This is a genomic window from Azospirillum griseum (assembly GCF_003966125.1).
GTDB lineage: Bacteria > Pseudomonadota > Alphaproteobacteria > Azospirillales > Azospirillaceae > Azospirillum > Azospirillum griseum.
The window spans coordinates 1-55,388 of sequence record NZ_RXMA01000001.1; the positions used below are offsets into that span (position 1 = coordinate 1).

The window sequence follows — 55,388 nt, forward strand, 5'->3', positions numbered from 1 at the left end:
GGTCGGACACATGGATGCATCCTATCGACCGTCACTACGGATTTCACTCTTGCACCGGAAGGGCCGTCCACACATGGACCCGGTCGGCGAGACAGCCGAGGTGGCGGGTTAGAGCAGATCGCGTTAAATCGGAATCGATTTCACGCGTGAATCGGCTCGATCAATGAAAGCTTAGAGCGCCGTGCTGAGCCACATTTTAGGCACAGCGCTCTAGTGCGTCAAATCTAGCGCAAAAACATTCGGTTGCGGCTGGACCCCGATCCCCCAGCGGCTACAATCCTGGAATGTGGTTGAATCCCACGCCGCAGTTGCGGCTGGACCCCGATCCCCCAGCGGCTACAATAGAGAAGGAGCTCGTCGCCCTGCGCAAGGCGTTGCGGCTGGACCTCGATCCCCCAGCGGCTACAATGCAGAAAAAGAGCGTCGGGCCGAATGGCGCGTTGCGGCTGGACCCCGATCCCCCAGCGGCTACAATAAGAAATGTGCGGAAGCACAAGACGAGCCAGTTGCGGCTGGACCCCGATCCCCCAGCGGCTACAATCGTCGGCGCGCTCTTCATGGACATGGGGACGTTGCGGCTGGACCCCGATCCCCCAGCGGCTACAATTTCCACCCGGTGGCGGTCGTGACGTTGGCGGTTGCGGCTGGACCCCGATCCCCCAGCGGCTACAATGGCGCTGGTCGGCATGCGCAACGCCGAGCGGTTGCGGCTGGACCCCGATCCCCCAGCGGCTACAATAGGTTCCCGGATAACGCGTTGATGCAAAACGCTTTATCCGGGAATTTTTCTGTGGGAAACCGCTGATCCAGCCCGCTACAACAGCTTGAACTGTTCGTGTTTCGCGCCGGGTTCTTCCTTTGTTCGCGCTTCCAGGCACACCATGGTCTGGTATTGGCGGTCGGTGAAGGTCAGGATTTGCACCTTTCCGCGCTTTGGCACGTTGGATCGGATGCGCCCGATTCGCGCCTCGACCTGCGGGGCACCGGCGCAAAAGCGCAGGTAGACGCTGAATTGCGACATTTCGAACCCCTCGTCCAACAGGAAATTGCGAAAATTCGTCGCTGCTTTCCGGTCGGATTTGGTCACGGTGGGCAGATCAAACATCACCATCATCCACATGAGACGATACGCGCTGAGCGCCATGCGCGCCTCCCTTGCCACGGTGAGCGGGAACGAGATCCAGCGGCAGCGGCGACAGCGGCAGGTCCAGACCCTGCCGTTCGCCCAACAACATGTGCGCCAGCGACGAGGCCAGCCGGAACAGGCAGGTTGCCAGCGGGGTGACTCCGGCCTCCGTCCGCAAATCCTGGACCAGGATGCCCGCCAACGCGCGTTTGGTGTCCCGATCCACCGCCAGGCACCCATCGGCGACCAGCCGATGCACGAGCAGGTCCACCAGCGGCCGGAACGGTTCCATCAGATCATCAACCAGACACATGGGGTTGGAGCGGTTGGAATGCTTCAGCCCCAAGGTTGGGTGCAGACCGGCGGCGGCGACCGCGCGGGCCGTGCCGCCGCGCAGGACGGCGTAGCCATAATTCAGCAGACCGTTGATTCCCGGCTCGTCGCTGTCGCGGCGGAAATCCGCCCCGAACAGCAACGGCCAGTAACGGCGCGCCGCCTGCGCCTCGATGTTGTCGGGATCGCCGGAGCGCAGTTTGCGGGCCAGCTCGGCAAAGGCCCCCGACGGCTGGCCCAGCGCCTCCAGCACCGCACCCTGGTTGCGCACCTTGGCCCGGGCGATGGCCTGCCACAGCCGGTTCTTGAAGGCGTCGGTGGTGTCGGCCTGCGCCCGCATCCGTTGGGCCTGGACATGATGCCCGTCCACCGGCCACAGGATCGCCGCCGGGCTGAAGTTCCGCCCGCACAGCACCACCGCGCATTCCCGTTCCAGCAGGGCCAGCAACAGGTTGTTGGAATAGGTCAGCCCGTGCGCCGAGCCGATCAGCACGGCGATGTCGTCCAGCGGGACGCGGCCGATTTCCGCGCCGCGCGTGGACACCACCATGAATCCCCGGTCGAGCGACAGATGCCGCCCGTCCTCCGCCACCTCGATGACGATCGACGCCGCGCTGCTCATGGGGTCACTCCATCGGGCCGTTGTCGTGGACATACCCCAGCGGATCGACGCCAGCGGGGCGGGCCTGGGCCTTCCGCAGCGCGTCGGGGGAGGCGTAGCGGTATTTGAACGGGTCGTTCTTGTCGGCGTCGCGCGCCTTCAACGCCCCCGCCTCGTGGTGGGCGGCCAGCGTGATCTGCCCCTCCGAAAATTTGACCACCCGCATGATTTGGCGGTCGGGCGCGACGCCCAGCGCCAGCGTGTCGCCCTTGAACAGGCGGAACAGCGGCGTTCCCAGGTCGCCCGCCACCCGCCGCCCGGCCCATTCCAGGAAGGGGCGGCCATCTTCGGCCCGCGACGCCCCGGTTTCCGCCAGCCAGGCCCGGTGAAGCTGGTACGCCTCATAGGTGCTGACGATTCGCCCGGTCCAGCGCCCGCGCCCATCGCGGAGGATCTCGTACCAGGCGTTGCTGTCGCCCTTGTAGAGCTTGAACACCGACCCCGCCGAATCGCGAATCGGGATCGGGCTGCCCAACGTGTCGAGCATCCGCACGCGGCGCACGACGCCCCCGGTCCATTCAAAGCCGCTCAGCGCCTGTTCAAAGCTGCGGCCCTGCGCCGCTTCGCTCTCGACATGGGCCTTCAGCGCGGCCTTGAGACGGTCGTCGCGGATGTTGTCCAGATCCTTGGCGGTCAGGTTCGACAGCGGCTTGCGCGTCACCACCTGGTGCAGGCCGTTGGCCAGGGTGCCGACCGGGCCATAGGCGGTGTCGTTGTGCATGCGGGTTTGCCAGCCATGTTCGGCCTTGTGGGAGACGATGATCCCGCGCGCCAGGTTGCGCACCTGATCGCCAAACGACTCGGTGCTGACCCCGTCGAACGGATCGGGCAGACCATCGAACAGCCGTTCCAGCTCCTTGTTCTCCGCCCGTTCCGCCGCCTCGGCCACGCGCTGCACCAGCCGTTGATCGATGACGCCCAGAACGGCGGCGTCGATGGCGTGGTGGCGGTGGTCGCAACGGTTTTTCAGGTTGGCATCGGACAGGATCGCGTTCAGCCCCCAACGCGCCCGCAGCAGCGCCGTCAAGCGCCCCGGTGCCACCCGGACCTTTTCCAACGGGATGACGCTGCCCAGATAGATTCGGGCGATCTTCGACAGATGCCGGGTTTCGTTGAGCTGGCGGGCCAGAAAGCCCTTGTCGCCGTTGAAGCGTTCCATGGCGTCGGGCAGGAAGCGCCAGCGCTTGTTCTTGGGCAGCAGTTCGGCGCGCGCCAGGATGCCGTCCCAGTCATAGGGGTCCACCGGGGCGACGCCGAACGCCTCCCACGGCGTGCGGTTGCGTTTGAAGCGGTTGGCGGAGCGGAAACAGACGATCTTGTTGTCGGCCCCGTCGCTCAGGGTCTTGCTGAAGGGCAGGATGTGGTCAATGTCCACCTCGCCGTTGAACAGCTGCGCCTTGCCCATCAGCTTGCCGGTGTAAACGCACAGGCGGTCATCGCCGTGCTTGGGCAGCTCCTCCCACAGGCGCAGGCGCAGCAGCGCCTCGCCCTTCACCGGGATGCCCAGTGCGCGCAGCTCCGCCGCCCGCGCCTCGTTCCTTTTCTGGTTCAGCGCCTGGTCCTTCTGGGTCCTTTCGCGTTCGTCGCGGCTTTGCTTCAGGTCGCGCGCCAGTTCGACGACGATTTCCTCCGGCTTGCCCCAGCGGGCGATGATGGCGTTGACCAGCCGCCGCAGCTCGTTCAGCCCGATGTGAACGGTGGGGTTGGGAAAGCGCCCGAGTCGCCGCTCCGGCGGGTCATTGGCTTCGCCCGTGCCAAAGGCGATGAAGCGCTCCAGCGGTTCGCCGTAATAGGGCAGGAAGTCCAGCAGCCGGTCAGGGCGGAAATCGGAGTGATGCAGGCCCACCGCCTCCACCGCCTCGCTGTAATCCAGATGGCGGTCGCGCATTTCCGGCACCACCAGCTCCAGCGCCTTTTCGCTCAGACGGCAATGGCCATCGGGCAGGCCGGGGCGTTCGGCGATCAGGGTCGCCAGTTCCCAATCCAAGCCCAGATCGGACACCAGCCACGCCGCCAATTCCCCTTCATCCTCGGTGTCGAGCAGGCGGCCGACGATCTCCCGCTGGCGCTGGGGGGAAAAATCATGCCAGGCCGCGCCGATTCGCCGCCGCTTTCCCTTCTCCGCCGCCAGCACGTCGGCCACGGCGTCGCCCTTCAGCCGGTCGCGCTTGTCGTCCTCCAGATTGATCTTGGTGTCGGGTGGCAGGCCCAGATCCTTGGCCAACGCCTTGAAGGTCATATCGCCCTTGTGGCACAGCCGGTCGAACAGGCGGGAATGCTCCTCGGCGGACAGGCCCCAGGGGGCCGCGCCCTTCCGTTCAAAGCGCAGGTTGGCAAGCTCCGTCAGGATGCGGAATTGCTGGGCGATGGGCAGCGCCCAGGGTGCCCGCTCCTCCTCCGGGAACAGGGTGCATTTGCCGGGGCGCACCGGGCGCAGCGGGCGTTGGTGGAAGATGATCGACTCGATCCGGTCCCACTGCGCCGCCGTCAGATCGGGGTGATGCGGGGCCTGCGCGGCGCGGATCGCCTGGAACTCCTCCTGCACCAGGGCGCGGTCGGGGTAAAAGCCGTAGGACGCCTTGGCCCCGCTGCCGGTCAGGCGCGCGCGCACCGGCTGGCGGTTCCGGTGCCGCTCCGCCAGCCAGCACCCCAGCGTTTGGGCGTCGGCCTTTTTCAACTCCTCCTTCAGGGCGGAAATGCCGGTTTTGACCTTGCCCGCCTCGGTCTCGTCGCCGCCCGCCTTACGGTTGCTCTTGAAGCCGCGCCGCTGGTTCAAATGGAACAGGGCGCGGCCAAGCTGGTGCGCCGACACCGGCTGTTGCACCGCGCGCGCGCGCAGTTCATAGGGGTCCGTCTCCTGCCGCGCCTTGGGGTCCGTCACCTCCAGCGCCTTGCGCGCGGCCTTGTCGGGCGGCATCAGGCCGCAGGCGATCAGCGTGTTCATCAGAACCGTGCGCCGCCGCAGATAGCGGTCGCGCCGCCGCCGCATCGACCGCGCCAGCCGCCGGTCTGCCGCCAACGATTCCTGGGATTTGGGATCGCGCCCATCGGGAAAAATCCGCACGCCCATGCGCCGCACCCGGCAAGGCTGCCCCTCGCCGTTCAGGTCGAGCAGACAGAAACCGATGCTGTTGGTCCCGAGATCGAGCGACAGGCGGTAGCGGAGACGCTTGGACATGATGGACTTTCCCCCAAGGCTGTGAGAAAAAGAAATGGGCGATGAACCTGTTCCAGAGGTTCATCGCCCATAAGTGGCAGCTTGTTGCCTGCGGCTACGGGTGACGTTGAATCGCCTGAGAGGCGAGTTCACCTCAGCCAGTTCTATATTATGATGATGCGCAGCACGATACCGCCCTCCCTTGTCTCGTCAACAAGAAGGTATCGTGTCGCTGCGTGGGAGTCAATCCCCCCATACTCACATGCCGCCGCTATAAAGTTTGCCTTTGCTTTTCATCAGGCGTGGCATACAAAAAAGCATCATACAGTCGTCCTGCATCCGAGGACGTGAGTATGTTGCGGTCGGACCTCAATTTTCAACCCACTTGACGCGTTGCGCAAGGCATGACATCGTCGCAGTGGAATGACAATTTCCTTGCTTAGCCGCTGGGGGATCGGGGTCCTTCCGTTAACACGTCATGGGGGTTCGCCCCTGATGGCACAAGATGTGCGGCGGGCTTCGGCCCGCCGCGTTCTTTTTGGGGATGGCCCGCCCTGGATCAATGATGGCGGGTGAAGGTGGGATTGCCGGCGCGCCACTGGTCGGCCTTCGCCGTCAGCATGTCGCCGATCGGCTTGCGCAGGTCCGCCTCGCCGGTCGCATCCCACAGATCGGACAGCACCCGGTTGATCTCGACCAGCAGCTCCAGCACCCGTTCAAACGTGATCTGCGTCTCGGCAGGCAGCGCCAGGAACCGCGCCGTCAGCGCCAGCGGCCGCGCCGCCCGGGACAGGTCCGACCGGGACCGGTCCGATTGCGCGGCGGGCGGCTCCGGCGGTGGCAGCGCCAGCGGGGCCGACCGCTTGAGCCGCGTCGTCCGCAGGGCGGCGTCCACCGGCCTGCCCTGGCGCAGGGCGTCCAGGGCGGCGTCGGTCAAGGCCCTGCGAACCCGGCTTTCCTCCACCCCTGCCGCGTGCCGCGCCCGTTGATCGATGGCGTCCAGGTCGGCCTTGGTCAGCGCCGGGGCGGGCGGCGGGGGCGGCAGAGCCTTGCCGCTGGTCACGGCGTCGAACACCTCGACCATGGCGATCAGCAGTTCAACACCCGCCGGAAGGTCGGTCTTGCCACCCAGATAAAGCGCCTGCTTCTTGTTGAAGGCCATCCCCGTGCTCGGGCGTCCACCAGCACTTCCACGTCCAGGTTTCGACGCACGGTGCGTCGAAACCCTTCCAAACCGCTCCAGAGCGATGCGATGGCGCTCAGCCAGTTGACGAAGGTCCTGGACCTTGGCGTACCCCAGGGCCGCAGCCAGCTTCACATCGGTGACGCGTGGCTCATTGTCGATGATGATGATGTCGGTGGTGGTAATCGCGGGCAGCACTTGCCCGTTGTCGCCCATGTCATCCATGGCGATAGCCCCTAGTTCGGCATTGCCGACGGAGGACCACTTCTTAAGGCAGCCCTGGCGCCGGGGGCTAAGAACCTGACTAGGACAGGCCGGAATATTCCCCTTACGGGTGTTGTATTATCCGACCCCCGGCAAAGGGGTATGCACCGGACAGACTCCGGGCATGAAAATAGCCGCATCGCGAAAAACGCGCGGGCGGCCTGCCGCCTAGTTTGGAGGTTCTTAAGCTCCGAGCTGAATAATCGCTCCGCTGGGATGAGGCGTCAAGGGGTGAACTCAACAACGATTGCGCCCTTAAGAGAAGAAATCGCTTTTTATGCTTTAGCCATTGCGTTTAAAATAACCCTCCCGGTGGCAGAAATCCCTTATAGGTTGGATATGACCGAAATAATTTCCCGTATTTTGCAGATGCCGGATGCTTTGCTTGACCGCTCCCCCTCATATATGGCCGCTCTAATCGGCATATTAGCAGCAGTGATCCAAATCATCTTCATGCTTCAAAGAGTTAAGCATGAAATTTTTAGCAAAAATGAATTTTCTTCAAGAAATTCTTCTCATTCATCGAAATTAGAGAAAAGAAATAATGGAAAAAATTTATCCAACAGTGAATTAGATTTTGCAAAACAGAATTCAATTATCGCCAGCTCATATAATAGCGCCCTTGATTCAGGTATAGCAATAAATGGATTAAACACCGATTTAAAATCTGATAATGTTTCTCATGGAAATATTCGCAACGTAAATGGGGGAAATCTTGTAGACGGCCTTGTAATAAGTTATCATCAGCAAGCACTTTCGCAAGCAAAATTTCAATTTTTATTCAGTGTATTCGCGGCGATTGTTGGATTTTTCTACATTCTGTACGCGTCTTCTAAAATAGACGATGCCAATCTTGCGACAACAGCAAAAATAATACCTGGGATTATTATTGATGTTATTGCTGCTATATTCTTCAAGCAAGCCGAACAAACTCGGCAACGCGCCACAGAGCTGTATGATCGACTTCGCAAAGATCAACAGATGCGCAGAGCTGAATCAATAGCCGATAGCATCGAAAATGAACAAATCCGAAGTGCAATCAAAGCTCAGGTGTCACTTCACATGGCCGGTCTGTCACCTAAAGAAATAGATATTATTTCATTTGTTTCGAATCCATATTCAAATCAAAGACCGTGACGACACCCAATTAAATATCACTTCCTTCTGAAATGGAGGAAGTGATCAAGGATTTTTCTTTCAGGGATCGCATCGGCACAGCGCCCAAAACGATCGGCCGCTTGATCGAACGCGGGATGGGTACCGCCTTGTCCCGTTGCGTACTGCTCGATGGGGTTTGCTGCACCGGTGCGCTAAACCTCAGAACCGCGAATGCACTTCAGGTTGGTGCCCCACAGAGCTGATGCCGCATGACAGCCGACAGGCAAGCCCCGGATTTGACCATCCCGGATCTTGGAACTAGATTGTTTCGATCTGGACTCCAATTTGGTGGAATATCTGTTAGCCTTCTCTCCAACGGATACGTGCTTTTGGGGGAAGGCGCGGTGTTGGCGGATGAAATGAGCAGAGCAAGCCTGAAAATTGCGTTCGACGGCCCTGCCATCCATGATGGAACCATGGATGTGCGGGATCTTGCCCCGGCGCTTCTGGCCATTGGCCAGCTCTGCGAAGAATCGAATCGCGTCCTCAACGGTGAACGAATCAAGGCCGCCGTTCTCGTCCGGTCTGATTTCCGCAAGGGATCCTTCGTCGTCGATCTCGATCTTGTGCAGACCCTGGTCGCACAAATGAAAAGCTTCTTGGTTGGCGAGGATGCGACCGCCGCCGCCAACCTCCTGGCTCTGCTGGGGGGCGGGAGCGGATCGGTGGTTGGGTTGATCCGCATCATCAAATGGCTTCGTGGTCGGCGACCAACCCGGTTGGTGATCCTGGAACATGGCGGTGTCCGCATCGAAATCGATCAGGATTCGATTGAAACCAACCGGGAGGCCATCCAGCTGCTGCGGGATGTGGAGGTTCGAAAGGCGGCGGCCGCGCTGATCCGCCCGTTGGAAAAATCCGGCATCGATACCATCGCGTTTTCAGCAGGTGGGCAGCCTCCTGAAATCATCGACAAAGACGACGCATCGTCGTTCGTCGTCCCCTCCCCTGAGGAGGAGCAAATCATTCATGAGGAGCGGAAGGCCGCATACACAATTGTTTCGGTTTCCTTCAAGGACAGGAACAAATGGCGGCTTTTCGACGGCCAGAACACCATCAACGTCACCATGGCCGACGAAAATTTTCTCTCTCGCGTCAATCAGAACGATGTTGTCTTTGCAAAGGGCGACATCCTCGTCTGTCGCGTTCTGATGGAACAATGGCGCACAACCGACGGACTGCGGAGCGAATACACCGTACTTGAGGTCGTGGAGCATCGCAGCGCCGCCCGTCAACTGCCCATGCAGTTCGATCCGCCGACCAGCGACTGAACGCAAGCCGCGACCACCACAACAACAGCGAAGCCCTCGCGCTGGGGCTTCACCGGGCGGTGCCGCGCGGTCAGCGGCGGCACGCCCAGATCCAGGGCGATTTGCGCCCCCGCCCTCATGCCCCCGGCCCTCTTGCCGGTGCCCCATCGGTCCCGGACTTTGGCCGGGTGGTTGGGCAGATTTCGCCCAACGCCTGGGCCGCGAATCGCTTCACCTCGCTGCTGAACACGTAGCCCGGCGTCTGGCCCACATGCCCCGGCGGCGCGCAGGACGGGCGCAGGAACTCCCACGTCACGAACACCCGGTCGCATCGCACAACCCGGCGGATGCTGTCGGGGAACCGGTAGACGCCGTTTTCCCAAATGTCCTCGGGCTTCAGTGGCATGGCTCAGGCCCTCCCGCCGGGTTGGGACCACAGGCAGGCTTGGCCGGATAACCGGGGCTGGGGCTGGACCGTGATCACGATGTCCCGGATCCGGGGAAGCGTGGCCAGATCGTCGGAAAACCGCTGGCGAATCTGGTCGGCCAGGAACTGATTCGGGGCATCAATCCGCAGCACCCGGTCGCCCGTGACCGACACCCGGCAATCCCGGAACCACTGCGCGTGCCGGTCGCGGCCGATCCGCTGGGCGATCAGGTCGGCCAGATCGCGCCCGCCGCCGCCCCTCACGCGCTCACGCGTGGGGGCACGCGTGGGGGCGCGCCCAGGTTCACGGGGTTTATCACAGGGTTTGGCCGACACCGGTGTCGGGCAAAAATCCCCGGTTTTGTCGGCCAAAGCCGAAGGGTCTGTCGCCCAATCAGGGTTTTCCCCGACTCCCCGGTCGCCGACACCGGTGTCGGGCAATGCCGCCTCCGGCTCAGGATCATCCGGCCCGCCCTCCTCCCGTTCCAGCCAATCCAGGCAGAAGCGCATCCGCGCCGCCTGCCCCCGCCCGCCCGGCCGGTCCCGCTCGATCACGCCGCAGGCCAGCAGGGCGGCCCGCGCCCGCTCCACATCGCGGGTGGACAGGGCGGCGTCCTCCGCCACCGTTCCCACGCTGGCCCAGGTCAGCAGGTCGCCCTGCCCGCGCCACATCTCGCGGTTCACGCGCTCCAGCATCACCAGGGCGACCAGCTTGTCGCGCGGCTTCAGCCGGGGATCTGCAAACACGGCAACGCGGAATCGGCCCACGATTTCCCGAAAATCGGCGTGTCTCACGCTCATGGCGCACCTGTCCCGTTCCCGGCGGCTGGCGGCCCGCCGGTGGCAAGGCTGGCGATTTGCGGGCGCACGGATGGGTGGCTGCAAATCAACAGCGGATTTTATTCCTGAATTGCGATACCCTTCGGGACGCGCGCAGGGGTTTCCCGTTGACGGTCAACGGGCGTCGAAAACCTGCGGTGTCCGGAAGGGGTGGCGGCCTCGGCAAGGCCGCCCCCATCAGGGCGGGGCGCGCGGCATCACGGCAAAGCTCCAGGGTTCACCGCCACGACAAGGCGCGACGGCGGGGGACAGAAGGCGCGTCAGCGGTCGCCGGTGGCGATCGCCTGGACTCGGGAAAGGGGAAGCCCGGGCGGCGGCCTGCGCGCCCGCAAGACAAAGGGCAAGGCTTCACCGCCGCGAGGCGCGCCGGTGCTGCACAGACACGCAACGCTCCCGGCCGCGCGGGCGGCCGAAAGCGGCGTGGACCTCGATGTCGATGGGGGCGGCCGGAGGCCCAGGAAAAGCCGCGACGGCGGGCCACGCGGCCAGGCCGTTCGAAAATATCGCGGCATCAGCAAGATAGATCTGGGATCTGGACAGGAATGGTTGGGAAAGGGGCGACGCCCCGTCATGCCCGTCCCTGGACCGGCATCGGCAAAGCCTGCGCGATCACGCGCTGATAGCCCGCCGCACGCCGCAGGAACGCGGCAAACGCGTCCGCCTCATCGTCGGCCAGCTCGGCCAGATCGGCGACGCCATAGCGCGACTGGATTAGCCGCTCGATCTTCGGAACGGTGGGCGGCGCGGACGCGGCAAACGCCTCCCACGCAGCCCGGGCGGCTTGCTGGGCGCGGGTCAGCATGCTGTGACGCCCCCAATTGACCGTATGTCCGGGCAGGCCGTTGAATCGGTCTGATCCTTCATTGTTCCCTTCCCGTTGGCCCACCATTGATTCTTTTGCCCTGCCCCACCCTTCAGCTTGCGCAAATCGCGCGTAACGAGCGATGCTTCCACACGAAACAACCTATGGGACGATGGTTTCCCACGATCATTCGCCCGCCTCACGATTGGTGGGCGGCACGAAATCGGGTGGCACGAGGAGATCGATCTTCATGAGGGTCTTGAGCTTGGGATTCCCGTCGGGTGACAGCACCTCGTCCACGGCACGCCAGTTCAACTCGGCAGCCTTCGCAATCTGATGGCGACTCATGCCAACAGTCTGGAAATAGGAGCGGATGCGGTGAACAGCGGCGCGAATCATTCCCCATGTTTGCGCTTCTGCGCAAATACGTCAAGCCTCTTGAGTGCGCTACAGCGCATTCGCGCAGCAGCGCAAAATCCGTACAATAGGGGTATGAGCACAGTAGAAAACGAACGTGATCGCAGACGCGCCGCGCTGACTCGGTTCTGGGAACAGAATAGGTCCGAGCTTAAGTCCATTCGCCAATGGGCAGCCGCATCTGATCTTGGCTACAATACTTTGAATGAATTTGTTCGAAATAAGAAAAATAAGAACATGCTTGCCGATACATATGAAAAATTGGCGTTCGGCGCAAGCAAGTTACTTCAAAGAGAAGTGACGATACACGAGCTTCTCAATGAGGATGAAAAAAACGATAGCGATGATCCAAGATTGCAGAAAATCGATAGAATTTTAGACTTACTCAAGAGATTAAGCCCACAAGAGCAGGATGCGTTTGAGGTCATTCTTGAGGCTCGCGTGAAAGCTTCGTCTCCTTCATAAGAACTCGCTTCTTCGCAAGCATCTCGATCCGGTCGAGGTCACGATCATCAAGCGCCGACAGCATCTTTCTCAGTCTTGCCAGTCGGCCAGCCTCTTGGCTGGTCTTCTCCACCGCCTCATCCTTCCTTGAGAGGCCCGGCCAGGAACCCGCCCTGGCCGGGCAACCAATCAAGCCGCCAAGCGCTCGATCCAGAGCCAGCAACCTTCCGAGCCGAAGGGAGTCACGCCATCACTCTTGGGGGCGTCCTGATAGTCGGGCATGCTCACGCCGATTTTGGCCAGAGCTTGTTGAGTGTTCTGCCAAGCCACTTCGCGAGCTGGTCCATCAGGCGGGAACGGGTCGTGGGCGATCATCCGCCCCTTGCCGAACAGCGCCTGTCCCATTTTGAAGCAAAAGACATTGTCGAGCAGAAGAACGTGCATCGCCTGATCGGCCGCGTGCGGCAAAGCATAGTACGTGCCGTCGTCGGCACGTTGGGCATCAGCCAAGATTGCAGTGAGATGAGAAAAGCCTGCATCGCGGATCATTTCGGAGTGCCCGAAACGATCGACCATGGCGGCCTTATGCTTCCCAAAGTCAAAAGCATGAACTTCCACAACACTTTCCGACATTCTAACCCTCACTTCCATAGATGAGTGACGCTGGATATACGAGATATAAGCTTTGATAAGCCAACCAAATCAGAAACAGGAAATCCCAGTTTCCTGATTTTCTCTTTTAGATTACGGATTTGAGTGTAGACCGTTACCTCCGTTGTGGATCGCGCCTTGGCGATTTCAGCTGGGGACAAGCCAGCCCCAACGAGCGCTGCAACAGCAGCTTCCGCTGAGCCGATGCCAAGAAGCTGCCGTAAGACGTCAGCATTTGCATGCTCAGGCAGCGACACCACAAGCAAAGCTGTTCCAGAAAGCCAGCCAGAGCTTATAGACATCACACCAGCACCAGAAGAGAACGGCACAACCGCCCTGAAATTGGCATCATCAACCGCACGATGAATCAATAATGGCAAATCAGACACACCAACACCATCAATTAAAAGATCCATTTTTATGATTAATTCATCACTAATATCAATATATTTATAGAACATTTTGTTTGCATATATTATCTCCATCTTTGAGTTTAACAAACAATATCCATCATATGAAAATTCAGATAGGGTATCAATTTTATCAGCATAACGTGAATATTTATCAGTATTTGTCTGTCTAATCTGAATGTCATTGATGCTTTTATTATCAATAACACATGATACATCAATGTCTACTCTGGACTGAACACAGTACCCATCCTGAAAATTTCTATGAGATACAGCCATAATTTCTGTATTATACTTAGCCAACCAAGTCATTCCGCCACATTGGCGCCGGGATATCCTGGCTTGCTCAAGCCACCCCGCTGGATCGGACCGATCTACACGCGCGCCGATCTTGCCAGCGTTCAATAAAAGCCAAAACAAACTACTGTGCGTCTCTGACACATAGTCAGTGACATTAGCAATGCTCCGCTGCCGGGCGCTGACCCAAACGATGCGATCATTATTATCGTATATGATAATTGCAGAGTTTGCGCGCGTCTCTGCATCGACAAATTTTAGAACGTCTTGATTCAACTGCGGGATTGGAGGAGACGATAGCACGCTTTGCAACCTAAGTATCATTCGAACGATTGTTACACTACCATGTGCCTTTCGTATCTGGTACTTAATTTTCAGTATTATGCCAGCGATCAAAGCCGAAGCGCGATCACGCCGCCCGCCATAGAATTTGCGCTACTGCGCATATTTCGATCTTGAACAAATTTGCGTAGTGGCGCAAATTTTTGGCAAGCCATCATGACCCACATGACAGCACCCAACCCCAGAAGCGCGCCAAGCCGATGCAGCAAGAAACATCACCATCCCACCGGCTGGAGCACTTCAACCGCTTACGCAAGGCGATTGAGGCACAATTTGCCACCGGAAAAATCAGCATCGCGGACCGCCAGAAACGGTTGATCGCCGCACGCGACGCCACCGGCATCACAACGCTGCGGACCAGCGAAAGGCAGCCACTTCCCCGCGCGCTAAGCGAGAAAAGCGAACATCGCCGTCGGCAGTCGTCGAATCACCAGCAATACGCTCACAAGACCACCTCCGCCCCGCCAGCAGGGGCTTGCCCAAATGGCTGATGATCGCCCCAGCCCCAACCGGCAGCGTGCAGCGGAACTGCTGCGCAAGCTGCGCACCATCACGGTCGAGGCCGGTGCCACGGAGGCCGAGGCCCTGACCGCCGCCACCAAGGCCCGGCAGACCGCAACCGAACACGACCTGTCGCTTGATGAGGATCCAATCGTTGAGGTGCGCATCCCGATTGACCGCGCGCGCCTTCGCCCCATCGATCGGCTTTGGCCCGCCATCGGTGCGTTTACACAGGTCTCGGTGATCCTGATCCAGGCGCAATCCCTTGAGGTTGTCTATGCGGGTCGGGCGGCGGACACGTTGCTGGCCGAATGGCTGCACGCGCTGTTGACCCGTCACATCGCCCGCGCGTTGGCCGACTTCAAACTCCGGCCGGACTACCGGCGGCGCAAGCCCAACCGTCGCCGCGTCGCCGCCGCCGCCTTTGTCGAGTCCATGACGCTGACCCTCTGCACGAAGCTGTGCGCGCTTCAATCGGCCGACGCCCGCGCCAAGGCCGCAGCGGCGGAACGCTGGATCGCCGATCGCTATCAGAACCTGTCAAGCGTCCGCGCGCCCACTGTCCAGGACAGCCGCGTCGACGCCGCCCGCCTTGCTGGCCACCAGGCCGCCCGGGGTGTGCCCATCAGCCCCCCGGTGACAAACGCGTCCGTCCCACTCCTGCCAGGGAGCCAAGCATGATTTCCGTAAAAGGCATCGTTCCCACAAGCCCCCCAGAATCCAAGCTCGACCGGATCATGGGCTGCGTCCGCAAGACGGCGGCCAAGACCACAACCGCCACGATCACCCTGCGTCACACCGGCATGCCCGCCCGCCGGACGACGATGAGCCTGGACACGCCTTCCTGGCGTCTTCTGGATCACATCGCCCAGATTGAGGGATTGGAGCACCGTGACGCCCTGATCAGCCGGATCGAAGCCGCGTTCTACGGCCGCGACATCCCCCTGACCCACTTGGTCAGGGAGTTCCTGTTAACCTGGTGCGCGGAAGACATCCTCCTCGACATCGATGCCGCCACCAAAGGGGGGCTTGCCGAATGGCACGCCGAGGAAGCCCGCCGGGCAGAGGACACGGCGAAGGATTCACCGCTGCCGCTTCAACGCAGCCGCCTTCGCAACGCCGCCAGGATGCATCGACAAAGCGCCGCTTTGGCGCTCAAGGACCTGTAAGCGGAAGGGCTGTGACAATGACACATCCGCGAGTCGCATCCGATCCGGATCTTGCCCCGACCATCGGGATCGAGCGCGCCGTAACCGTGGGCAAGGCGGCGTTGGAAATGGGGGCCGACCCCGCGACCGTGCGACGCCTGCTGAAGGAAGATGAACTGCGCGGATATCGCCTTGGGAAACGCGGCGTTCGGATTTACGTCTCGTCGATCCAAGCGTATCAGGAACGGCAGAAGCTGGGTCAGAAGACCAAAAGCAGCGCCAGATCCACACCCATCGTGAAGCGCGTCGCGACACCGGCCCACCGCGAAGCCGTTGCCACATTGGCGGAGCTTGGCATCCTTAGGCCGTCTCCGCACAGGTGAACCAGAGCGATGACCATTTTCTTCGACCCGGCCCGCAACCGCTGGCGGTATGACTTCCGCGTGAATGGCACACGCCACCACGGCTATTGCGTTGATCCAGACACCGGCCAACCAGCCGCGAACAAGACCGAGGCGCGCAAGATTGAAGCGGTTCTGCGTGCCTCTGCGCTGACGGAAAAAGCCGCCCCAGTCGCACCAACGGCTTTCACGGTCGCTCAGATGTTCGCCGCCTATGCCACACGCAAACAGGGGCTGAAGGATTGGGCAAACAAGCGGGTCTACGTCGCCGAGCTGATCCACTTCTTCGGATCCGACACCCCAATCACAGAACTGTCCGAACAACGGGTGTGGGATTACATCGCATGGGCACGTACCCAGCCGATCCTGATCTACAAGGGCGGCCCCCGTGCACGCACACCCGAAGAACGGGCCAAGCATTATCACCCGACCGACCGATGCCGCGCCGACGGCACCATCAACCGCTATCTGGTCTCGTTGAGCGAGGCCCTGAAAATCGCCCACACGCTACGGGACGCCAGTGGCCGCCCAGTGCTGCCTGAGAAACCCACGGTGCCAAAGCTGGCCGAGGCTCAGCACCTTCCCCGGCCGGTCTCAGACGAGGATTTGTCCGCCATCGTGGCGGCAGCGCCGCAGCATCTCGCAGACGGCATCCTGCTGGCCCGCCTGATGGGATTCAGGAAAGCCGAGGTGTTTGGCCTCACCATTGACCAAGTGGACATCAAGAACCGTGGCGTGTGGCTGGAGGCCAACGCGACGAAGGGCAAACGGGCGGAGTTCATCCCAGCGAACCCCGAGGCGCTGGAACTGCTGACGCGTCTGGTCGGCCAGGCGCGCCGATGGAAGGTCAGGCACCTCCTCACCTACCAGCACGGCGAGAAGGGAGAACGGCGTCCTGTAAAGAACCCAAAACGAGCATGGCGCACCGCGCTCGACAAGCTCGGGCTGGAGCACCGGTTCCATGACACCAAAGCCAGCTTCGTGACCGCCGTGGCGCATGTGGCGACGGCTGCGGTCACGCAGCAGCTCGCCCGCCATAAGAACTATGAGACGACCAGGCGCTATCTGAAGGTCGCCGATGAGGCTGCGCGCCAGGCGATGGAACAGGCGACGATGACCAGCTTGCGTGTGGGAAATGGCTCGACTTCCACACAGGAATTCCACACGCAAGGCACCACACACGATGATCAGGCCATTGATGCAGGCAACAAAAAAGCCTTGGAACCGTTGGGTTCCAAGGCTTTTCCGCTCTGTTCGGAACTGGTCGGAGCGACAGGATTCGAACCTGCGACCCCCAGACCCCCAGTCTGATGCGCTACCAGGCTGCGCTACGCTCCGTCATTGCCACCGCGAGTGCGCTGCGGTGCAGTTCCGAACGGGAGCCGGACTATAGCCAGAGCGATTTTCCGATGCAACCCTTCGATTACGGATTTTCGCTCTTTTTTTCATCGCGCCCGGCGAGCCGCGCCAAGGCACCGCGCAGCGATTTCAGCTCGTCCAGCACGATCATCAGATCATGGCGCAGATCGCTGGGCAGGCCGGGCGGTTCATCGGCCGCCAGCGCGTCCGGCGGGTCCGCGTCATCGTCGGCGGTGTCGGACTCGCAGAGGGTTGATTCGGCAGCCCCACCCTCCCCCGCCGCGTCGCGCGCCGTCGGCTCCGCCCCCGAATCCAACGCCACATCGTCCGGCGTTGCGGTCCCGCTGGCCAGCGGGGGACCGACCAAGCGGCCTTCGCGCAGCGCGCGTTGCGCGCCCTTGATGGTGTAGCGCTCTTCATAGAGCAGCGCCTGGATGCGGCGCAGCAGCTCCACATCCTCGGGCCGGTAATAACGGCGGCCACCGCCGCGCTTCAGCGGGCGGATTTGCGGGAATTTGGTTTCCCAAAAACGCAGGACGTGCTGCGGCACGTTCAGGTCGGTGGCAACCTCGCTGATGGTGCGAAAGGCGTTGGCCGATTTCATCGCGCGGTCCCTGTGGCGCGATCACGGGCCGGGAGCCATCGGGCGGTCACGCCCGCGCGTTGGCGGCGTCCACCGCGTCCTGCACCTCGTTGATGCGGTTCTTCAGCACATGGCTGGCGCGGAACACCAGCACCCGGCGCGGCAGGATCGGCACCTCTTCCCCGGTCTTCGGGTTGCGGCCGACGCGTTCGCCCTTCTGTCGGACCTGGAAGCTGCCGAAGGAGGAGATTTTCACCATCTCGCCACGCGCGAGCGCGTCGGAGATTTCATCGAGAACGGTTTCCACCAGATCGGCGGATTCGTTGCGCGACAAACCGACTTCCTGATAGACGGCTTCGCTGAGTTGGGCGCGCGTGACGGTGTTCTGGGTCATGGCTCGTCTCCCCCCGCAACCAGTGGGAAAGACGGTAATCCGACCGCAGAAGGTCCGTCAATTCAAAAGCTTGGCAGGGGCTTAGGCAGCGCCACTCTCGCAACGCAGCAATCCGTCGGCGTATGCAAAAGGACCAAGCGGCCCCTTACCAACGGATCAGCGCCGATCCCCAGGTCAAGCCACCGCCGATGGCCTCCATCAGCACCAGATCGCCGCGCTGGATGCGGCCATCGGCCACCGCCTCGCCAAAGGCCAAGGGAATCGACGCGGCGGACGTGTTGCCATGGCGATCCACCGTCAGCACCACCTTTTCCGGCGGCAGCTTCATCTTGCGGGCCAGCCCGTCGATGATGCGGCGGTTGGCCTGGTGCGGAACCATCCAATCGATGTCGGTCGATTCCAGACCGTTGGCGGCCAGCGCCTCTTCCACCACACCCGACAGCTTGGTGACGGCGTGGCGGAAAATCTCCTGCCCGTGCATCCGCACATGGCCGACGGTCTGGGTGGAGGACGGGCCGCCATCGACGTACAACAGATCATACTGCGTGCCATCGGAATGGAGATGGGTGGACAGCACGCCCCGGTCGCTCGAATCGCCCTTGCCGTCATAGCCTTCCAGCACCACCGCCCCGGCCCCGTCGCCGAACAGGACGCAGGTGGTGCGGTCGTTCCAATCCAGGATGCGCGAAAAGGTTTCGGCCCCGATGACCAGCGCCCGCCGGGCCTGCCCACCGCGAATCATGTTGTCGGCCACCGACAGGGCATAGACGAATCCGGCGCACACCGCCTGGATGTCCAACGCAAACCCGCCCGTGCCCAACGCGGCCTGCACCTTGGTCGCGGTGGCCGGAAAGGTGTTGTCGGGGGTGGTGGTGGCCAGCACGATGCAGTCGATGCTGCTGGCCGCGATCCCGGCATGGTCGAGCGCGCGCTTGGCGGCCCCGATGGCCAGATCGGAGGTCAGTTCGCCATCAGCGGCCAGATGGCGGGATTTGATTCCGGTGCGCTGGACGATCCACTCATCGGTGGTGTCCACGCGGCGTTCCAGATCCTGGTTGGTGACAACGTTGGCCGGCAGATAGGTGCCACAGCCCAGAACTCGGGAACGCTTGACCATGATATCAGCCCGCCGCCGCCTTGGTGTCGGGAAGAGTCGGCGCGTCGGCGACGCGGCTCATCTCTTCCTTGATGCGCTCGTTGAACCCGTGCGCCGCCAGATTGATCGCGACGGCGACCGCGTTGGCAAAGCCCAGGGCGTCGGTGCCGCCATGGCTTTTCACGCACACGCCGCGCAAACCCAGGAACATCGCGCCGTTGTACCGGCGCGGATCGATGCGCTGCTTGAACCGTTTGAAGGCCCCGCGCGCCAGCAGATAGCCGATGCGCGCCAGCAGCGAGGATTCGAAGGTCCGCCGCAGGAACTCGGCGAACAGCTTGGCCGTGCCCTCGGCGGTCTTCAGCGCGACGTTGCCGGTGAAACCGTCGGTCACGATGACGTCGACGGTCCCCAGACCAATGTCGTTGCCTTCGACAAAACCGTGGAAGCGGCCCGGCAGCGGCATGTCGCGCAGCGTCGCCGCCGCCGACCGCACCACCTCGTTGCCCTTCATGTCTTCCGAACCGATGTTCAGGACACCGATGCTCGGTTCCGGCAGCCCCAGCACGGCGCGGGCGAAGACAGCGCCCATGACCGCGAACTGGACGAGATTTTCCGGCTGGCATTCGGCGTTCGCGCCGAGATCCAGCATCACGCTCTCGCCCCGCTGGGTCGGGAAGAACGACGCAATCGCCGGCCGGTCAACACCGGGCAGCGTCTTGAGCACGAACTTCGCCATCGCCATCAGGGCACCGGTGTTCCCCGCCGACACGACGCAGGCCGCCTGCCCGTTCGCCACCGCATCGATGGCGAGCCGCATGCTGGATTGGCGTCCGGCGCGCAGGGCAACCGCTGGTTTGGCGTCCCCAGCCACCGCATCGGGCGTGTGGCGGATCTCCGCAACCGCCTTCAGCGCGGGCCGCTGCGCCAGCAGCGGCTCGATTCGCTGGGAATCGCCAAACAGCAGAAAGGCCACGTCGGGATGACGTTCCCGCGCGATGTCCGCCCCGGCGATCACCATGTCGGGACCAAGGTCCCCGCCCATGGCGTCCAGGGCAATGGTCAGGCGCTGGCTCACCGCGAACGAACTCCCCGGTTAGGACGGCGCACGCCCTGGAACATCATGACCCCATGCCACGCGTTGGAAATCAGGCAGCGGTCGCGCCGCTCTGAACCACTTCGCGCTGGTCGTAATGGCCGCAAGACCCGCAGACGTGGTGCGGACGCTTCAGTTCGCCGCAGTTCTTGCACTCGGCGTAGGACGAGGTCGGCAGCGCGTGGTGCGAACGACGCATGTTGCGACGCGACTTGGAGGTCTTCTTCTTCGGAACAGCCATGACCGTGAACTCTCTTGAAGGTAAAAGGCGGCCCGAACAGGGGCCGTCCAACGCGAGCGGCATTCAATAAGGCAAATGCCACCAAAGGGCAAGCGCGAACAACCCGGATGACCTGCGGGCGATGCTGGTCGGCATCGCGTCCGCAACATCCGATCATTCGCGCGGTTTCAACCGTTGCAAGGCGGCGAAAGGGTTGGGTTTTTCCGGTTCTTCCGGGGCCACCTCCTCCTCATCCTCCAGCGGGCCGTCGTCGAATCCCTCGAACACCGCGCCATCGACCTGCGGGTAGGGATCCAGCGCCAGGGACAGATGTTGCGCGGTCAATTCGCCGATGTCGATGCGGTTGTTGTCCATCGGTTCGGGCGATTCGGCGTCCGACAGGGTGGGGTCGAGGTCGATTTCCGATCCCGGATCCTCGATCAGCGATTCCGGGGCGAACAGCGCCTCAAACTCCTCCTCGACATGGGCCGGGACCGAGTCCAACGTGATGATGCAGGTCTGGACCACATCGGCCTCCAGCCGTCCGGCCACCCGGATCATCGTGCCGCCGCGTGTGGCGCGCAGCCGGATGGTGGCGGTCAGCCGTTCGATCGACTCCAGCTCGAACCGGTCGGCCAGGGCCTTGCGCTCCGCCTCGGTGGCTTCGATCACCTCGGTCATCGGGGCGCGGCGCACGGTGTCGGCGTTGATCTTGCGGGAAAATTCCGGCGCGGAATCCGGTGCGTGGCTGGGGGCGCTGGGTTCGGTCATGGCGGAGTCGTCCTTGGAAACCTCATCCGCCGCGCGCCCGCGCGCCGTGGAACGACTCGGGGGCGCAGCGGCTCAAACAGTGACATGCCGCCCCCGGCGGCGAAAGGCAAGGGCAGCGTGCGCGGACCGTGCGCCGCATGGCCCGCTGTCAGAAAACCCTTACACCCCGTCCACCACCAACCCCGAAATGTCCGTGGGAAAGGCCAGCCGCCCAATCAGCAGCGTGTCGAGTGTCTGGACATCCAACCCATCGGCGGCCTTGCGGACATAGGCGGCCAAGGCGGTGAGGTGGGCGGAATCGGCGTTCTGCGCGGTCCCATAGACGTTGTTGTCCAAGGCGACCTCCAACCGGCGGTCATTCGAGTCGGACAGCGCCTCGTCATACGCCTTGATCCGCCCGGCCATGCCGCGCGCCATCGTCTTCACCCGCCGCCCGATGCCACTGTCGCCGACGCCCATCTCCATCAGCGACTTTTCATAGTCATCAACCATCCGTTCATAAAGCCGCTGCGACAGCTTGGCCGCCCGCGCGCCCTGCCCCTTCAGCCGCCGCATGGTGAGGAAACAGTGCAGCGCCACCAGATCGAACCGGCCATCCAGCGTGTCCGGGACCCCAAGGTCGCGGTAGAACTCCACCCGGCGGGCCTGGGTCACGATGGCGGCGAACAGCCCATCCACGGGGCGGGCGGCGGTGGGCGCGCCAACTGCGGCAAACAGCCGCCCAAACAGACGGCCGAAGAGACTGACGGACACGGCGGGCACTTTCCTGGAGACTCGGAGTTTCGTTGACAGGACGAAGGGCCGAATGCGATGGTTCGGCCAGCGTGGAAGCGGCGGACGCGCCTGATGCCCCGTCGCCGTTCCGTAACCGCTGGCCATCATAGCCTGAGCACCATGACAATATCGATTCCTTCCGCGCTTCGTGCCGTCGCCCTGCTGGGGGCCGTGATTCTTCCCGGCTTGGCGGTGTCCGGCTGCACGCCGATCACCGCGCAACGCGGCAACCTGACCGACCCTGAACGCGTCGCGGAGCTTCAGCCCGGCCAGAGCCGTCGGGACGACGTTGCCGCCGTTCTGGGCACGCCGACCTCGGTCGGAACCTTCGATCCGAACGTCTGGTACTACATCGGGCAGAAGACCGAGAAGACCGCCTTCTTCGAGCCTGAGATCGTGGAGCGCCGTGTGCTGATCGTGCGCTTCGATCAGGCCGGTGTCGTGCGCGAGATCAAGAAGCTCGACGAAACCAACGGCCAGAACATCGAAATGGTGGACCGCACCACCCCAACCGCTGGCCGCGAAATGACCTTCCTGGAGCAGATGATCGGCAACGTCGGTCGCTTCTCCGCCAAGGACAGCAAGAGCAAAGGCCCCGGTCGCTGACCGGTTGAGCCGATCAAAACAGCCGACAAAGGGCGGGACCCGCAAGGTTCCCGCCCTTTTTCATGCCCACGCACCCGATCCGGGTCAGGCGAACGTCGCCAAAATCGCCAGCAGCAGGATCGCCACGATGTTGGTGATCTTGATCATCGGGTTCACCGCCGGGCCAGCCGTGTCCTTGTACGGATCGCCGACCGTGTCGCCCGTGACCGCCGCCTTGTGCGCGTCCGATCCCTTGCCGCCATGATGCCCGGTTTCAATGTATTTCTTGGCGTTGTCCCAAGCCCCGCCGCCGGACGTCATGGAGATGGCGACGAACACCCCGGTGACGATGGTCCCCAACAGCATCGCGCCCAGCGCGGCAAAGGCCGCCGCCTGACCGCCAATCGCAGCGATGACCGCGTAGAGCGCCACGGGGGCCAGCACCGGCAGCAGCGAGGGGATGATCATCTCGTGAATCGCCGCCTTGGTCAGCATGTCCACCGCCCGGCCATAGTCGGGCTTGCCGGTCCCGTCCATGATGCCGGGAATCTCGCGGAACTGGCGGCGCACCTCCACCACCACCGATCCGGCGGCGCGCCCGACCGCCGTCATTCCCATCGCCCCGAACAGATAAGGCAGCAAGCCGCCCACCAGCAGCCCGACGACGACATAGGGGTCGTTCAGGCGGAACTCGACCGCCACCTTCGGGAAATAATGGCCGAGATCCTGGACATAGGCGGCAAACAGCACCAGCGCGGCCAGACCGGCGGAACCGATGGCGTAGCCCTTCGTCACCGCCTTGGTGGTGTTGCCCACCGCATCGAGTGCGTCGGTGGTGACGCGCACCTCCTTGGGCAGATCGGCCATTTCGGCAATGCCGCCCGCGTTGTCCGTGACCGGGCCATAGGCGTCCAGGGCCACCACCATCCCCGCCAGCGCCAGCATGGTGGTGGCGGCGATGCCGATGCCGAAGATCCCGGCCTGGCCATGGGCGATCAGAATGCCCGCGCAAATGACCAGAACCGGCAGCGCGGTCGATTCCATCGACACCGCCAAGCCCTGGATGACGTTGGTCCCATGCCCGGTTTCCGACGCCCGCGCGATGCTGCGCACCGGACCGAAGGCCGTGGATGTGTAATATTCGGTGATCCAGACCAGCAGTCCGGTGACACCCAGCCCGACCAGCGACGACACGAACAGATTCATCCCGGTGATGGTCACACCGCCGCTCATCGGCAACGGCCGGGTGAAACCGAACATCACGGCGGTGACGAGCAGCACCAGCACCAGCGACAGGGCCGCCGTTGCCACCAAGCCCTTGTACAGCGCTTTCATGATGTTCTGGTCGGGGCCAAGCCGCACCGCATAGGTTCCGGCAACGGACGCGACGATGCACACCGCCCCGATCACCAGCGGATACACCATCATCAGGCGCACCAAACCGCCGGAAAAGACGATGGCCGCCAACAGCATGGTGGCAACGATGGTCACGGCGTAGGTTTCGAACAGATCGGCGGCCATCCCGGCGCAGTCGCCGACGTTGTCGCCCACATTGTCGGCGATGACCGCCGGGTTGCGCGGATCATCCTCCGGAATTCCCGCCTCGACCTTGCCAACCAGATCGGCCCCGACGTCGGCCCCCTTGGTGAAGATGCCACCACCCAAGCGGGCGAAGATGGAAATCAACGACGCGCCGAAGCTCAACCCCAGCAGCGCTTCCAACACGCGGCGCGCCTGTTCGGGATCGCTGACCGAATAGACCAGGGTCAGCACGCCGAAATAGCCGCCGACTCCGAGAATGCCCAAGCCAACCACCAGCAGGCCAGTGATGGCCCCCGCCTTGAAGGCCAAATCCAGCGCCGGGGCCAACCCGCCGGTGGCCGCCTGCGCGGTGCGGACGTTGGCGCGCACCGAGACGTTCATCCCGATATAGCCCGCCAGCCCCGACAACACCGCCCCAATCAGAAAACCGACGGCGACCGGCAGGCCCAGGCTGACCGCCAATATCACCAGCAGAACCGCACCGGCCAACGCAATGGTGCTGTATTGCCGGTTCAGATAGGCGCGCGCGCCCTCCTGGATCGCGGCGGCGATGGCCTGCATCCGCTCCGTTCCCGGTGACGCGGCCATGACCTCCTTTCCGGTGCGATACCCATAGGCCAGCGCAAACAGGCCACTGGCGATGATGACGATGAACGCTAAAGCCATCGCATCCCCCAAATTTTAAAAAGGGTCCGCCCGAGGCATCGGTCTCCCGCAAAAGGGCGCGGAAGGGCCGGGCGCAAATCACATGACGGAAAGGATGCGCGCGCTCCCCACGCTTTGCAACCGTCGCAGGAGCAGGAAAAGCGCGGCGAATTGGCCGAGCGACCCCGGCCTTTCGTCAGAGACCATCCCCCCGGATGGGTCACAGATTGCGTTGAACCACCGCCTGCACCAGCACATCCACGATCACGCCCGGCCCCATGACCTTGGCCGCCGCCTCCATCAGTTTTTCCTTGGCCGCCGGAATGCTGAACAACGCGCCCTTCATGATCGACTTGTCGTCCAGCCCGCCATAGAGCGCGGTGCGGAACGCGTCGTTCATGCGGATCTGATTGGCCTGGACCATGGGCTGCTTTTCCACCACCACCTCCATCGCCACCACGACGGTGACGATCTGCTCGACCCGGGTGTTGCCAATCACCGGCATGATGATGGGGGCCAGGCGGACAAAGGCTGTGGGTGGCTTGGGCGGCGGTTCCACCTTCTTCGGTTCAGCCCCTTCCTGCGGGACCAGATAGGTGTTGTAGATGTGCCAGCCGCCAAACGCCGCCCCGCCCAACAGCAGGATGCCCAAGACCAGCACGATCAGCGACTTGACCACAGGCGACACCCGGATTGGAGAGCACGAGACCCGTTGGCGGGCGTGCGGCAGCCTGCCGCGACAGAGCTTTCGATTGTCTTAAATGGGCGGTCTGGGCGATTGCCCAAACCCGCTTTCTCAAAAATGATCCCAGCCGCGCCGGGCGAGCGTCAGCGGCGCGCCCTGGGCATCGCGGACGGTGACAACGCCCGGCGGCCCATCCACCAACGCACCGATGGCGGTGATCGGAACACCGACCTCCGCCGCCAGCGCCATCAGGTCGGCGGTGGCCGACTCCGGGGCGGAGAACACCAGTTCGTAATCGTCGCCGCCGGTCAACGCCTGGGCAAGGCGCACCGCGTCCCCCCCGATCACCGCGCGCGCGGCGTCGGACAGCGGGACCGCCGCCGCGTCGATCCGGGCGGCGCAACCGGACTCGGCGCACAGATGGCCAAGGTCGGCCACCAACCCGTCCGACACATCCAAGGCCCCGCTGGCCAACCCGATCAGGCGGTGCCCCAGCGTGGTGCGCGGATCGGGACGGCGCAAACGGCCCAACAGATGGGCGCGGGCCGCCGGGTGCACCCCCGGCAAACGGCCATAGGCGATCTCCAGCCCCAAAGCCGCGTCGCCGATGGTCCCACTCACAAACAGCCGGTCGCCCACCCGACCGCCCCAGCGCGGCAGTGCCCGCCCCGCCGGAACCAGACCGAAGGCCGTGACCGACAGGGTGATCGGCCCACGGGTTGACACCGAATCGCCCCCGGCCAGACCGATGCCAAAGCGCGCCTGATCCGCCGCCAGACCGGCGGTGAAGGCGGCAAGCCACGCCTCATCGACCGTGCGCGGCAAGGCGGTGGTCAGGGTGTAGGCCAGCGGCTCCGCCCCCATGGCGGCCAGATCGGACAGGTTGGTGCGCAGAAGCTTGGCGGCGATGTCACCGGCCGCGTCGTCGGGGAAGAAATGCACCCCTTCCACCATGGCGTCGGCGGTGACGACCAACTCCCGCCCCTCCGGCACGCCGAACACGGCGGCGTCGTCCCGCAGCCCGCGCGCGCCGGGGAAACCGGCGGCCAAGGGCTTGAAATAGCGGGTGATGCGGTCGAATTCGCCGAGCGCGGGGGGAATCATCGCGGTTCCGTCATGGCCCTGCCCGTCCGCAGACGGACAAGGCCGGGGCCGTTTTGGAGGCTGGCTCAGGTGGCGGACGGCGCAGCGCGCGACGGGTCGGGCTTGGCCAGATCGTCGGCGCGCAGCGCACGGGCGACATGATCCAGCACGCCGTTCACCATCGCCGGTTCGCGCCCGGCAAAGAAGGCGTGGCCGACATCCACATACTCGCTGATGATGATGCGCGGGTGGGTGTCGAGGTGAACCGCGATTTCATAGGCCCCGGCGCGCAGGATGGCGCGGAGCAGCAGTTCCAGCCGGTCCACGGGGAAACGCGGGTCGAGCGCGGCGGTCAGCACGCTGTCCACCTCGGGCAACCGATGGATGACGCCGCGCACGATGTCGGAAAAGAGCTGCGGGTCGCCCGCCACGAACTTCGCGCCGTCGATCTCCTCGCCCAGGCGATGGGCGACGAACTCACCCACCACGGTTTCCACTGGCGCGCCGGTCAGGTCGATCTGATAGAGCGCCTGGACCGCGCCCAACCGGGCGGCCTTGCGCCGGGCCTTGGCGGAACCGCCGCCGGTGCGGTTGCGGCTGCCGGATTTGCCGCCCGATTTGCCGCCCGTCTTGCCGGATGCGCGCTTGGGTGTCGCGCGGCTGCCCGCGTCGTCGTTGCTCATGATGGTCTTTGCAGTCACTGAAAAAGGGATCAACGCGGATAGAGGCGGAATTTGCGCTTCAGGTCAATCATGTCAAGACAGGCGCGGGCCGCAACCCCGCCCATATTTTTTGACCCGACGTTGGCGCGCACCCACGCCTGTTCACGATTTTCAACGGTCAGGATGCCGTTGCCGACCGCCAGCGCGTAGCGCAGCGTCACATCCTGCAACCCGCGCGCGCTTTCCGCGCAGATGGTCTCGTACCGGGTCGTCTCGCCCCGGATGACGCAGCCGAGCGCGACATAGCCGTCGAACCGCTTGCGGGCGGTGAAGAAATCCATCGACCGGATGGCGTAGACCACCGCCGCCGGAATCTCCAGACAGCCGGGCACGCCGTAGCGGACGTGCGTGGCCCCGGCGCGCGTCAGCTCGCCAATGGCCCCGCGCGCCAGCTCGTCGGCGATGTCCTCGTGGCTGCGGGCGTCCACAACCATGATGTGCGGCGTGTCGGTCATCCGGCGTGGTGCCTGTCCCTGTGGTTGCTGGCTTGGCGTTTGGCGGCGCTCAGCTCAGTCGGTCCCGGCCTCGGCCCCGCCGGTGTGGATCGCCCGGTGGCCGACCACGGTCAGACCATAGCCCTCCAGCCCGATGATCGACTTCTTGCGATTGGACAGCAGGATCATGGAGCGCACGCCCAGATCGAGCAGGATTTGCGCGCCGACGCCGTAGTCGCGCAGTTCGGGCGCGCTGCCCGCCTGCCCTTCCAACCGGGCCTTCAGCACCGACGACAGGCCGTTCGGCTGCGGTTCGCGCAGCAGCACGATGACGCCGCGCCCTTCGCGTGCGATCACCTCCATCGACGCCTGCAACTCGTCGGCGCGGCCGGAGTTGCGGTCGCCCAGCACGTCGTCCAGCACCGACAGCGCGTGCATGCGCACCAGCACCGGTTCGTCGCCGGAGATGTCGCCGCGCACCAGCGCGATGTGTTCGGCGTAATGGATCTTGTTGGTGTAGACGTAGGTCTGGAACCGCCCGCCGTAACGGCTGTCCAGCGTGCCCGCCAGACGCTGTTCGACGATGGTTTCGGTGCGGCGGCGGTAGGCGATCAGATCGGCGATGGTCCCGACCTTCAGCCCGTGAAGCTGGGCGAACTGCACCAGATCGGGCAGACGGGCCATGCTGCCATCGTCGTTCATGATCTCGCAGATCACCGCCGAAGGCGGATGACCGGACAGGCGGGAGATGTCCACCGACGCTTCGGTGTGACCGGCGCGCACCAGAACGCCGCCGTCGCGGGCCAGCAACGGGAAGATGTGGCCGGGGGTGGCGATGTCCTGCGGCCCGGATGCCGGATCGATGGCGACCTGGATGGTGCGGGCGCGGTCGGCGGCGGAAATGCCGGTCGTCACCCCTTCGCGCGCCTCGATCGACACGGTGAAGGCGGTCTGGTGGCGCGAGGCGTTCTGCTGGGCCATCAACGGCAGGTTCAGCCGTTCGATGTTGGCGCGGTCCATCGTCAGGCAGATCAGGCCACGGCCATGCTTGGCCATGAAATTGACCGCTTCCGGCGTGGCGCAATTGGCCGGGATCACCAGATCGCCTTCGTTTTCCCGGTCTTCGTCATCGACCAGGATGAACATTTTGCCCTGCCGCGCCTCTTCGAGGATCTCTTCGGCGCTCGACAGATAGCTGTGAAACTCGGACGTCATTCCTGCCCCGCAAGCCGCGCGACGTAGCGCGCGAGCATATCAATTTCCAGATTCACCGCATCGCCCACGCGCAGCCCGCCAAAGGTCGTGGCCGTCTGGGTGTGCGGGATGATGTTCACGCCGAACCGGTTGCCCTGCACCTCGTTGACGGTCAGCGACACGCCATCGACGGCGACCGACCCCTTGGAGGCGATGTAACGGGCCAGCGCGGCGGGCGCTTCGAAGGTCAGGCGCAGCGATTCGCCATCCGGGCGCTGGTCCACCAGCCGCCCAACGCCATCGACATGGCCGGAGACGATGTGACCGCCCAGCTCGTCGCCGACCTTCAGCGCGCGCTCCAGATTGATGCGGGTGTCCGGCTGCCACGCGCCCAGCGTGGTTTTCGCCAGCGTTTCGCCCGACGCCTGGACCACGTACCAGCCCGGCCCCTTTTCGATGACGGTCAGGCACACGCCGTTGTGCGCCACGGACGCACCAATGGCGATCGTGTCCGTGTCGTAGCCGGTCGCGATGGTGAAACGGGTGTCGCCCTGCCGATCCACAGCCTGAACGCGCCCGATGTCGGTGATGATTCCGGTGAACATGGGTCGGGAATTTAGCAGGTTTCCCGCCAAGGGGAAGCGCCGACCACGGCCCGCCCGACGCAACAGTCCGTTGCGCCTGCAAACCCCAACCGGGTCGCCTCTTCCGCCCCCTTCAACCCCGCCGCCGCCGGTACCGCTCGACCGCGTCGTCGCCCGCCAATCCGCCACCGATCCGATCAAAGCGCGCCAGCGTGTCGATCCCCTCCACGCCGAAGCCCGCCACCGCCGCCAAGCCATCGCCGCCGATCAGCGACGGCGCGCGGAACCACTCCAGCCGGTCCACCAGATCGGCGCGCAGCAGCGCCCCGGCGATGGTCGCCCCGCCTTCCACCAGCACCCGTGTCAGCCCCCGTTCGGCCAGCGCGGCGGCCAGCGCCAACGGATCGGGCCGTCCGGCGGCGTCGCGGGCCACCGTCACGATCTCCACCCCGCACTCCCGCAGCGCGCGGGCGGCCCCGTCGTCCGGGTTCGTTCCGGTGACAACCCAGGTCGGAACCGCGCGGGCGGTCGCGGCAAGCCGCGCGGTGGGCGGCAGGCGCAGGGTGCTGTCCACCACCACCCGCACCGGGCTGCGGTCGGCCAGACCGGGCAAGCGGCAGGTCAGATCGGGATCGTCGGCCAGAGCGGTGCCGATGCCGACCAGAATGGCGTCGTGGGTGGCGCGCAGCCGGTGCCCCGCCGCCCGCGCCTGCGGCCCGGTGATCCATTGCGACGCGCCGGTGCGGGTGGCGATCCGCCCGTCGAGCGTCGTCGCCAGCTTCAGCGTGAACAGGGGGCGGGCGCGCTGGATGCGGTTGAAGAAACCTTCGTTGAGGGCGAGCGCGTCGGCCTCGCACAGCCCGGTGGTGACGGCGATCCCGGCGGCGCGCAGCCGCGCCAACCCTCCCCCGGCCACGCGCGGATCCGGATCCTGGCAGGCGACGACGACGCGCGCCACCCCGGCCTCGATCAATGCGAGCGCACAAGGTGGTGTCTTGCCGTAATGATTGCAGGGTTCGAGGGTCACATAGGCGGTCGCCCCCGCCGCCAGCGCCCCGGCCCGGCCCAACGCCTGGGTTTCCGCGTGGGGACGCCCGCCCGGCTGGGTCCAGCCCCGGCCAACGACCACACCGTCGCGCACCAGCACGCAGCCGACCGCCGGGTTGGGCCAGGTCCGCCCCAGCCCCCGCGCGGCCAACGCCAGCGCGGCGCGCATGTGGTTCAGATCGGTGTCGGTGGTGGGCGCGCTCATGACGGGATCCGCTCTTTGATGGTGGCGGCGGCCCCACCGCCCTCGGATCGGGCCGCGCCTCTATTGCGCGTCGGGGGCCAACTGCTCAACGAATTCGTTGAAGTCCGACGCCTCGCGGAAGTCCTTGTAGACCGAGGCGTAGCGGATGTAGGCGACCTGATCGAGCGTTTGCAGCGCCGCCATGATCATTTCGCCGATCTGCTTGGACGGGATGTCGTTCTCGCCCGAGGATTCGAGCTGACGCACCAGGCTGTTCACCACCCGGTCGATGCGGTCGGCGTCGATCGGGCGTTTGCGCAGCGCGATCCGCATCGACCGCAACAGCTTGTCGCGATCGAAGGGTTCGCGCTGGCCAGCGCTCTTCACCACCGTCAGCTCGCGCAACTGGACGCGTTCGAAGGTGGTGAAGCGGGCACCGCAACTGGGACAGAAGCGCCGCCGCCGGATGGCCGAGTTGTCCTCCGTCGGTCGCGAATCCTTGACCTGGGTGTCCTCGTTTCCACAAAACGGGCAGCGCATCTGCGTGTCCTTCTCGCCGGTTGGGCGGCGTTACAGCGTCGGGTAGATCGGGAACTGGCGGCACAGGCCGCGCACCCGCTCGCGCACCGAGGCTTCCACCGCCGAATTGTCGCCGGAGTTGCTGGCGGCCAGACCGTCCAGCGTCTCGACGATCATTTCACCGACCTGACGGAATTCGGCGACGCCAAACCCGCGCGTGGTCGCCGCCGGGCTGCCCAGACGGACACCCGAGGTGATGGTCGGCTTTTGCGGGTCGAACGGCACGCCGTTCTTGTTGCAGGTCATGCCAGCGTGCTCCAGGCTGGCTTCCGCCGCCTTGCCGGTCAGGTTCTTCGGCCGCATGTCGACGAGAACGATGTGGCTGTCCGTGCCACCCGACACGATGTCCAGGCCACCGGCGACCAGGGTGGAGGACAGCGCCTTGGCGTTGTCGACCACGGCCTGGGCGTAGACCTTGAATTCCGGGCGCAGCGCTTCGGCGAAGGCCACCGCCTTGGCGGCGATGACGTGCATCAGCGGGCCGCCTTGCAGGCCGGGGAACACCGCCGAATTGATCTTCTTGGCGATGTCCTCGCGGTTGGTCAGCACCATGCCGCCGCGCGGGCCGCGCAGGGTCTTGTGGGTGGTGGTGGTGGCGATGTCGGCGTAGGGGAACGGGTTGGGGTAGACGCCACCGGCGATCAGGCCGGCGTAGTGGGCGATGTCCACCATCAGATAGGCCCCGACCTCGTCCGCGATGGCGCGGAAACGGGCGTAGTCAAGCACGCGCGGATAGGCGGAACCACCGGCGATGATGAGCTTGGGCTTGTGCTCACGCGCCAGCGCCTCCACCTGATCGAAGTCGATCAGGTGATCGTCGGCGCGCACGCCGTACTGAACGGCCTTGAACCACTTGCCCGACAGGTTGGGGGCGGCCCCGTGGGTCAGGTGGCCACCGGCGGCCAGCGACATGCCGAGCACGCAATCGCCCGGTTGCAGCAGCGCCAGCAGGACCGCCTGGTTGGCCTGGCTGCCGGAGTTGGGCTGAACGTTGGCGAAGGAGCAGTTGAACAGCTTGCAGGCGCGCTCGATCGCCAGATTTTCGGCGATGTCGACGAACTCGCAGCCGCCGTAGTAGCGCTTGCCGGGATAACCCTCGGCGTATTTGTTGGTCAGAACCGACCCCTGGGCTTCCAACACCGCCTGGGAGACGATGTTTTCGGACGCGATCAGCTCGATCTGATCCTGCTGGCGCATCAGCTCGTCACGAACGGCGCGGGCCAGCTCGGGATCGGTCTCGGCGAGCGACGCGGCGAAGAAACGGCCGATCTCGGCGGCGTTGGTGGAGGTCATGGCGGGCGGTTCCTTATCTCGAACGAAGAGGCGGCCAAGGGCCGCTTGCGGTGTCACCGGGGGCATCCCCCCCGATGGCGTGGCCGTGGAAGGCCAGGATTCCGGCGCGTGGGCCTCAGCCCATCTTGGCGATGCGGCGGCTGTGCCGCTCCCCGCCCTCGAACGCGGTGGTCAGGAAGGTGGTCACGCAGTCCTTGGCGATTTCCGGGCCGATCACCCGCGCGCCCAGCGCGATCACGTTGGCGTCGTTGTGCTCCCGGCACAGGCGCGCGGTGGTCACGTCGTGGACCAGCGCCGCGCGCACGCCCGGATGGCGGTTGGCGGCGATGCTGATGCCGATGCCGCTGCCGCAGACCAGCACGCCCCGTTCGGCCCGACCATCGGTGACAGCGGCGGCCACCTGCGCGGCGTAATCGGGATAGTCGACCGACTCCGGCCCATTGGTGCCAAAGTCGAGAACCGCATAACCGGCCGTCGTCAGCGACGCGGCGATCTCGTTCTTCAATTGGTACCCGGCGTGATCGGAGGCGAGCGCGACGGTGCGGGCGGTCATGGGAACCAAACTCCAAAAAAACGGGGGACCAAAGCCCAAGGGGATTTGGAAAACGCGCGCACGCTACCAGATATCGACGCAAACCGCCACCACCACACCATGACAGGGACGCAAACCACCCCCAACCCGACGGCCCCCCGCCAAGCGCCGCGACCGGAAACCCCGGCACACGCCTGCCCTGGTCTGCTCACCCGTGCGGCGCCCACCACCACGGTGGTGATGGCCCGCAGGAGTGGTCCGCCAGACAGCCCCCACACGTGCCGTTGTGGCCACGTCACCCACAGCGCGAAGTTGATTGAAGAAACATCGCCTGTTCGTTGTTGTTTGTCGCAAACAAGCAGGGTAGCCGATTCGTTATAGGTGAACCGCCACGCCCAATTGCTGCGGTCAATTCCCCCGATCTTTGCAAGCTGCCTCTTACTAGACGATGCCAAAAGCGGCGATTGCAACGCGATGCCGTCGCCAATTTCAGCCCTGGCTGATTTGTCCGCGCATCACCAGTTCTGAACCCCAAAAGCAACTAATTTGCGTCTTGCTGAAATTATATTGACACCTAAATCACGGTATGCAACTTGATTGCTACGGACAAATGAAAGATCAGGACACTGAGCAATGAGCGACCAGCTTCGCGCCGATGTACCGGACAATGCGCTGCTGCGGATGACCGCCGACATCGTATCGGCGTATGTCAGCAAGAATGTTTTGCCCGCTCAACAAATCCCCGACGTCATCAACACCGTCTATTCGTCGCTGACCGGTCTGAACGGGCAACCGCGCGAAATCCAATCGGAACCGCTCAAGCCCTCGGTTCCGATCCGCAAGTCAGTGACGCCCGAATACATCGTGTGCCTGGAAGATGGGAAGAAGCTGAAGATGCTCAAGCGGCACCTTCGGTCGACCTACAACATGTCGCCAGACGAGTATCGGGCGCGGTGGGGTCTGCCCGCCGATTACCCCATGGTTGCCCCGAACTACGCCGCCCAGCGCTCCGAATTCGCCAAGCGCATTGGCCTGGGCCGCAGTTCCGGTCGCCAGACGCGCCGCAAGATCGGTTGATCGGCCCCGAACGCACTGTCCGTGTGCCAGAGACGATGAACGGTCGCTGACCGGGTCGCGCATCAAAAGGCCGGTTTCCACACGGAAACCGGCCTTTTGCATGTCCGAAGGCGCGCGGTGCGCGCTCACCGTCATCCCGCAATGGACCATCCATCACGGACAGGACTTGCGGCCAGACAACTTGCAATTGAACCGATCGACGTTGCGCGTCAAATCCCGTCCTGACGCCACATTCTCATCGTTCAGGCACTTCAGATAGGTCATGGTGCGATCGACATAGTCTTTCACCTCGCCCTGACAGCTCGTCATGCGCTCGGGCGCTGCAAAGGTGCCACCGTCGTCCATACAGCCCGGAATCACCGGCTTGGCACAAACCGCCACTTGTGGTGGAGGGGGTGGGGCCGGGGCGGCCGAGGGATGATTGGACGGTTGTGCGGAAGCCCCCCCTCCCGACGTGGGTTTGCCCGCCGCGTTTGCACCGTCGGCCCAGACCAGCGCCACACCCGCCACCAGCGCGGCGCACACAGCCAAACGGGAGCCGCAGACCAAACCAACCATCCTGTCCATCCTCTCCGGGCGGCGAGGTGCCGCATGTTCTCGTCTGAAACGGCCCCCGCGCGGGAAGCCGACCGTGCCGACACCCAATTCACTGCGTCACCGCAACGCGGGCCGCGCGCTGGGATCACCGCGTGGGCGGTTTGGCCGCATCACGGTTTTGCACATAGCGCAGCTTGTTGATCGCCGTGCGCTTGAGCAATTCAACGCTGCCGCTGGCCGGGCCGACCACCGACACCTCGACACCCGTCTGCCCATCGATGGCGACGACCTTCAGATAGGTTCCAACCCGATGAAACTCGAACAGGATTTCGCCACCGGCCCCCGTCATACCCCAACTCCCCGCGATGAACCAACCACCCCGCATCAAGCAGAGGATTGCGGCGGCAGTGTGACTCGGAACGGCGTCTTCCGCCAACCGTCATCGCCACCACCGGACCGTCAACACCATGTTGAAAGGAGCGGTGCGCGCCACTACCTTGACCATTGCATCCGCCTGTCGTGGGTGTGGCTGGTACGGGTGTTGCCAATGCGCATTCTGTTGCTGATTCTGTGCTGCCTTCTTGGCCTTTCCGGGACGGTCATGGCATCGGAAGGGGCCGCCCCCGGCAATCTGCCGCCGACGGTGCGCATCAAGCCCCTGATGGTTCCGGTGGTCAGTGCCCAGGGTCGGATCGAGAAATACACGCAGATCGAAGTCAATCTGGAGGTTGGTGACGCGATGCGGCTGGGCGAGGTTCAGCTGTCCATTCCACGCCTGCACGACGCGATCCTGACCGCCATTTACAAAGGCATTGACGAGGGATGGATCGTGCGCGGCAACATCGCCAACATCCCCGCCCTGCGCCGCAAGATCGATGAGGCGGCGATCGGCATGTTCGGCAAGAACGTCGTCACCCGCATCCTCATCGCGCCGATTTCCCGGCAATCCTCCTTCCAATGACGGGCCACACCGCCGTCGTTCGTCCCAACCGCGCAGTCAAGGAAACAGCACCGTCATGGCCGTGATCTATGTGGCGCGCAGCGCCGCCCTGACCGCGTGGGCGTCCGATGTCGGGCAGGGCAAGCACAGCTTCAAGCTGGGTGTGGCCGAGGATGAGGCGTCGATGAAGGCCGCCATCGCCGCCGGTTGGGGCGGCGAAAGCGATTGGAAGCTGGTGCTGTCACAGTCGGCGGATGGCGTGACGGAAGACGAGGCGCTGGCCCGTCTGACCCGTCGGGAAAAGACCATCGATCCCGGCTATTATCCACGGCTGAAGGGAGCGACCGGCATTTTCCGGGTGTCGGTCGCCAACGTGCAGCGCAGCCTGCTGATGGCCCAGGCGATGGATCCCGATCAGCCGATGACCGATGTGAAGGTCAAGCCCAAGGACATCGCCGCCTATTTGATCCGCAACGCGCTGGCCTGAGCCGCCCTGTCCACCGGACCCATCGCCATGGACCCATCGCCATGACCACCCCGCCCGGCGCCATCATCCGCCGCGTCCGCTTCGACGAGCTGTCCGCCCGCGAGTTTCACGCCCTTTTGTGGATGCGCCAAAGCGTTCTGATCGTCGAGCAGGCCTCCCCCTACCCCGACATCGACGGGCGTGACCCCGACGCGCTGCACCTGATCGCCACCCGCGTCCAGGATGGTGCGCTGGTGGGCTGCGCCCGTGTTTTCGGCCCCGATCCCGAGAAGGGCGGGGCCACCGCCTTCGGTCGGCTGGCCGTGCGGCCGGAGGAGCGCAAGACCGGTTTGGGCCGGAGGCTGGTCGCCGAATCCCTGGCCGAACTCACCGAACATTGGCCCGCGCAGGATGTGGTGATCGGCGCGCAACTGTATCTGGAGCGCTTTTACGGCGGCTTCGGTTTTGTGCGGGACAGCGACGTCTACGACGACGGCGGCATCCCGCACATTGACATGCGCCTGCGGCGCTGAGGCGACATGCGCCTGCGGCGCTGAGCACCCAACCGAACGTCAGGCCGACGGCCCAAGCGCGCGTTTGACGATGACGGCCAGCTTGTCGAGCATCGCCGGGTCGCGCACCGCCGGAGCCGTCATGATCGCGTTGTCGAGCGCGGTGTGGCAGCCCTGGGAGCACGCCCCCTGGCGGCTGGCGATCTTGGGCGCCAGCGACGCCACCAGGGCGCGGGCCTTCCCGGCGTTGGCCACCACCACCTTGATGACCGCGTCCACCGTCACATGCGCGTGGTCGGTGTGCCAGCAATCATAATCCGTCACCATGGCGACGGTGGCGTAGCAGATCTCCGCCTCGCGGGCGAGTTTGGCCTCGGGCATGTTGGTCATGCCGATCACGTCACAGCCCCAGCTCCGGTACAGCTCCGATTCAGCCATGGTGGAGAATTGCGGGCCTTCCATGACCATGTAGGTGCCGCGCCGCTGGTGGGGAATCGCCAACTCCTTGAGCGATTCCTCGATCCGGTCGCCCAGGCGGTTGCACACCGGGTGGCCCAACCCGACATGCGCCACCAGCCCGGTGCCGAAAAAGCTCTTTTCGCGCGCGAAGGTGCGGTCGATGAACTGGTCGATCACCACGAAGGTCCCCGGCGGCAACTCCTCCTTCAGCGAACCGACAGCGGACACCGACAGGATTTCGGTGACGCCCAACTGCTTCAAGGCGTGAATGTTGGCGCGGAAATTCAGCTCCGACGGCGGAATCCGATGACCCCGGCCATGGCGCGGCAGGAAGACCAGCTTTTGCCCGTTCAGGGTTCCGGTCAACAGCTCGTCGGACGGATCGCCGAAGGGGGTTTCGACCTTCACCCACCGGGTGTTGTCCAGCCCGTCGATGTCATAGACACCGCTGCCACCGATCACCCCCAACACCGCTTCATCCGTCATGCTCATCCCCTGTGGCCGCAAAGGCGCGTGGTCAAACCCGGGGGGAGTATCCCGACGACCGCTGCCAAAGACAAGCGGTTGTCCTTACCGCCGCCACAACACCGGCAGCGCCAGCCCGACGAGCAGCCCGCCCAGATGCGCCCCCCACCCCACCTCGGCCAAGGGCGAACCGGCTGAGGGTGGGTGGATCACCAGGACGGCGTTCACCATCGCGAAGGCCCCGATTCCCACCACGGCCAGCCATCGCCAACCCGACCGCGCCCACAGGCCGTTGCGCGGCGGTTGCCACAGGAACGCCCCCATCAGGGCGCAGATCGCCCCGCTCGCCCCGATCAGCGGGGCCATCCGGTCGGTGGCCAACAGCCCTTCCAGGCCAGCGGCGGCCAACGCGCCCAGCGCGAACAGCAGCAGGAAGCGCCCATGACCGACGGCGCGCTCCACCGCATCGCCCAACGGCCACAGCACCAACAGGTTGGTGGCAAGATGCAGCGCGTCGGCATGGACAAAGGGATGGGCGACCAACCCGATCCACAGCGCCGGAGTCGGCAGCGGCCCCGCCACCCCACCGCCGCCAAAGGCGTAGGCGGGGACAAAGGCCAGCCGGTCGGGTGGCAGCCCCAGGGCATAGACCACCACGCACAGCGCCATCAGCGCGCGGTTGGCGTGGGGCGTGAGCGCGCGCCGAGGGTCTGCCGTGCCGTCCATCCGTTTTCCCATCGCGCCAACTCCCCCTCCGCCCCCACCTTCGGCCGACCGCGTTGCCCGCGTCGATCCGCCTCAACCCACACAACCCCACGGCCCGTCTGACTTTCGCCCCCTCGGCCCGCCCCTGCGGCGCAGCAAGGGCTTGGTGCGGACGCACAGGGCTGGCACAGTGTTGCGCACAAGCGGGAACAGAATAGCCCGCAACCATGGTGATTTTGGGAGAAACGCGCATGAACGCACGTGTCGATACCAGCCGCATGCAGGTGGATCGGCGGGGCCGGGTGATGGTTCTGACCATGACCGACCCGGAAAACCGCAACGCGCTGGGTCTGGCGATGATGGCGGGTGCCCGCGACGCGCTGGACGAAGCGGTGCATGACGATGGCATCGGGGCCATCGTGCTGACCGGGGCCGATGGCGCGTTCAGCAGCGGCGGCCATCTGAGCAACCTGTACCATCACGGCAGCCGCTCGCGGTCGGAGAATCGCGACGGGATCGAGCGCTTTCACGGCTGGGTCCGCGCGATGCGCGAATGCCCCAAGCCGATCGTCGCGGCGGTGGAAGGCGCGGCGGCGGGCGCTGGCTTCTCGCTGGCGCTGGCCTGCGATCTGGTGGTCGCGGCTGAAGACGCCCGTTTCCTGACCGCTTACATGAAAGTGGGGTTGACGGCGGATGGTGGCGCGTCGGCGTCGCTGGCCCGCGCGCTGCCGCCGCAGCTCTACGCCGAACTGATGCTGACCGGCGGGCCGGTGTCGGCGGGCCGTCTGCACGCGGCGGGCGTGGTCAACCGCGTCACAGCCCCCGGCGGCGCGCTGGAAGAGGCCGTCACCTGGGCGCAGACCATCGCCGAAGGACCAAGCGGGGCCATGGGCCGGGCCAAGAAGCTGATGGAACTGGCCTATGGCAGCTTCGCCACCCAACTGGCCCGCGAAAGCGACCTGTTCGTCGAGGCCCTGCATCATGGCGAGGCCAAGGAGGGCATCACCGCCTTCTTTGAAAAGCGCCCGCCGGTGTTCCACAAGCGCTGACGCCAAAGCGGCGCGTCGCCCCCGGAAGCCTGTCCGAGGGCGACGCGCCGTGTTGCAACCCGTGTCAGCCGGGATGGCGCGTCAGCGCACCAGGACCTTGGCCGCTTCCTTGGTGGTGATGACGGCGTGCGCCGCTTGATGCACGGCGGCTGTAATTTCCGTGACGCTGGCGGACACCGATGACACCGCCATTGACGCGTTTTGCATGTTGGACGACATGCTTTGCGTCACCGCGCTCTGCTCCTCCACCGCTGAGGCCGTCACCGCCACATGCTCGCGCACCGTGTTGACCGCGTCGCGAATCGCGGTCAGCGCGCCCGCCACCTCCGCCGACGTGGCCTGGATTCCGGCGATCTCCGTGGAAATCTGCTCGGTCGCCTTGGCCGCCTGGTTGGCCAGATTTTTGACCTCACTGGCGACGACGGCAAAGCCCTTGCCCGCCTCGCCCGCGCGGGCGGCTTCGATGGTGGCGTTGAGCGCCAGCAAATTGATCTGCCCGGCGATGCTCTGGATCAGCCCGACGATGCCGTTCATCGCCTGGGCGGCGTTGGTCAGCTTGTCCGTGCTGGTCCCGACCGCCACGGTGCGGTCAAACGCCTGTTCGGTGGCCGACCGCGCCCGCGCCATGCTTTGCGAGATTTCGCTGACCGACGCCGCCAACTCTTCCGCGCTCGCCGCGACCGTCTGGACGTTCTGGGAGGTTTCCTCCGCCGCCTTGGAGGCTGAATTGGCTTCCTCCGTCGTGCGGGCGATGGCGTCGTCGATCTCGCCGAAATTTTTGTCGATGAGCTGCTTGAGATTGGCCAGCAACTCCATTTGGGCGGAAATGTCGGTGGCGAATTTCACCACCTTCGTCACCTTGCCATGCTCGTCGAAAATCGGGTTGTAGGCCCCTTCGATCCACACGACCCGCCCGCCCTTGGCGATGCGCTTGTACTGGCCCGCCACATACTCACCGCGCCGCAGCATGTCCCAGAATTTCGCGTAGTCGGCGCTGTCGCGGTAGGAGGGTTCGACGAAGATGCTGTGGCGCTGCCCCTTCACCTCGTCCAGCCGATAGCCCATCGCCTTGAGAAAATTGTCGTTGGCGGTGACGATGGTTCCGTCCGTGGTGAACTCAATGACCGCCTGCGAGCGTGACACCGCCTGGAATTGCGACGCGTAGTCGAAATTTTTCAAACGGTCCTTGGCGTTGGACCATTCCACAACATAGCCGAGACGCTGCCCGCCCTGCATCAAGGGCGTCACAAGCAAATCGAACTGGTGGTTCGCCACCTTGATCGAGGCGCTGTGCGGCTTGGTCAGCGCCGCCAGCATCCGACGCTGGTGGTCGGGATTCTTGTGAAAAATGTCGATGTTGCTGCCGACCAGTCCGGCGACGCTGAAGCGCGGCAATTCCTTTTTGATGTCCGCCTCAGCCTCCTGCAACAGCGCCAGCACCGACGGGTTGACGTAGGTGATGACCAAATCCTTGTCGGCGATCATCACGTTGGTCCGCAGCGCGTGAAGGGCCGAAGCGTTGCGCGCATCCTCAGTCGTGTTTTTCAGAAAGCCGAACATGTCATTCCCCGTGCCACAGCCAAATTTTCTGTTGTTTGTATAACATGAAATCCAGTCATCTCACAACATACGTAAGCATAGAGGTTTTCACTTAGGAGTTTACCTGCAAACGGATCTCATTCATTCGCGCATCATTTATTCATTCCAATCTTCTATTGAAATAAATTTTCTCACTATTGAAATATTGTTTCTTGCTCATTGTAAATTTTTCCCTTACGCGCCAATAAATACAACCGTCACCCCCACTCCAGCCTGCGGAGACAACGCCAATCTGCGGGCAATGGTACGGGCGCAACAGAATGGAAATGGCAACCCCTGTGGGTCGCCATTTCCCTGCCTAACGGCCCATCACCCCACGCCGTTGGCCTTGAACCACGCCTGCATCCGCTGCCATCCGTCATAGGCGGCGGACGCGTTGTAGGTCGGGCGGTAATCGGCGTTGAAGCCGTGATCGACGTCCTGATAGACGACGATCTGCGACTTGCTGCGGCCGATCTGCGTCTTCATCGCCTCCACATCGGCGTTGGGGATGAAGCCATCCTTGGAGGCGTAAAGGCCCAACACCGGAACCTTGACCTTCTTGCCGACCGAAATGGCCGAGGTGCCCTTCGGGTTCCAGGGCGGCGCGCCCAACAGCCCGTACCACGACACACCCGCCTTGACCGCCGGGTTGTGCGCGGCGTAGAGCCAGACCGCCCGACCGCCCCAACAAAAACCGGTGACGCCCAACCGCTTGGTGTCGGCCTTGCCCGACGCCTTGGCGTAAGCAACGGCGGCGTCGAGGTCGCTGTTGACCTGCTCGTCCGGGACCTTGGACACGACCTGGGTCAGAATGTCCTTGATGCTCTCCAGCTTCGACACGTCGCCCTGACGCGCGTACATCTCCGGCGCAATGGCGTAATAGCCAAGCTTGGCCAGACGGCGGCAGACGTCCTTGATGTGCTCGTGGACGCCGAAAATCTCCTGGATCACCAGCACGGTCGGAAACGGCCCGCCCGCCGCCGGATGGGCGCGATAGGCCGGAATGGACCCGTCGGCCACCGGGATTTTCACCTCTCCGGCCACCAGCCCTTCGTCGCTGGTGCGGATGGCCTGCGCCACCGCCGGGGTGACGGCGGCCACGGCAAAGCCAGCGGCCAGACTTGTGACCATGAAATGGCGGCGGTTCAGGTCGGTCAGGCCCGAAGCGGGGTCGGCGATCATCGCGGGGCGCGTGTCGAACTCAATGCGGTCCATGCCTACGGCTCCTGTCGGATGGCAAAGCATCAAGGGGTTCCCTTGAGCGGCGGAATTAGGCGGCATCCGATTGTTGGGCACCAGCACAAATTTCGCGCACCCAGCCTCTCCCCCCACGCAACGCCCGCATCTTTTGCGCTCAAAGGCGGCGCACCACCGACGATCACACCCGCCATACGTTTGCGTGTTGCCGATTCGTGCGTTTTGATTGTAAAAACACTCACCATGACACAACCGCGCCGCCCCCTCTCCGACGCCGAACGGCTCGACTGGCTCCGCCTGATCCGCACCGAGAATGTCGGACCGATCACCTTTCATCGGCTGCTCGACCAGTTCGGCAGCGCCCGGGCGGCGTTGGACGCGCTGCCGGAGCTGGCGCGGCGCGGCGGGCGCACCAAACCCTTGCGGGTCGCCAGCAAAGCCGACGTGGAGCGCGAGTTCCTCGCCAACCGCAAGATCGGCGCGCGGCTGATCGCCGCCTGCGAACCGGATTACCCCGAAGCGCTGGCGGCGGTGGACGACGCGCCCCCCATCATCTCCGTTTTGGGCCACCCGCATCTGCTGGCCCGCCGCGCGGTCGCCCTGGTCGGCGCGCGCAACGCCTCGCTGAACGGCAAGAAATTCGCCGAAACGCTGGCCCGCGATCTGGGGGCCGCCGGGATTCTGGTGGTGTCGGGGCTGGCGCGCGGCATCGACACGGCGGCGCATGTCGGGGCGCTGGCCAGCGGGACCGCCGCCGTGGTGGCGGGCGGCATCGACGTCGTCTATCCGCCGGAGAACGAGGCGCTGTACCGCGACATCGTGGCGCAAGGGGTGGTGGTGGCGGAAAGCGCCGTCGGGACCCAGCCGCAGGCCCGCCATTTCCCCCGCCGCAACCGGCTGATTTCCGGCCTGTCGCTGGGCATTGTGGTGATCGAGGCGGCGTTGAAATCCGGCTCCCTCATCACCGCCCGCATGGCGCTGGAGCAAGGGCGGGAGGTGATGGCGGTCCCGGGGTCGCCGCTCGACCCACGCTGCCAGGGAACCAACGGGTTGATCCGCGACGGCGCGGCCCTGGTCGCCAGCGTGGACGATGTGCTGCGCGCGCTGGAATCGCTGCGCCCGCCCAGCCTGGGCGAACGCCAACCCGACCTGTTCGCGGGCAGCCGCCCCCGCGATCCCGACGAAGCCGATCTGGCCGAGGCGCGCGCGCTGATTCTGGAAAACCTCAGCCCGACGCCCGTCACCATTGACGAACTCGTTCGCGGGTGCCAATTGTCCGCACCGGTGGTGCTGACCGTGGTTCTGGAACTTGAGCTTGCCGGCCGAGTCCTGCGGCAACCCGGTCATCAGGTGTCTCTCGCCTGATCGGCACCGTCGGGTTCTGGGTGGGCACACGCAAAGGGCAGGTCTCTTGCCGGGCAGCAACGTCGTCATCGTCGAATCGCCGGCCAAGGCGAAGACCATCAACAAGTATCTGGGCGAGGACTACACCGTCATCGCCAGCTTCGGCCATGTGCGCGACCTTCCGGCCCGCGACGGCTCGGTGCGCCCCGCCGATGACTTCGCCATGGAATGGGAGCTGGGCGACCGGTCCAAGCGCCACATCGACGACATCGCCAAGGCGGTGAAATCGGCCAACCGCATCTATCTGGCCACCGACCCGGATCGCGAGGGGGAGGCCATCGCCTGGCATCTGTCCGAACTCTTGCGCGACAAGCATCTGTCCGACGACCGCGAGGTCCAGCGCGTCACCTTCAACGAGATCACCAAGACCGCCGTGCAGACCGCCATGGCCAACCCGCGCGCGGTGTCGCAGGAGTTGGTGGACGCCTATCTGGCGCGACGGGCGTTGGATTATCTGGTCGGCTTCACCCTGTCGCCGGTGCTGTGGCGCAAGCTGCCCGGCTCGCGGTCGGCCGGGCGCGTGCAATCGGTCGCCCTGCGGCTGGTGTGCGAACGCGAATCGGAAATCGAAATCTTCAAGCCCCAGGAATATTGGTCGATCGGCGTCGGCTTCACCACGCCGGGCAGGGTGGCCTTCACCGCCGCCCTGACGCAGTTGGACGGCAAGAAGCTGGACAAGTTCGGCCTGCCGACCCGCGCCGCCGCCGAGGCCGCCGTCGCCCGCATCCAGCCGCAGGCCTTCGCCGTGTCGGCGGTGGAGCGCAAGCAAAGCCGCCGCAACCCGTCGCCGCCCTTCACCACCTCCACCCTGCAACAGGAAGCCTCGCGCAAGCTGGGCTTTGGCGCGACGCGCACCATGCGCACGGCGCAGAAGCTGTATGAGGGCATCGACATCGGCGGCGAAACCGTCGGCCTCATCACCTACATGCGTACCGACGGCGTCAGCCTGTCGCAGGAGGCCATCGAGTCGGCCCGTCAGGCCATCGGCGGGCAATTCGGCGACCGCTATGTCCCAGCACAGCCGCGCGTTTACAAGACCACGGCCAAGAACGCGCAAGAGGCGCACGAGGCGATCCGCCCGACCGACCTGAACCGCCGCCCGGACAGCCTGACCGGCGCGCTGGAGGCCGACGAGCTGCGGCTGTACGAGCTGATTTGGAAACGCACGCTGGCCAGCCAGATGGAAAGCGCTGTTCTGGATCAGGTCGCCGTGGACATCGCCAGCCCGTCCAAAGATGTGGTGCTGCGCGCCACCGGCTCCGTCGTCGTCTTCGACGGCTTCCTGAAGGTCTATCAGGAGGACCGCGACGACAGCGCCGAGGATGACCAGCAGGAACGCCGCCTGCCCGCCATGGAGCAGGGCGACGCTCTAGCCCGGGGCGACATCGCGCCCGAACAGCATTTCACCCAACCGCCGCCGCGCTATTCCGAAGCCAGCCTCGTCAAGAAGCTGGAAGAACTCGGCATCGGCCGCCCGTCCACCTACGCCTCGATCCTTCAGGTGTTGCAGGACCGCGAGTATGTGCGGATCGACAAGCGGCGCTTCTTCCCGGAAGATCGCGGGCGGCTGGTCACGGCCTTCCTGGAAAACTTCTTCCACCGCTACGTCGAATACAATTTCACCGCCAATCTGGAAAACCAGCTCGACGAGATTTCCGACGGCAGGATCAACTGGAAGACCGTTCTGCGCGACTTCTGGGAGCCGTTCGAACTGGCGGTCAACGGCACCAAGGATCTGACGATCACCCAGGTGCTGACCACGCTGGACGACGAGCTGGGGCCGCATTTCTTCCCCACCCCGACCGAGGGCGGGCACGACCCGCGCGTCTGCCCGGTGTGCCAGGAAGGGCGGCTGGGGTTGAAGCTGGGCAAGATGGGGGCCTTCATCGGCTGTTCCCGCTACCCGGACTGCCGCTACACCCGCCCGCTGGCCGTGGCCGGGGAGGAGAGCGGCGGCCTGCCTGAAGGGCCGCGCGACCTGGGCCTCGACCCCGAAACCGGGTTGCCGGTGACGGTGCGGCGCGGGCCGTTCGGGGCCTATGTCCAGCTTGGCCCAGCCCCGGTTGAGGCCACCCCCGCCCCGGCGGCGGTGGAGGAGCCGCCCGCCGATGGCAAGAAGCCCAAGGCCAAGAAAAAGGCGAAGGACGAAGCGCCGAAGCCCAAACGCGTCTCCCTGCCCAAGGGCATGGCTGCGGGCGACATCGACCTGGACAGCGCGCTGCGCCTGCTGGCCCTGCCGCGCGTCATCGGCACGCACCCGGAAACCAACGAGGAGATCAGCGCGGGCATCGGCCGCTTCGGTCCCTATCTGAAGCACGGCAGCGCCTACAAATCGCTGACGCCGGACGACGATGTGCTGACCATCGGCATCAACCGCGCCGTCGATCTGCTGGCGGAAGCGGCGAAAAAGGCGTCGGCCCCGGCCAAGACGCTGGGCGATCACCCCAAGACCGGCAAGCCGATCACCATGGGATCCGGTCGCTTCGGCCCCTATGTGAAGCATGGGAGCGTCTACGCCTCCATCCCCAAGGCGACCGAGCCGGACAGCCTGACGCTGGAACAGGCGCTGGAACTGCTCGACGCCAAGGTCGCCAAGGACGCCGCCAAGAAGGGCAAGGCCCCGAAGGAGGCCGACGCCACCAGCGCCGACGCCAGCGGCGAGGCGGCGGAGAAGAAGGTGGCGGAGAAGAAGGTGGCGGAGAAGAAGGCCCCGGCCAAGAAGACCGCCGCCAAGAAGACGGCGGCCAAGGCCACGGACACGACCGAGGGCACAGCCGAGGCTGCCCCCAAAGCCACCAAGGCCAAGACCACCAAAGCCAAGGCCCCCGCCGAGGCTGGAGCCGCCGAGGCCCCGGCAACGAAGGCCCCGGCAACGCGCAAAAAGGCCTCCTGATCGGCCCCCACCCCGCCCCCACATCGGGAACGGGGTGGGAAACGCCCCCTCCCATCCATGACCACGCCGAAACCGACCCGCGCTTGACCTCCGCCCGTTTCCCGACCAAGGACGCCGTCCTTGCCCTGATCCGATCCAGCGCGACGCCGGTCGGCAAGCGCGAGATCGCCCGCGCCTTCAAGCTGTCCGGCTCCGACCACCGCGAACAGCTCAAGGCGCTGTTGAAGGAGTTGGAGGCCGACGGCGCGGTCGAACGGGGGCGCAACAAGCGCATGGCCCCGCCGCAAAGCCTGCCCGACGTGGCCGCGCTGGAAATCTCCGGCCAGGACAGCGATGGGGAGTTGCAGGCCCGCCCGCTGGCCTGGACCGGCGACGGCGCGCCGCCGCGCATCTTCCTGCCCGCCCCACGCGGCGGTGGCCCGGCCCTGACGGTGGGCGACCGGCTGCTGGCCAAGCTGGCGCGGATCAACGACCGGCTGTATGAGGCGCGGATCATCCGGCGGCTGGAGGTCAGCCAGGACACCCGCATCCTTGGCGTCTACCGCCCCGCCCCCGACGGCGGACGGATCACGCCAACCGACCGCCGCAACAAAAGCGAGTTCGTCGTGCTGCCCCCCAACCGGGGCGAGGCGGAGGCCGGGGATCTGGTGCTGGCCGATCTGCTGCCCGCCGGACGGCTGGGGCAACCGCAGGCCCGCGTGGTGGAACGGCTGGGATCCACCGACGAACCGCGCGCCATCAGCCTGATCGCCATCCACAGCCACGGCCTGCCCACGGTTTTCCCCAGCGCCGCGCTGCGCGAGGCCGCGTTGGCGGGCGTCCCGTCGCTGGTCGGGCGGGAGGATCTGCGCGCCATTCCCTTCATCACCATCGACGGGGCCGACGCCCGCGATTTCGACGACGCGGTGTGGGCGGAGCCGGACGGCGATCCGACCAACCCCGACGGCTGGCACCTGATGGTCGCCATCGCCGATGTGGCCTATTACGTCCGTCCCGGATCGGCGCTGGACCGGGCGGCGTACGAACGCGGCAACTCGGTCTATTTTCCCGACCGCGTGGTGCCGATGCTGCCGGAAGCGCTGTCGAACGGGCTGTGTTCGCTGCGCCCGAACGAGGACCGCGCCTGCCTGGCCTTTCACCTGTGGATCGACCGCCACGGTGTGGTGATCCGGCATCGGTTGACACGCGGCCTCATGCGGTCCGCCGCCCGCCTGACCTACGAACAGGTGCAAAACTGCCACGAAGGGCGGCCGGACGACGACACCGGGTTGCTGGCCGACGGCGTCATCGCCCCGCTGTACGGCGCGTACGCCCGGTTGTGGGCGGCGCGCGTACGGCGCGGGCCGCTCGATCTTGACCTGCCCGAACGCCGGGTGGTGGTGGACGCGCGCGGGCGGGTGGGCGCGATCACGCCCCGGCTGCGGTTGGACAGCCACCGGCTGATCGAAGAGTTCATGATCGCCGCCAACGTCGCGGCGGCGGAAACGCTGGAGGCGCGCGGCATGCCCGCGCTGTACCGCGTCCACGACCAACCGTCGCTGGACAAGATGGAGACGCTGCGAACCTTCCTGACCGGCATCGGCCTGCCGCTGCCCAAGGCGGGGGAGGCGCTGACGCCGGACCATTTCGCCCGCATCCTGCGCCGCGTCGACGGCACGGCGGTGTCGCAACTGGTCAGCGAGGTGATCCTGCGCGCCCAGGCCCAGGCCGCCTACAGCCCGGACAACATTGGCCATTTCGGCTTGGTGCTGCGGCGCTATGCCCATTTCACCTCGCCCATCCGCCGCTACGCCGACCTCATCGTCCACCGCGGGCTAATCCGCGCCCTGTCCGTGGGGGTCGGTGGGCTGGACGATGCGGGCCTGGAGCGGTTGGCCGAAACCGGCGACCATCTGTCCAGCACCGAACGCCGGGCCGCCGCCGCCGAACGCGACGCGGTGGACCGCTTCACCGCCGCCCATCTGGCCGACCGCATCGGCGCGCGCTTTGCCGGGCGGGTGTCGGGGGTGACTCGCTTTGGTCTGTTCATCCGCCTGGACGAAAGCGGGGCCGACGGGCTGATTCCCATCAGCGCCCTGGCCGACGACCGGTACGAGCATGACGAGGCTGCGCGCGCCCTGGTGGGCCAGCGCAACGGACACCGCCACCGCCTGGGCGACGCGGTCACGGTGGTGCTGGTGGAGGCCGATCCGTTGACCGGCAGCACGCTGTTCCACCTCGCCGACGGCCGCAGCGAACAGCCCGGCGACTCCGGGATCTGAGCCGGGGGCGTGGCCCCACCGCAACGGTCGCTGTGGGGCGCCAACCCGTTGCGTTCCGGGCCATGCGGCGGTCGGGCGTGTTTTCCGCGCCACAGCCGTTGGCAATTCGTAACATTCTGGGGACACCCCCGATTTTGTCCCGCCAATGCCACAATCGGAATGCTAAATGTGGCGCGTCCGAGATCGGGAACGCCTCACCCGATCCGGCTCTGCGGGAAGGGAGGCTTGGGTTTCCCCCATGGTCAAGAGCGGTCGCACGGTCCTGTCTCGCGTTTCGCCGCTTCGCACCCTGACGCGCGCCCTGCGCCGGTCCACCCGCCTTCCCCTGCCCTTCGCCGCAGCCCTGCTTCTGGGAACCGCCCCGCTGGCCGCCGCCCCCGCCACCCCGCCGGTGAGCGAGCAGGTTTTCACGGTTGGTTTCAGCAAGATCGCCGACGTCTATCTGGAAGCGGTCAGCTTTGACCGCCTGGGTGTTGATGGCTTGAAGGGGCTGACCGCCATCGATCCGGCGGTGCGGATCGAGCGCGCCAACACCACCGTACGCCTGTACGTGTCGGGCAATCTCGCCGCCGAATACGGCGCGCCGACCGCCGGGGATTCCAACGGCTGGGCCATCCTGACCACCCGGATCATCGACCGCGCCCGCCTCTACTCCCCCACCCTGGCCCAAGCGGCGCCAGAGCGGGTGTATCAGGTGGTGTTCGACGGCGTGGTCGCCAACCTCGACGGCTATTCCCGCTACACCAACGCCCAGCGCGCGACCAGCGAACGGGCGCAGCGCGAGGGCTATGGCGGCATCGGCGTGTCGCTGGACATCTACGCCGGGCGGGTGACGGTGCGCGACATCGTGCCCCGCAGCCCCGCCGACCGCGCGGGCCTGCGCGACGGCGACCAACTGTTCGCCATCGACAACGAATTGATCGCCCGCATGGGCGAAACCGACATGCGCGACCGGTTGCGCGGCCCCACCGGCACCCAGGTGACGGTCACGGTCGCCCGCGACGGGGCCACGCCGCGCCGGGTGGCCATGCGCCGCGAACGGGTGGTCCCGAACACGGTCAGCGTCTCCGTCACCGATCACGTCGGGTTGATCAAGCTGGAGCGCTTCAACGCCACGACCGCGTCCAACCTGCGCGACAGCGTCGCGGCGATCCGCCAAGGGAACAGCGGGCGCGGCCTGCGCGGCCTTGTCCTTGACCTGCGCGGCAATCCCGGCGGGCTGCTCGATCAGGCGGTGTCCGTCGCCGACCTGTTCATCCGCCGTGGCCGCATCCTGTCCACCGAGGGCCGCCACCCGGACAGCCGCCAGCGCTTCGACGCCACCCCCGACGACATCGCCGATGGCTTGCCGATGGTGGTTCTGGTCGATGGCCGCACCGCGTCGTCGGCCGAGGTGGTCGCCGCCGCCCTGCAGGACACCGGCCGCGCCGTGGTGGTGGGGGCGTCGTCCTATGGCAAGGGCAGCGTCCAGACCGTGACGCGCCTGCCCAACGACGGCGAATTGTTCCTGACCTGGAGCCGCATCTACACACCCGCCGGCTACACCCTGCACCGCCAGGGCGTGCAGCCCAGCGTGTGCACCAGCCGCCCCGGCCAGAGCGATCCGGCCGCCCTGTTGACCGATCTGCGCGACGGTCGCAACCGTCTGACCCAGATCATCAATTGGCGACTCAAGGCGGCGGATGACGAGCAGGCGCTGGCCCGGCTGCGCGAATCCTGCCCGTGGAAAGAGCACGAGCCGGATTTGGATCTGAAAGTTGCCAAGCGCCTGTTGGGCGAATCGACGCTGTACCAGCGCGCGGCGGCTCTTTCCTTCGTCAACACCGTGGCGGAACGCTGAAGACCGGGACTTGCGGGACCTGCGTGTTTCGTCTTGGCTGTTTGCGTCCTTCTCTCTTGACTTCGTGGCGTCAGACGCTATCTTCCGCCGCTACGACGCCACCCCCGCCGGGCTGGCGGGCACGGATTTTATGTCGGGATCGAGATCATGGCCAAGCAGAACACCGTCCTCATCAAGCTGCTGAGCACGGCTGACACCGGTTTCTTCTACGTGAAGAAGAAGAACCCCAAGAAGACCACCGAGAAGCTGTCGTTCCGCAAGTACGACCCGGTGGTGCGCAAGCACGTCGAGTTCAAGGAAGCCAAGATCAAGTAAGGCTTTCCCGACTTCAGACACACGAAAGGCCGCCCTCTGGGCGGCCTTTTCGTTTTGCGGATGCCCACCCATCCATCCCCGCCGGAGGGATCCGCATGACCCTTGTCATCCGCGACGAGTCGCCCACCGGTCACGAGTCCGTGGCCACCGTCACCGCCTTTCGCGCCTCCTCAGGCGGACAGGCCCCAGCACCGATGCGCCCGGCCCGTTGGATCCGTCTTTGTCCGACCCGCCAGGCGACCGCCTGAACCGCCGCTGCGATCCGACACCGCGATCCGGCAAAGAAAAACCCCGCCGCTCCGGGTTGGGGCGGCGGGGTTCTCGTCACGCGCTGTTGCAAGCGGGGATCAGGCCAAGGCGGGCGATCACTCCGGCGTCGCCGCCTCGCCGTCGGTCTCGGGCGTGCCCATCATCGCGTCGGCGACCAGACCGGCGTTCGCGCGGATCTTGCCCTCGATCGTGTCGGCCATCTCCGGGTTGTTGCGCAGGAAATTCTTGGCGTTCTCACGCCCCTGCCCGATCCGGGTGCCTTCGTAGCTGAACCACGCGCCCGACTTGTCGACGACACCGGCCTGGATGCCCAGATCCAGCAGTTCGCCGACCTTCGACACGCCTTCGCCATACATGATGTCGAACTCGACCACGCGGAAGGGCGGGGCCATCTTGTTCTTGACCACCTTGACGCGGGTCTGGTTGCCGACCACCGTCTCGCGGTCCTTGATCGCGCCAATGCGGCGGATGTCCAGACGGACCGAGGCGTAGAACTTGAGCGCGTTGCCGCCGGTCGTCGTTTCCGGGTTGCCGAACATGACGCCGATCTTCAACCGGATCTGGTTGATGAAGATGACCAGGCAGTTCGACTTGGCGATCGAGCCGGTCAGCTTGCGCAGCGCCTGGCTCATCAGGCGGGCGTGCAGGCCGACGTGGCTGTCGCCCATCTCGCCTTCCAGTTCGGCGCGCGGAACCAGCGCGGCCACCGAATCCACGACCAGCACGTCGATGGCCCCGGAGCGCACCAGCGTGTCGGCGATTTCCAGCGCCTGTTCCCCGGCGTCCGGCTGCGAAATCAGCAGCTCGTCGATGTTCACGCCCAGCTTGCGGGCGTAGGTGGGATCGAGCGCGTGTTCGGCGTCCACGAACGCGCAGGTGCCGCCGCCCTTCTGGGCCTGGGCGATGGCGTGCAGCGCCAGCGTGGTCTTGCCCGAGCTTTCCGGCCCGTAGATTTCAATGATGCGGCCACGCGGCAAGCCACCGATGCCCAGCGCGATGTCGAGGCCGAGCGAGCCGGTGGACACCACCTCCGCCTCGACCAGATGCTCCCGGGCACCGAGCTTCATGATCGAACCCTTGCCAAAGGCGCGTTCAATCTGGCTCAGGGCGGCATCAAGCGCCTTTTGCTTGTCCATGGTGTCCTTCTCGACCAAACGAAGCTGTGCGGACGACATGCCCGATCCTCCCTCTTAGACCATACGGTCGGAGCGCTTGCAACGAGGGAGAGTGTACGCTTTTCGTTCCGGTTTGCAAGAACCGATGTTGCTGCGATGTTCTCATTCGTGCAACCCCATCCAACGACTCACCTTCCCTCGCGGATCACCTCCTTCACCTTGCCGGCAAGCTGCTTCAACGAGAAGGGTTTGGGCAGGAAATGGGCGATCTCCACCCCGTCGATCTCGCCCAGCCGGTCTTCGGCGTAGCCGGAAATGAAGATCACCCGCAGGTCGGGCCGCAGGCGGCGGACGTGGCGGGCCAGCGTCGGCCCGTCCATCTGCGGCATCACCACATCGGTGATGAGCAGATCGATCCCCGCCGCGTCGTTTTCGATCTGCAGCAAGGCCGCCTCGCCGTTCTTGGCCTCCAGCACCTGATAGCCCTTGTTGCGCAGGGCGCGGGCGGAGAACACCCGCACAGCGTCCTCATCCTCCACCAACAGGATGGTCCCGGACCCGGTCAGGTCGCGGCCCAGCCGCTCACGCGGCTCCGCCGACTCAGCGGGGCGCAGTTCACCCCTATGGCGGGGCAGCAGGATGGTGAAGGTCGTCCCCTCGCCCACCGCCGAATCGACGAACACAAAGCCACCGGTCTGGCGCACGATGCCATAGACGGTGGACAGCCCCAGGCCAGTTCCGGACCCGACCTCCTTCGTCGTGTAAAAGGGTTCGAAGATGCGTTGCAAATTCTCCCGCGCAATGCCGCATCCGGTGTCAATCACCTCCAGACACACATATTCCCCCGCCGGAATCGTCTCATGCTCGCGCCGTTCGGGCCGGGCGGCGGTGTGGTTCGACGTGACCACCGTCAACCGCCCGCCGCCGGTCATCGCGTCGCGGGCGTTGACCACCAGATTGATGATGACCTGCTCCAACTGGTTCTGATCGACCTTCACCAATCCCAGATCACGACCATGGACGATCTTCAACTCAATGGTTTCACCAATCAGACGGCGCAGAAGATTCGCCAGTTCGGCCAACACGTCGGTGACGGCGATGACGCGCGGCTGCAAGGTCTGTTGGCGCGAGAAGGCCAGAAGCTGCCGCACCAGATTGGCCGCGCGGTTGGCGTTCTGCTTGATCTGCATGATGTCGCTGAACGACTGGTCGCCCGGCTTGTGGCGCAGCAGCAGCAGATCACAAAAGCCGATCATCGCCGTCAGCAGATTGTTGAAATCGTGGGCCACGCCGCCCGCCAACTGGCCGACCGCCTGCATTTTCTGCGATTGGGCAAACTGGGCCTCCAGGCTTTTGCGTTCGGTCAGATCAATGAAATGCAGGATCAACCCGGTTCCGGCCATCCGCCGGGCGTAGAGTTGGGCGGTCAGCTCCCGCCTGCCCGACAGTCGAACCTCCAGCACCGCCGCCGCGTCCTCCTCCTGCACCGCGCGCAGTTGGGTCGACACGCGATCCCGCTCCGTTGGAACGATCAACGCCGCCATTGGTCGGCCAAGTACACTTCCGGTGTCGCTGCCGAGCAGGCTCAAAAAGGCGTGGTTGCATTCGGACAAGCGCCCATCCCCATCCAACAGGGCGATGCCAATGGGAGCGTCTTCGAAGAAGCGCTGGAAGCGCTGTTCGGAGCGGTGCAGCGCCTCCTGCCATTCCCGTTCGGGGGTGAGATCGCGCACCACGGATCGGGTGTGCACACGCTTCCCATCATCGGACACCACGACGCTGTGGGTGACAGAGGCCTGAAAGAACCGCCCACCCGGCCCCACCATCCGCAATTCGCCGCGCTGGTCGGCCCCACCGCTGTCCAACAGATCGTAAGGTGTCCCCCCAACCGGTGGCGTCGACAGAATGTCGTGCAGTCGGTGCCTGCCATCGGTCAGATCGGTGGGCGCACAGCCCAGCCAATCCGCCAGGGTGCCGTTGACGAACAGGAAATGCCCCTCCTGATCGACGGAGAAGAAGCCGACCGGTGCATGCTCCATGAAGTCGACCAGCTTCGCCTGCTCGCGCCGCATGACCTGTTCCAGTTCACGCCGGGCGGTGATGTCCTCCACCCGCCAATGGACAGCACGGGGAAATCCGACCACCGGCTGGCCCTGAATCCGCCGCCATTCCGGTGCCCCCCCGTCCTTGGCCATCACAGGCAATTCAACGGCGGCGGTCAATCCGGCCTGCACCCGGTCAATCAGGCGTCGAAACTCCAGAGCGCTTTCGGGATCACCGGAAAATTGGCGTTCCAACGCATCAAGCGGTGCTTCCCCCGCCCGCCAGCCGGACAGAGCCGCAAAAGCGCTGTTGGCAAACACCGGTCCGTCACCGCCATCGCACAGCACTTGGCCCGCAGGCAAACCTTCCAACGCCCCGCCGAGCAGCACCCCCAACCGGGCAGAGCGCCGCGACACCAGCACCGCCCGACCGATCAGCAGGGCCATTCCGGCGGCAACGGTGCAGGCCCCCAACCACTCGACCGGAGTGAGATCCAGCAGGATGCCCACCACAAGAACCAGCAACCCCAGCGGAGCCAAACCGAAACACAACGCACCGTTGGCCAGCGCGCCCGTGGGCCGAAGCGCCCGCCCGGCGTCCAACACCACCGCCGGACCAGGATCAACCATCTTCCCCACATCCACCCCACGACGCGCGCGCGTCAGTTCTTCATTGATTTGCCTTTGAGTTTAAACACATAGGTGATGACTTCGGCCACCGCGCGATAATGTTCGGACGGCACTTCCTCGTCCACGTCGCAGGCGGCGTAGAGCGCGCGGGCCAAAGGCGGGTTTTCCACCACCGGCACCTTGTTCGATTCGGCGATTTCGCGAATCTTGAAGGCCACCTGATCCACACCTTTGGCCAGCACCATCGGTGCGCCCATCTGACCGGGATCGTATTTCAAGGCGACCGCAAAGTGGGTCGGGTTCGTCACCACCACATCGGCGCTGGGCACGGCCGCCATCATGCGCTTGCGCGCGCGCTCAAAGCGGATTTGCCGGATCCGGCCCTTCACATGCGGATCGCCTTCCTGCTGCTTGTG

58 protein-coding genes, 1 tRNA gene and 1 CRISPR repeat array (1 of these 60 running past the window's edge) are annotated in these 55,388 nt (G+C 64.8%); of the genes, 20 read left to right on the forward strand and 39 right to left on the reverse strand.

Features of this window, described 5'->3' with window-relative positions:
- Positions 1–242: 242 nt before the first annotated feature.
- A CRISPR array of direct repeats spans positions 243–739; the repeat unit is 36 nt; unit sequence GTTGCGGCTGGACCCCGATCCCCCAGCGGCTACAAT.
- Between the two features lie 75 nt (positions 740–814).
- The 4 genes from cas2 to EJ903_RS00020 all read right to left on the reverse strand — a co-directional run bounded on the left by cas2 (position 815) and on the right by EJ903_RS00020 (position 6,685).
- On the reverse strand, positions 815–1,105 hold the full coding sequence (cas2, locus tag EJ903_RS00005; RefSeq protein ID WP_246015005.1) for a CRISPR-associated endonuclease Cas2: 291 nt from the start codon (positions 1,103–1,105) through the stop codon (positions 815–817).
- Positions 1,098–2,081 carry a type II CRISPR-associated endonuclease Cas1 gene (gene cas1 / locus EJ903_RS00010; RefSeq protein ID WP_126610944.1) on the reverse strand — a complete coding sequence of 328 codons (984 nt, stop codon included), beginning with the start codon at positions 2,079–2,081 and terminating at the stop codon, positions 1,098–1,100. The genes cas2 and cas1 overlap by 8 nt, the downstream gene beginning before the upstream one ends.
- Before the next feature lie 4 nt (positions 2,082–2,085).
- Positions 2,086–5,298 carry a type II CRISPR RNA-guided endonuclease Cas9 gene (gene cas9, locus EJ903_RS00015; protein ID WP_126610946.1) on the reverse strand — a complete coding sequence of 1,071 codons (3,213 nt, stop codon included), beginning with the start codon at positions 5,296–5,298 and terminating at the stop codon, positions 2,086–2,088.
- A gap of 538 nt (positions 5,299–5,836) precedes the next feature.
- Complete coding sequence (locus tag EJ903_RS00020) at positions 5,837–6,685, reverse strand: hypothetical protein (protein WP_126610948.1); 849 nt, start codon at positions 6,683–6,685, stop codon at positions 5,837–5,839.
- A 270-nt stretch (positions 6,686–6,955) separates the two neighbouring features.
- Here EJ903_RS00020 and EJ903_RS00025 point away from each other — a divergent pair, with 270 nt between their 5' ends.
- Both EJ903_RS00025 and EJ903_RS00030 read left to right on the forward strand, forming a co-directional pair.
- The gene (locus EJ903_RS00025) at positions 6,956–7,861 is read left to right on the forward strand and encodes a TRADD-N-associated membrane domain-containing protein (RefSeq protein ID WP_126610950.1); all 906 of its coding nucleotides are present in this window, start codon (positions 6,956–6,958) and stop codon (positions 7,859–7,861) included.
- Between the two features lie 368 nt (positions 7,862–8,229).
- Positions 8,230–9,153, forward strand: coding sequence for an LAPAL motif-containing putative phage structural protein (locus EJ903_RS00030; protein ID WP_126610952.1), 924 nt, complete (start codon positions 8,230–8,232; stop codon positions 9,151–9,153).
- On the opposite strand, the gene EJ903_RS26885 is transcribed toward EJ903_RS00030, so the two are convergent.
- From EJ903_RS26885 to EJ903_RS26855, 5 genes are all read right to left on the reverse strand, one after another.
- Complete coding sequence (locus EJ903_RS26885; RefSeq protein WP_158627847.1) at positions 9,114–9,272, reverse strand: hypothetical protein; 159 nt, start codon at positions 9,270–9,272, stop codon at positions 9,114–9,116. The genes EJ903_RS00030 and EJ903_RS26885 overlap by 40 nt on opposite strands.
- Positions 9,269–9,538, reverse strand: coding sequence for a hypothetical protein (locus EJ903_RS00035; RefSeq protein WP_126610954.1), 270 nt, complete (start codon positions 9,536–9,538; stop codon positions 9,269–9,271). The genes EJ903_RS26885 and EJ903_RS00035 overlap by 4 nt, the downstream gene beginning before the upstream one ends.
- Positions 9,539–9,541: 3 nt before the next feature.
- Entirely contained in the window at positions 9,542–10,360 is an 819-nt protein-coding gene (locus EJ903_RS00040) for a DnaA N-terminal domain-containing protein (protein WP_126610956.1), read from the reverse strand.
- 607 nt (positions 10,361–10,967) lie between these two features.
- The gene (locus tag EJ903_RS00045) at positions 10,968–11,201 is read right to left on the reverse strand and encodes a hypothetical protein (protein WP_126610958.1); all 234 of its coding nucleotides are present in this window, start codon (positions 11,199–11,201) and stop codon (positions 10,968–10,970) included.
- Positions 11,202–11,387: 186 nt separating this feature from the next.
- Positions 11,388–11,549: a hypothetical protein gene (locus tag EJ903_RS26855; RefSeq protein ID WP_210211354.1), complete on the reverse strand. Its 162-nt coding sequence runs from the start codon at positions 11,547–11,549 to the stop codon at positions 11,388–11,390.
- A gap of 30 nt (positions 11,550–11,579) precedes the next feature.
- Between EJ903_RS26855 and EJ903_RS00050 the strand changes: the two genes are divergently transcribed.
- Positions 11,580–12,083 (forward strand): hypothetical protein, encoded by a 504-nt coding sequence (locus EJ903_RS00050; RefSeq protein ID WP_126610960.1) that lies wholly within the window; start codon positions 11,580–11,582, stop codon positions 12,081–12,083.
- A 168-nt stretch (positions 12,084–12,251) separates the two neighbouring features.
- Here EJ903_RS00050 and EJ903_RS00055 read toward each other — a convergent pair whose 3' ends face one another.
- Both EJ903_RS00055 and EJ903_RS00060 read right to left on the reverse strand, forming a co-directional pair.
- Positions 12,252–12,695, reverse strand: a complete 444-nt coding sequence (locus tag EJ903_RS00055) for a hypothetical protein (RefSeq protein ID WP_126610962.1) — start codon at positions 12,693–12,695, stop codon at positions 12,252–12,254.
- Positions 12,696–12,703: 8 nt separating this feature from the next.
- Positions 12,704–13,723, reverse strand: coding sequence for a hypothetical protein (locus tag EJ903_RS00060; protein WP_126610964.1), 1,020 nt, complete (start codon positions 13,721–13,723; stop codon positions 12,704–12,706).
- 239 nt (positions 13,724–13,962) lie between these two features.
- Here EJ903_RS00060 and EJ903_RS26890 point away from each other — a divergent pair, with 239 nt between their 5' ends.
- The 5 genes from EJ903_RS26890 to EJ903_RS28125 all read left to right on the forward strand — a co-directional run bounded on the left by EJ903_RS26890 (position 13,963) and on the right by EJ903_RS28125 (position 17,123).
- On the forward strand, positions 13,963–14,253 hold the full coding sequence (locus tag EJ903_RS26890; RefSeq protein ID WP_158627848.1) for a hypothetical protein: 291 nt from the start codon (positions 13,963–13,965) through the stop codon (positions 14,251–14,253).
- Positions 14,246–14,944 carry a DUF7168 domain-containing protein gene (locus tag EJ903_RS26895; RefSeq protein WP_158627849.1) on the forward strand — a complete coding sequence of 233 codons (699 nt, stop codon included), beginning with the start codon at positions 14,246–14,248 and terminating at the stop codon, positions 14,942–14,944. Before EJ903_RS26890 ends, EJ903_RS26895 begins: the two co-directional genes overlap by 8 nt.
- Complete coding sequence (locus EJ903_RS26900) at positions 14,941–15,432, forward strand: ribbon-helix-helix domain-containing protein (RefSeq protein WP_158627850.1); 492 nt, start codon at positions 14,941–14,943, stop codon at positions 15,430–15,432. The genes EJ903_RS26895 and EJ903_RS26900 overlap by 4 nt, the downstream gene beginning before the upstream one ends.
- Positions 15,433–15,449: 17 nt before the next feature.
- Positions 15,450–15,794: a helix-turn-helix domain-containing protein gene (locus EJ903_RS00075; protein ID WP_158627851.1), complete on the forward strand. Its 345-nt coding sequence runs from the start codon at positions 15,450–15,452 to the stop codon at positions 15,792–15,794.
- Between the two features lie 687 nt (positions 15,795–16,481).
- The gene (locus EJ903_RS28125; protein WP_425455493.1) at positions 16,482–17,123 is read left to right on the forward strand and encodes a tyrosine-type recombinase/integrase; all 642 of its coding nucleotides are present in this window, start codon (positions 16,482–16,484) and stop codon (positions 17,121–17,123) included.
- Here the strand turns inward: EJ903_RS28125 and EJ903_RS00085 are convergent.
- The 8 genes from EJ903_RS00085 to EJ903_RS00120 all read right to left on the reverse strand — a co-directional run bounded on the left by EJ903_RS00085 (position 17,074) and on the right by EJ903_RS00120 (position 22,084).
- Positions 17,074–17,150: transfer RNA gene (locus tag EJ903_RS00085), tRNA-Pro, on the reverse strand. The genes EJ903_RS28125 and EJ903_RS00085 overlap by 50 nt on opposite strands.
- A gap of 85 nt (positions 17,151–17,235) precedes the next feature.
- Positions 17,236–17,775: a MerR family transcriptional regulator gene (locus tag EJ903_RS00090; protein ID WP_126610972.1), complete on the reverse strand. Its 540-nt coding sequence runs from the start codon at positions 17,773–17,775 to the stop codon at positions 17,236–17,238.
- A 46-nt stretch (positions 17,776–17,821) separates the two neighbouring features.
- Complete coding sequence (locus tag EJ903_RS00095; RefSeq protein ID WP_126610974.1) at positions 17,822–18,148, reverse strand: integration host factor subunit alpha; 327 nt, start codon at positions 18,146–18,148, stop codon at positions 17,822–17,824.
- A gap of 145 nt (positions 18,149–18,293) precedes the next feature.
- Positions 18,294–19,265 (reverse strand): beta-ketoacyl-ACP synthase III, encoded by a 972-nt coding sequence (locus EJ903_RS00100; RefSeq protein WP_126610976.1) that lies wholly within the window; start codon positions 19,263–19,265, stop codon positions 18,294–18,296.
- Positions 19,266–19,269: 4 nt separating this feature from the next.
- A complete protein-coding gene (gene plsX / locus EJ903_RS00105) occupies positions 19,270–20,322 on the reverse strand; it encodes a phosphate acyltransferase PlsX (protein WP_126610977.1) in 1,053 nt (350 codons plus the stop codon).
- 70 nt (positions 20,323–20,392) lie between these two features.
- Positions 20,393–20,581, reverse strand: coding sequence for a 50S ribosomal protein L32 (rpmF, locus tag EJ903_RS00110; protein WP_126610979.1), 189 nt, complete (start codon positions 20,579–20,581; stop codon positions 20,393–20,395).
- Between the two features lie 153 nt (positions 20,582–20,734).
- Positions 20,735–21,331 (reverse strand): YceD family protein, encoded by a 597-nt coding sequence (locus tag EJ903_RS00115; RefSeq protein WP_126610981.1) that lies wholly within the window; start codon positions 21,329–21,331, stop codon positions 20,735–20,737.
- Between the two features lie 159 nt (positions 21,332–21,490).
- Positions 21,491–22,084, reverse strand: coding sequence for a ubiquinol-cytochrome C chaperone family protein (locus EJ903_RS00120; protein ID WP_246015010.1), 594 nt, complete (start codon positions 22,082–22,084; stop codon positions 21,491–21,493).
- A 141-nt stretch (positions 22,085–22,225) separates the two neighbouring features.
- Here EJ903_RS00120 and EJ903_RS00125 point away from each other — a divergent pair, with 141 nt between their 5' ends.
- Entirely contained in the window at positions 22,226–22,711 is a 486-nt protein-coding gene (locus tag EJ903_RS00125) for an outer membrane protein assembly factor BamE (protein ID WP_246015012.1), read from the forward strand.
- Positions 22,712–22,795: 84 nt separating this feature from the next.
- On the opposite strand, the gene EJ903_RS00130 is transcribed toward EJ903_RS00125, so the two are convergent.
- From EJ903_RS00130 to rpiB, 11 genes are all read right to left on the reverse strand, one after another.
- The gene (locus EJ903_RS00130) at positions 22,796–24,898 is read right to left on the reverse strand and encodes a sodium-translocating pyrophosphatase (RefSeq protein WP_126610985.1); all 2,103 of its coding nucleotides are present in this window, start codon (positions 24,896–24,898) and stop codon (positions 22,796–22,798) included.
- 199 nt (positions 24,899–25,097) lie between these two features.
- Positions 25,098–25,556: a hypothetical protein gene (locus tag EJ903_RS00135; protein WP_126610987.1), complete on the reverse strand. Its 459-nt coding sequence runs from the start codon at positions 25,554–25,556 to the stop codon at positions 25,098–25,100.
- A gap of 117 nt (positions 25,557–25,673) precedes the next feature.
- On the reverse strand, positions 25,674–26,666 hold the full coding sequence (thiL, locus tag EJ903_RS00140) for a thiamine-phosphate kinase (RefSeq protein ID WP_126610989.1): 993 nt from the start codon (positions 26,664–26,666) through the stop codon (positions 25,674–25,676).
- A gap of 65 nt (positions 26,667–26,731) precedes the next feature.
- On the reverse strand, positions 26,732–27,328 hold the full coding sequence (gene nusB / locus EJ903_RS00145) for a transcription antitermination factor NusB (protein ID WP_126610991.1): 597 nt from the start codon (positions 27,326–27,328) through the stop codon (positions 26,732–26,734).
- A gap of 29 nt (positions 27,329–27,357) precedes the next feature.
- Positions 27,358–27,822, reverse strand: coding sequence for a 6,7-dimethyl-8-ribityllumazine synthase (locus EJ903_RS00150; protein ID WP_126610993.1), 465 nt, complete (start codon positions 27,820–27,822; stop codon positions 27,358–27,360).
- A gap of 54 nt (positions 27,823–27,876) precedes the next feature.
- A complete protein-coding gene (gene ribB, locus EJ903_RS00155; protein WP_126610994.1) occupies positions 27,877–29,016 on the reverse strand; it encodes a 3,4-dihydroxy-2-butanone-4-phosphate synthase in 1,140 nt (379 codons plus the stop codon).
- Positions 29,013–29,600: a riboflavin synthase gene (locus EJ903_RS00160; protein ID WP_126610996.1), complete on the reverse strand. Its 588-nt coding sequence runs from the start codon at positions 29,598–29,600 to the stop codon at positions 29,013–29,015. Before EJ903_RS00160 ends, ribB begins: the two co-directional genes overlap by 4 nt.
- 112 nt (positions 29,601–29,712) lie before the next feature.
- Complete coding sequence (gene ribD, locus EJ903_RS00165; protein WP_246015014.1) at positions 29,713–30,831, reverse strand: bifunctional diaminohydroxyphosphoribosylaminopyrimidine deaminase/5-amino-6-(5-phosphoribosylamino)uracil reductase RibD; 1,119 nt, start codon at positions 30,829–30,831, stop codon at positions 29,713–29,715.
- Between the two features lie 60 nt (positions 30,832–30,891).
- Positions 30,892–31,350 carry a transcriptional regulator NrdR gene (gene nrdR / locus EJ903_RS00170; RefSeq protein ID WP_126610998.1) on the reverse strand — a complete coding sequence of 153 codons (459 nt, stop codon included), beginning with the start codon at positions 31,348–31,350 and terminating at the stop codon, positions 30,892–30,894.
- A 30-nt stretch (positions 31,351–31,380) separates the two neighbouring features.
- On the reverse strand, positions 31,381–32,682 hold the full coding sequence (gene glyA / locus EJ903_RS00175) for a serine hydroxymethyltransferase (protein WP_126611000.1): 1,302 nt from the start codon (positions 32,680–32,682) through the stop codon (positions 31,381–31,383).
- A 115-nt stretch (positions 32,683–32,797) separates the two neighbouring features.
- Positions 32,798–33,235, reverse strand: a complete 438-nt coding sequence (gene rpiB, locus EJ903_RS00180; RefSeq protein WP_126611002.1) for a ribose 5-phosphate isomerase B — start codon at positions 33,233–33,235, stop codon at positions 32,798–32,800.
- A gap of 612 nt (positions 33,236–33,847) precedes the next feature.
- Here rpiB and EJ903_RS00185 point away from each other — a divergent pair.
- A complete protein-coding gene (locus EJ903_RS00185) occupies positions 33,848–34,291 on the forward strand; it encodes a Ros/MucR family transcriptional regulator (RefSeq protein ID WP_126611004.1) in 444 nt (147 codons plus the stop codon).
- Positions 34,292–34,444: 153 nt separating this feature from the next.
- Here the strand turns inward: EJ903_RS00185 and EJ903_RS00190 are convergent, their stop codons facing one another.
- The gene (locus EJ903_RS00190; RefSeq protein ID WP_126611006.1) at positions 34,445–34,849 is read right to left on the reverse strand and encodes a hypothetical protein; all 405 of its coding nucleotides are present in this window, start codon (positions 34,847–34,849) and stop codon (positions 34,445–34,447) included.
- A 124-nt stretch (positions 34,850–34,973) separates the two neighbouring features.
- On the reverse strand, positions 34,974–35,177 hold the full coding sequence (locus tag EJ903_RS00195) for a DUF6898 family protein (protein ID WP_126611008.1): 204 nt from the start codon (positions 35,175–35,177) through the stop codon (positions 34,974–34,976).
- Positions 35,178–35,375: 198 nt separating this feature from the next.
- Here EJ903_RS00195 and EJ903_RS00200 point away from each other — a divergent pair, with 198 nt between their 5' ends.
- Genes EJ903_RS00200 through EJ903_RS00210 form a run of 3 tightly spaced genes read left to right on the forward strand, consistent with a single transcriptional unit; the run spans position 35,376 to position 36,767 of the window.
- Positions 35,376–35,789: a hypothetical protein gene (locus tag EJ903_RS00200; protein WP_126611010.1), complete on the forward strand. Its 414-nt coding sequence runs from the start codon at positions 35,376–35,378 to the stop codon at positions 35,787–35,789.
- Between the two features lie 55 nt (positions 35,790–35,844).
- The gene (locus tag EJ903_RS00205) at positions 35,845–36,255 is read left to right on the forward strand and encodes a hypothetical protein (RefSeq protein WP_126611012.1); all 411 of its coding nucleotides are present in this window, start codon (positions 35,845–35,847) and stop codon (positions 36,253–36,255) included.
- 41 nt (positions 36,256–36,296) lie between these two features.
- Positions 36,297–36,767: a GNAT family N-acetyltransferase gene (locus EJ903_RS00210; protein ID WP_126611014.1), complete on the forward strand. Its 471-nt coding sequence runs from the start codon at positions 36,297–36,299 to the stop codon at positions 36,765–36,767.
- A gap of 39 nt (positions 36,768–36,806) precedes the next feature.
- Here the strand turns inward: EJ903_RS00210 and EJ903_RS00215 are convergent, their stop codons facing one another.
- Positions 36,807–37,697 (reverse strand): S-methyl-5'-thioadenosine phosphorylase, encoded by an 891-nt coding sequence (locus EJ903_RS00215; protein ID WP_417281857.1) that lies wholly within the window; start codon positions 37,695–37,697, stop codon positions 36,807–36,809.
- 78 nt (positions 37,698–37,775) lie between these two features.
- On the reverse strand, positions 37,776–38,396 hold the full coding sequence (locus EJ903_RS00220) for a rhomboid family intramembrane serine protease (protein ID WP_246015016.1): 621 nt from the start codon (positions 38,394–38,396) through the stop codon (positions 37,776–37,778).
- A 230-nt stretch (positions 38,397–38,626) separates the two neighbouring features.
- Between EJ903_RS00220 and EJ903_RS00225 the strand changes: the two genes are divergently transcribed.
- Positions 38,627–39,424 (forward strand): oxepin-CoA hydrolase, alternative type, encoded by a 798-nt coding sequence (locus EJ903_RS00225; protein WP_126611020.1) that lies wholly within the window; start codon positions 38,627–38,629, stop codon positions 39,422–39,424.
- A gap of 81 nt (positions 39,425–39,505) precedes the next feature.
- Here EJ903_RS00225 and EJ903_RS00230 read toward each other — a convergent pair whose 3' ends face one another.
- Both EJ903_RS00230 and EJ903_RS00235 read right to left on the reverse strand, forming a co-directional pair.
- Positions 39,506–40,984: a methyl-accepting chemotaxis protein gene (locus EJ903_RS00230; protein WP_126611023.1), complete on the reverse strand. Its 1,479-nt coding sequence runs from the start codon at positions 40,982–40,984 to the stop codon at positions 39,506–39,508.
- Between the two features lie 348 nt (positions 40,985–41,332).
- A complete protein-coding gene (locus EJ903_RS00235; protein ID WP_174237223.1) occupies positions 41,333–42,220 on the reverse strand; it encodes a dienelactone hydrolase family protein in 888 nt (295 codons plus the stop codon).
- Positions 42,221–42,445: 225 nt separating this feature from the next.
- Between EJ903_RS00235 and dprA the strand changes: the two genes are divergently transcribed.
- The 6 genes from dprA (at position 42,446) to EJ903_RS26905 (ending at position 51,163) form a co-directional block, all read left to right on the forward strand.
- Positions 42,446–43,567, forward strand: coding sequence for a DNA-processing protein DprA (gene dprA, locus EJ903_RS00240; RefSeq protein ID WP_126611025.1), 1,122 nt, complete (start codon positions 42,446–42,448; stop codon positions 43,565–43,567).
- A gap of 46 nt (positions 43,568–43,613) precedes the next feature.
- Positions 43,614–46,499 (forward strand): type I DNA topoisomerase, encoded by a 2,886-nt coding sequence (gene topA / locus EJ903_RS00245; protein WP_126611027.1) that lies wholly within the window; start codon positions 43,614–43,616, stop codon positions 46,497–46,499.
- Between the two features lie 83 nt (positions 46,500–46,582).
- Complete coding sequence (gene rnr, locus EJ903_RS00250; RefSeq protein WP_126611029.1) at positions 46,583–48,760, forward strand: ribonuclease R; 2,178 nt, start codon at positions 46,583–46,585, stop codon at positions 48,758–48,760.
- Between the two features lie 238 nt (positions 48,761–48,998).
- Positions 48,999–50,600 carry a S41 family peptidase gene (locus tag EJ903_RS00255; protein WP_126611031.1) on the forward strand — a complete coding sequence of 534 codons (1,602 nt, stop codon included), beginning with the start codon at positions 48,999–49,001 and terminating at the stop codon, positions 50,598–50,600.
- Between the two features lie 147 nt (positions 50,601–50,747).
- Entirely contained in the window at positions 50,748–50,915 is a 168-nt protein-coding gene (gene rpmG, locus EJ903_RS00260; protein ID WP_126611033.1) for a 50S ribosomal protein L33, read from the forward strand.
- Between the two features lie 95 nt (positions 50,916–51,010).
- The gene (locus EJ903_RS26905) at positions 51,011–51,163 is read left to right on the forward strand and encodes a hypothetical protein (protein WP_158627852.1); all 153 of its coding nucleotides are present in this window, start codon (positions 51,011–51,013) and stop codon (positions 51,161–51,163) included.
- Between the two features lie 117 nt (positions 51,164–51,280).
- Here the strand turns inward: EJ903_RS26905 and recA are convergent, their stop codons facing one another.
- The 3 genes from recA to flhB form a co-directional block, all read right to left on the reverse strand.
- Positions 51,281–52,360: a recombinase RecA gene (recA, locus tag EJ903_RS00265; RefSeq protein ID WP_126611035.1), complete on the reverse strand. Its 1,080-nt coding sequence runs from the start codon at positions 52,358–52,360 to the stop codon at positions 51,281–51,283.
- A 128-nt stretch (positions 52,361–52,488) separates the two neighbouring features.
- Positions 52,489–54,972 carry a hybrid sensor histidine kinase/response regulator gene (locus EJ903_RS00270; protein WP_126611037.1) on the reverse strand — a complete coding sequence of 828 codons (2,484 nt, stop codon included), beginning with the start codon at positions 54,970–54,972 and terminating at the stop codon, positions 52,489–52,491.
- A gap of 32 nt (positions 54,973–55,004) precedes the next feature.
- Positions 55,005–55,388 carry the 3' portion of a flagellar biosynthesis protein FlhB gene (gene flhB, locus EJ903_RS00275; protein ID WP_126611039.1) on the reverse strand. Its footprint extends 696 nt past the window's final position, so 384 of the gene's 1,080 nt are visible here — the last part of the coding sequence; the start codon falls outside the window, past its right edge — the gene reads right to left on this strand; the stop codon is at positions 55,005–55,007.

Excerpts from the sequence above, each read along its gene's own strand:
- cas2 (WP_246015005.1), bottom strand. The coding sequence starts at position 1,105 with ATGTTTGATCTGCCCACCGTGACCAAATCCGACCGGAAAGCAGCGACG.
- cas1 (WP_126610944.1), bottom strand. The coding sequence starts at position 2,081 with ATGAGCAGCGCGGCGTCGATCGTCATCGAGGTGGCGGAGGACGGGCGG.
- cas9 (WP_126610946.1), bottom strand. The coding sequence starts at position 5,298 with ATGTCCAAGCGTCTCCGCTACCGCCTGTCGCTCGATCTCGGGACCAAC.
- EJ903_RS00020 (WP_126610948.1), bottom strand. The coding sequence starts at position 6,685 with ATGGATGACATGGGCGACAACGGGCAAGTGCTGCCCGCGATTACCACC.
- EJ903_RS26885 (WP_158627847.1), bottom strand. The coding sequence starts at position 9,272 with ATGAGGGCGGGGGCGCAAATCGCCCTGGATCTGGGCGTGCCGCCGCTG.
- EJ903_RS00035 (WP_126610954.1), bottom strand. The coding sequence starts at position 9,538 with ATGCCACTGAAGCCCGAGGACATTTGGGAAAACGGCGTCTACCGGTTC.
- EJ903_RS00040 (WP_126610956.1), bottom strand. The coding sequence starts at position 10,360 with ATGAGCGTGAGACACGCCGATTTTCGGGAAATCGTGGGCCGATTCCGC.
- EJ903_RS00045 (WP_126610958.1), bottom strand. The coding sequence starts at position 11,201 with ATGCTGACCCGCGCCCAGCAAGCCGCCCGGGCTGCGTGGGAGGCGTTT.
- EJ903_RS26855 (WP_210211354.1), bottom strand. The coding sequence starts at position 11,549 with ATGAGTCGCCATCAGATTGCGAAGGCTGCCGAGTTGAACTGGCGTGCC.
- EJ903_RS00055 (WP_126610962.1), bottom strand. The coding sequence starts at position 12,695 with ATGTCGGAAAGTGTTGTGGAAGTTCATGCTTTTGACTTTGGGAAGCAT.
- EJ903_RS26890 (WP_158627848.1), top strand. The coding sequence starts at position 13,963 with ATGCAGCAAGAAACATCACCATCCCACCGGCTGGAGCACTTCAACCGC.
- EJ903_RS26895 (WP_158627849.1), top strand. The coding sequence starts at position 14,246 with ATGGCTGATGATCGCCCCAGCCCCAACCGGCAGCGTGCAGCGGAACTG.
- EJ903_RS26900 (WP_158627850.1), top strand. The coding sequence starts at position 14,941 with ATGATTTCCGTAAAAGGCATCGTTCCCACAAGCCCCCCAGAATCCAAG.
- EJ903_RS00075 (WP_158627851.1), top strand. The coding sequence starts at position 15,450 with ATGACACATCCGCGAGTCGCATCCGATCCGGATCTTGCCCCGACCATC.
- EJ903_RS28125 (WP_425455493.1), top strand. The coding sequence starts at position 16,482 with ATGGGATTCAGGAAAGCCGAGGTGTTTGGCCTCACCATTGACCAAGTG.
- EJ903_RS00090 (WP_126610972.1), bottom strand. The coding sequence starts at position 17,775 with ATGAAATCGGCCAACGCCTTTCGCACCATCAGCGAGGTTGCCACCGAC.
- EJ903_RS00095 (WP_126610974.1), bottom strand. The coding sequence starts at position 18,148 with ATGACCCAGAACACCGTCACGCGCGCCCAACTCAGCGAAGCCGTCTAT.
- EJ903_RS00100 (WP_126610976.1), bottom strand. The coding sequence starts at position 19,265 with ATGGTCAAGCGTTCCCGAGTTCTGGGCTGTGGCACCTATCTGCCGGCC.
- rpmF (WP_126610979.1), bottom strand. The coding sequence starts at position 20,581 with ATGGCTGTTCCGAAGAAGAAGACCTCCAAGTCGCGTCGCAACATGCGT.
- EJ903_RS00115 (WP_126610981.1), bottom strand. The coding sequence starts at position 21,331 with ATGACCGAACCCAGCGCCCCCAGCCACGCACCGGATTCCGCGCCGGAA.
- EJ903_RS00125 (WP_246015012.1), top strand. The coding sequence starts at position 22,226 with ATGACAATATCGATTCCTTCCGCGCTTCGTGCCGTCGCCCTGCTGGGG.
- EJ903_RS00130 (WP_126610985.1), bottom strand. The coding sequence starts at position 24,898 with ATGGCTTTAGCGTTCATCGTCATCATCGCCAGTGGCCTGTTTGCGCTG.
- thiL (WP_126610989.1), bottom strand. The coding sequence starts at position 26,666 with ATGATTCCCCCCGCGCTCGGCGAATTCGACCGCATCACCCGCTATTTC.
- nusB (WP_126610991.1), bottom strand. The coding sequence starts at position 27,328 with ATGAGCAACGACGACGCGGGCAGCCGCGCGACACCCAAGCGCGCATCC.
- EJ903_RS00150 (WP_126610993.1), bottom strand. The coding sequence starts at position 27,822 with ATGACCGACACGCCGCACATCATGGTTGTGGACGCCCGCAGCCACGAG.
- ribB (WP_126610994.1), bottom strand. The coding sequence starts at position 29,016 with ATGACGTCCGAGTTTCACAGCTATCTGTCGAGCGCCGAAGAGATCCTC.
- EJ903_RS00160 (WP_126610996.1), bottom strand. The coding sequence starts at position 29,600 with ATGTTCACCGGAATCATCACCGACATCGGGCGCGTTCAGGCTGTGGAT.
- ribD (WP_246015014.1), bottom strand. The coding sequence starts at position 30,831 with ATGAGCGCGCCCACCACCGACACCGATCTGAACCACATGCGCGCCGCG.
- nrdR (WP_126610998.1), bottom strand. The coding sequence starts at position 31,350 with ATGCGCTGCCCGTTTTGTGGAAACGAGGACACCCAGGTCAAGGATTCG.
- glyA (WP_126611000.1), bottom strand. The coding sequence starts at position 32,682 with ATGACCTCCACCAACGCCGCCGAGATCGGCCGTTTCTTCGCCGCGTCG.
- rpiB (WP_126611002.1), bottom strand. The coding sequence starts at position 33,235 with ATGACCGCCCGCACCGTCGCGCTCGCCTCCGATCACGCCGGGTACCAA.
- EJ903_RS00185 (WP_126611004.1), top strand. The coding sequence starts at position 33,848 with ATGAGCGACCAGCTTCGCGCCGATGTACCGGACAATGCGCTGCTGCGG.
- EJ903_RS00190 (WP_126611006.1), bottom strand. The coding sequence starts at position 34,849 with ATGGTTGGTTTGGTCTGCGGCTCCCGTTTGGCTGTGTGCGCCGCGCTG.
- EJ903_RS00195 (WP_126611008.1), bottom strand. The coding sequence starts at position 35,177 with ATGACGGGGGCCGGTGGCGAAATCCTGTTCGAGTTTCATCGGGTTGGA.
- EJ903_RS00200 (WP_126611010.1), top strand. The coding sequence starts at position 35,376 with ATGCGCATTCTGTTGCTGATTCTGTGCTGCCTTCTTGGCCTTTCCGGG.
- EJ903_RS00205 (WP_126611012.1), top strand. The coding sequence starts at position 35,845 with ATGGCCGTGATCTATGTGGCGCGCAGCGCCGCCCTGACCGCGTGGGCG.
- EJ903_RS00210 (WP_126611014.1), top strand. The coding sequence starts at position 36,297 with ATGACCACCCCGCCCGGCGCCATCATCCGCCGCGTCCGCTTCGACGAG.
- EJ903_RS00215 (WP_417281857.1), bottom strand. The coding sequence starts at position 37,697 with ATGAGCATGACGGATGAAGCGGTGTTGGGGGTGATCGGTGGCAGCGGT.
- EJ903_RS00220 (WP_246015016.1), bottom strand. The coding sequence starts at position 38,396 with ATGGACGGCACGGCAGACCCTCGGCGCGCGCTCACGCCCCACGCCAAC.
- EJ903_RS00225 (WP_126611020.1), top strand. The coding sequence starts at position 38,627 with ATGAACGCACGTGTCGATACCAGCCGCATGCAGGTGGATCGGCGGGGC.
- EJ903_RS00230 (WP_126611023.1), bottom strand. The coding sequence starts at position 40,984 with ATGTTCGGCTTTCTGAAAAACACGACTGAGGATGCGCGCAACGCTTCG.
- EJ903_RS00235 (WP_174237223.1), bottom strand. The coding sequence starts at position 42,220 with ATGGACCGCATTGAGTTCGACACGCGCCCCGCGATGATCGCCGACCCC.
- dprA (WP_126611025.1), top strand. The coding sequence starts at position 42,446 with ATGACACAACCGCGCCGCCCCCTCTCCGACGCCGAACGGCTCGACTGG.
- EJ903_RS00255 (WP_126611031.1), top strand. The coding sequence starts at position 48,999 with ATGGTCAAGAGCGGTCGCACGGTCCTGTCTCGCGTTTCGCCGCTTCGC.
- rpmG (WP_126611033.1), top strand. The coding sequence starts at position 50,748 with ATGGCCAAGCAGAACACCGTCCTCATCAAGCTGCTGAGCACGGCTGAC.
- EJ903_RS26905 (WP_158627852.1), top strand. The coding sequence starts at position 51,011 with ATGACCCTTGTCATCCGCGACGAGTCGCCCACCGGTCACGAGTCCGTG.
- recA (WP_126611035.1), bottom strand. The coding sequence starts at position 52,360 with ATGTCGTCCGCACAGCTTCGTTTGGTCGAGAAGGACACCATGGACAAG.
- EJ903_RS00270 (WP_126611037.1), bottom strand. The coding sequence starts at position 54,972 with ATGGTTGATCCTGGTCCGGCGGTGGTGTTGGACGCCGGGCGGGCGCTT.